At 44.8% G+C, this 57671-nt stretch carries 51 protein-coding genes and 1 other annotated feature (1 of these 52 running past the window's edge); of the genes, 45 read left to right on the top strand and 6 right to left on the bottom strand.

Features of this window, described 5'->3' with window-relative positions:
• Positions 1 to 81: 81 nt before the first annotated feature.
• Complete coding sequence (gene mbcS, locus NCCP2222_RS02780) at positions 82 to 1653, top strand: acyl-CoA synthetase MbcS (protein WP_248509392.1); 1572 nt, start codon at positions 82 to 84, stop codon at positions 1651 to 1653.
• Between the two features lie 129 nt (positions 1654 to 1782).
• Positions 1783 to 2688, top strand: coding sequence for an EamA family transporter RarD (rarD, locus tag NCCP2222_RS02775; RefSeq protein ID WP_248509390.1), 906 nt, complete (start codon positions 1783 to 1785; stop codon positions 2686 to 2688).
• 42 nt (positions 2689 to 2730) lie between these two features.
• Here the strand turns inward: rarD and NCCP2222_RS02770 are convergent, their stop codons facing one another.
• Positions 2731 to 3531 carry an NAD kinase gene (locus tag NCCP2222_RS02770; RefSeq protein ID WP_248509388.1) on the bottom strand — a complete coding sequence of 267 codons (801 nt, stop codon included), beginning with the start codon at positions 3529 to 3531 and terminating at the stop codon, positions 2731 to 2733.
• A 106-nt stretch (positions 3532 to 3637) separates the two neighbouring features.
• Between NCCP2222_RS02770 and sppA the strand changes: the two genes are divergently transcribed.
• Genes sppA through NCCP2222_RS02745 form a run of 5 tightly spaced genes read left to right on the top strand, consistent with a single transcriptional unit; the run spans position 3638 to position 7963 of the window.
• Positions 3638 to 4639, top strand: coding sequence for a signal peptide peptidase SppA (sppA, locus tag NCCP2222_RS02765; protein WP_248509386.1), 1002 nt, complete (start codon positions 3638 to 3640; stop codon positions 4637 to 4639).
• A 12-nt stretch (positions 4640 to 4651) separates the two neighbouring features.
• Positions 4652 to 5242 carry an RDD family protein gene (locus NCCP2222_RS02760; protein WP_248509384.1) on the top strand — a complete coding sequence of 197 codons (591 nt, stop codon included), beginning with the start codon at positions 4652 to 4654 and terminating at the stop codon, positions 5240 to 5242.
• 36 nt (positions 5243 to 5278) lie between these two features.
• A complete protein-coding gene (gene tpx / locus NCCP2222_RS02755) occupies positions 5279 to 5782 on the top strand; it encodes a thiol peroxidase (protein ID WP_248509382.1) in 504 nt (167 codons plus the stop codon).
• 48 nt (positions 5783 to 5830) lie between these two features.
• Positions 5831 to 6748, top strand: a complete 918-nt coding sequence (locus tag NCCP2222_RS02750) for a class I SAM-dependent methyltransferase (protein WP_248509380.1) — start codon at positions 5831 to 5833, stop codon at positions 6746 to 6748.
• Positions 6749 to 6766: 18 nt separating this feature from the next.
• Positions 6767 to 7963 carry an acetate kinase gene (locus tag NCCP2222_RS02745; protein ID WP_248509379.1) on the top strand — a complete coding sequence of 399 codons (1197 nt, stop codon included), beginning with the start codon at positions 6767 to 6769 and terminating at the stop codon, positions 7961 to 7963.
• Positions 7964 to 8028: 65 nt separating this feature from the next.
• Here the strand turns inward: NCCP2222_RS02745 and NCCP2222_RS02740 are convergent, their stop codons facing one another.
• Positions 8029 to 8481, bottom strand: a complete 453-nt coding sequence (locus tag NCCP2222_RS02740) for a universal stress protein (protein ID WP_248509376.1) — start codon at positions 8479 to 8481, stop codon at positions 8029 to 8031.
• A gap of 362 nt (positions 8482 to 8843) precedes the next feature.
• Here NCCP2222_RS02740 and ald point away from each other — a divergent pair, with 362 nt between their 5' ends.
• The gene (gene ald, locus NCCP2222_RS02735) at positions 8844 to 9962 is read left to right on the top strand and encodes an alanine dehydrogenase (RefSeq protein WP_248509375.1); all 1119 of its coding nucleotides are present in this window, start codon (positions 8844 to 8846) and stop codon (positions 9960 to 9962) included.
• 308 nt (positions 9963 to 10270) lie between these two features.
• Here ald and NCCP2222_RS02730 read toward each other — a convergent pair whose 3' ends face one another.
• Positions 10271 to 11368, bottom strand: coding sequence for a M24 family metallopeptidase (locus NCCP2222_RS02730; RefSeq protein ID WP_248509374.1), 1098 nt, complete (start codon positions 11366 to 11368; stop codon positions 10271 to 10273).
• Positions 11369 to 11493: 125 nt separating this feature from the next.
• Here NCCP2222_RS02730 and NCCP2222_RS02725 point away from each other — a divergent pair, with 125 nt between their 5' ends.
• Together NCCP2222_RS02725 and NCCP2222_RS02720 are read left to right on the top strand one after the other, a co-directional pair.
• Positions 11494 to 12174 (top strand): metal-dependent hydrolase, encoded by a 681-nt coding sequence (locus tag NCCP2222_RS02725; RefSeq protein WP_248509372.1) that lies wholly within the window; start codon positions 11494 to 11496, stop codon positions 12172 to 12174.
• A gap of 149 nt (positions 12175 to 12323) precedes the next feature.
• Positions 12324 to 13631, top strand: a complete 1308-nt coding sequence (locus NCCP2222_RS02720; RefSeq protein ID WP_248509371.1) for a DRTGG domain-containing protein — start codon at positions 12324 to 12326, stop codon at positions 13629 to 13631.
• A 23-nt stretch (positions 13632 to 13654) separates the two neighbouring features.
• Here NCCP2222_RS02720 and NCCP2222_RS02715 read toward each other — a convergent pair whose 3' ends face one another.
• Entirely contained in the window at positions 13655 to 13975 is a 321-nt protein-coding gene (locus tag NCCP2222_RS02715; RefSeq protein ID WP_248509369.1) for a YtpI family protein, read from the bottom strand.
• A gap of 91 nt (positions 13976 to 14066) precedes the next feature.
• On the opposite strand from NCCP2222_RS02715, the gene NCCP2222_RS02710 reads away from it, so the two are divergent.
• From NCCP2222_RS02710 to NCCP2222_RS02675, 8 genes are all read left to right on the top strand, one after another.
• Positions 14067 to 15008 carry a DHH family phosphoesterase gene (locus NCCP2222_RS02710; RefSeq protein WP_248509367.1) on the top strand — a complete coding sequence of 314 codons (942 nt, stop codon included), beginning with the start codon at positions 14067 to 14069 and terminating at the stop codon, positions 15006 to 15008.
• 9 nt (positions 15009 to 15017) lie between these two features.
• Complete coding sequence (locus NCCP2222_RS02705) at positions 15018 to 18104, top strand: DNA polymerase III subunit alpha (protein WP_248509365.1); 3087 nt, start codon at positions 15018 to 15020, stop codon at positions 18102 to 18104.
• A gap of 197 nt (positions 18105 to 18301) precedes the next feature.
• On the top strand, positions 18302 to 18949 hold the full coding sequence (locus tag NCCP2222_RS02700; RefSeq protein ID WP_248509364.1) for a FadR/GntR family transcriptional regulator: 648 nt from the start codon (positions 18302 to 18304) through the stop codon (positions 18947 to 18949).
• Positions 18946 to 19815: an acetyl-CoA carboxylase, carboxyltransferase subunit beta gene (gene accD / locus NCCP2222_RS02695; protein ID WP_248509362.1), complete on the top strand. Its 870-nt coding sequence runs from the start codon at positions 18946 to 18948 to the stop codon at positions 19813 to 19815. The genes NCCP2222_RS02700 and accD overlap by 4 nt, the downstream gene beginning before the upstream one ends.
• Positions 19808 to 20761, top strand: coding sequence for an acetyl-CoA carboxylase carboxyltransferase subunit alpha (locus tag NCCP2222_RS02690; RefSeq protein ID WP_248509360.1), 954 nt, complete (start codon positions 19808 to 19810; stop codon positions 20759 to 20761). The genes accD and NCCP2222_RS02690 overlap by 8 nt, the downstream gene beginning before the upstream one ends.
• A 67-nt stretch (positions 20762 to 20828) precedes the next feature.
• Positions 20829 to 21791, top strand: coding sequence for a 6-phosphofructokinase (pfkA, locus tag NCCP2222_RS02685; RefSeq protein WP_248509358.1), 963 nt, complete (start codon positions 20829 to 20831; stop codon positions 21789 to 21791).
• Between the two features lie 49 nt (positions 21792 to 21840).
• The gene (gene pyk, locus NCCP2222_RS02680; RefSeq protein ID WP_248509354.1) at positions 21841 to 23601 is read left to right on the top strand and encodes a pyruvate kinase; all 1761 of its coding nucleotides are present in this window, start codon (positions 21841 to 21843) and stop codon (positions 23599 to 23601) included.
• A 226-nt stretch (positions 23602 to 23827) separates the two neighbouring features.
• Positions 23828 to 24211: an FxsA family protein gene (locus NCCP2222_RS02675; RefSeq protein WP_248509353.1), complete on the top strand. Its 384-nt coding sequence runs from the start codon at positions 23828 to 23830 to the stop codon at positions 24209 to 24211.
• On the opposite strand, the gene NCCP2222_RS02670 is transcribed toward NCCP2222_RS02675, so the two are convergent.
• A complete protein-coding gene (locus NCCP2222_RS02670) occupies positions 24201 to 25178 on the bottom strand; it encodes an AI-2E family transporter (protein ID WP_248509352.1) in 978 nt (325 codons plus the stop codon). The genes NCCP2222_RS02675 and NCCP2222_RS02670 overlap by 11 nt on opposite strands.
• Positions 25179 to 25358: 180 nt before the next feature.
• On the opposite strand from NCCP2222_RS02670, the gene citZ reads away from it, so the two are divergent.
• The 21 genes from citZ to NCCP2222_RS02565 all read left to right on the top strand — a co-directional run bounded on the left by citZ (position 25359) and on the right by NCCP2222_RS02565 (position 50865).
• Positions 25359 to 26474: a citrate synthase gene (gene citZ / locus NCCP2222_RS02665; RefSeq protein WP_238082565.1), complete on the top strand. Its 1116-nt coding sequence runs from the start codon at positions 25359 to 25361 to the stop codon at positions 26472 to 26474.
• Positions 26475 to 26567: 93 nt separating this feature from the next.
• Positions 26568 to 27827, top strand: coding sequence for an NADP-dependent isocitrate dehydrogenase (icd, locus tag NCCP2222_RS02660; protein ID WP_248509351.1), 1260 nt, complete (start codon positions 26568 to 26570; stop codon positions 27825 to 27827).
• A gap of 77 nt (positions 27828 to 27904) precedes the next feature.
• Positions 27905 to 28846: a malate dehydrogenase gene (gene mdh, locus NCCP2222_RS02655; RefSeq protein ID WP_248509350.1), complete on the top strand. Its 942-nt coding sequence runs from the start codon at positions 27905 to 27907 to the stop codon at positions 28844 to 28846.
• A 179-nt stretch (positions 28847 to 29025) separates the two neighbouring features.
• A complete protein-coding gene (locus NCCP2222_RS02650) occupies positions 29026 to 29502 on the top strand; it encodes a MaoC/PaaZ C-terminal domain-containing protein (protein WP_248509349.1) in 477 nt (158 codons plus the stop codon).
• A 16-nt stretch (positions 29503 to 29518) separates the two neighbouring features.
• The gene (locus tag NCCP2222_RS02645) at positions 29519 to 30232 is read left to right on the top strand and encodes a response regulator transcription factor (RefSeq protein ID WP_375709148.1); all 714 of its coding nucleotides are present in this window, start codon (positions 29519 to 29521) and stop codon (positions 30230 to 30232) included.
• Positions 30229 to 31638: a two-component system histidine kinase PnpS gene (gene pnpS / locus NCCP2222_RS02640; RefSeq protein WP_248509347.1), complete on the top strand. Its 1410-nt coding sequence runs from the start codon at positions 30229 to 30231 to the stop codon at positions 31636 to 31638. Before NCCP2222_RS02645 ends, pnpS begins: the two co-directional genes overlap by 4 nt.
• Positions 31639 to 31922: 284 nt before the next feature.
• Positions 31923 to 32891, top strand: coding sequence for an FtsH protease activity modulator HflK (gene hflK / locus NCCP2222_RS02635; RefSeq protein ID WP_248509334.1), 969 nt, complete (start codon positions 31923 to 31925; stop codon positions 32889 to 32891).
• Complete coding sequence (gene hflC / locus NCCP2222_RS02630) at positions 32891 to 33895, top strand: protease modulator HflC (protein WP_248509321.1); 1005 nt, start codon at positions 32891 to 32893, stop codon at positions 33893 to 33895. The genes hflK and hflC overlap by 1 nt, the downstream gene beginning before the upstream one ends.
• 92 nt (positions 33896 to 33987) lie before the next feature.
• On the top strand, positions 33988 to 36612 hold the full coding sequence (polA, locus tag NCCP2222_RS02625; RefSeq protein WP_248509320.1) for a DNA polymerase I: 2625 nt from the start codon (positions 33988 to 33990) through the stop codon (positions 36610 to 36612).
• 9 nt (positions 36613 to 36621) lie between these two features.
• Positions 36622 to 37494 (top strand): bifunctional DNA-formamidopyrimidine glycosylase/DNA-(apurinic or apyrimidinic site) lyase, encoded by an 873-nt coding sequence (mutM, locus tag NCCP2222_RS02620; RefSeq protein WP_248509319.1) that lies wholly within the window; start codon positions 36622 to 36624, stop codon positions 37492 to 37494.
• A gap of 11 nt (positions 37495 to 37505) precedes the next feature.
• On the top strand, positions 37506 to 38108 hold the full coding sequence (coaE, locus tag NCCP2222_RS02615; RefSeq protein ID WP_248509318.1) for a dephospho-CoA kinase: 603 nt from the start codon (positions 37506 to 37508) through the stop codon (positions 38106 to 38108).
• Positions 38109 to 38222: 114 nt separating this feature from the next.
• Positions 38223 to 39245 (top strand): glyceraldehyde-3-phosphate dehydrogenase, encoded by a 1023-nt coding sequence (locus NCCP2222_RS02610; RefSeq protein WP_248509317.1) that lies wholly within the window; start codon positions 38223 to 38225, stop codon positions 39243 to 39245.
• Between the two features lie 248 nt (positions 39246 to 39493).
• Positions 39494 to 39958, top strand: a complete 465-nt coding sequence (gene nrdR / locus NCCP2222_RS02605) for a transcriptional regulator NrdR (protein ID WP_238082535.1) — start codon at positions 39494 to 39496, stop codon at positions 39956 to 39958.
• 42 nt (positions 39959 to 40000) lie between these two features.
• Entirely contained in the window at positions 40001 to 41362 is a 1362-nt protein-coding gene (locus NCCP2222_RS02600; protein WP_248509315.1) for a replication initiation and membrane attachment family protein, read from the top strand.
• A gap of 2 nt (positions 41363 to 41364) precedes the next feature.
• Positions 41365 to 42309 (top strand): primosomal protein DnaI, encoded by a 945-nt coding sequence (gene dnaI / locus NCCP2222_RS02595; protein WP_248509312.1) that lies wholly within the window; start codon positions 41365 to 41367, stop codon positions 42307 to 42309.
• A gap of 75 nt (positions 42310 to 42384) precedes the next feature.
• Positions 42385 to 42616, top strand: a binding site (T-box leader).
• A 112-nt stretch (positions 42617 to 42728) separates the two neighbouring features.
• A complete protein-coding gene (gene thrS / locus NCCP2222_RS02590; protein WP_248509310.1) occupies positions 42729 to 44666 on the top strand; it encodes a threonine--tRNA ligase in 1938 nt (645 codons plus the stop codon).
• A gap of 141 nt (positions 44667 to 44807) precedes the next feature.
• On the top strand, positions 44808 to 48767 hold the full coding sequence (locus NCCP2222_RS02585) for a tetratricopeptide repeat protein (protein ID WP_248509308.1): 3960 nt from the start codon (positions 44808 to 44810) through the stop codon (positions 48765 to 48767).
• A gap of 328 nt (positions 48768 to 49095) precedes the next feature.
• A complete protein-coding gene (gene infC, locus NCCP2222_RS02580; RefSeq protein WP_248509306.1) occupies positions 49096 to 49602 on the top strand; it encodes a translation initiation factor IF-3 in 507 nt (168 codons plus the stop codon).
• A gap of 26 nt (positions 49603 to 49628) precedes the next feature.
• Positions 49629 to 49829, top strand: a complete 201-nt coding sequence (gene rpmI, locus NCCP2222_RS02575) for a 50S ribosomal protein L35 (RefSeq protein ID WP_147055102.1) — start codon at positions 49629 to 49631, stop codon at positions 49827 to 49829.
• 105 nt (positions 49830 to 49934) lie between these two features.
• Positions 49935 to 50294 (top strand): 50S ribosomal protein L20, encoded by a 360-nt coding sequence (gene rplT / locus NCCP2222_RS02570; RefSeq protein WP_207960877.1) that lies wholly within the window; start codon positions 49935 to 49937, stop codon positions 50292 to 50294.
• Between the two features lie 274 nt (positions 50295 to 50568).
• Positions 50569 to 50865, top strand: a complete 297-nt coding sequence (locus NCCP2222_RS02565) for a DUF1294 domain-containing protein (RefSeq protein WP_248509305.1) — start codon at positions 50569 to 50571, stop codon at positions 50863 to 50865.
• 76 nt (positions 50866 to 50941) lie between these two features.
• On the opposite strand, the gene NCCP2222_RS02560 is transcribed toward NCCP2222_RS02565, so the two are convergent.
• Positions 50942 to 51337: a sigma-w pathway protein ysdB gene (locus tag NCCP2222_RS02560; protein WP_248509303.1), complete on the bottom strand. Its 396-nt coding sequence runs from the start codon at positions 51335 to 51337 to the stop codon at positions 50942 to 50944.
• A 97-nt stretch (positions 51338 to 51434) separates the two neighbouring features.
• On the opposite strand from NCCP2222_RS02560, the gene NCCP2222_RS02555 reads away from it, so the two are divergent.
• The 6 genes from NCCP2222_RS02555 to NCCP2222_RS02530 all read left to right on the top strand — a co-directional run.
• Positions 51435 to 51923: a dUTP diphosphatase gene (locus NCCP2222_RS02555; protein ID WP_248509301.1), complete on the top strand. Its 489-nt coding sequence runs from the start codon at positions 51435 to 51437 to the stop codon at positions 51921 to 51923.
• 87 nt (positions 51924 to 52010) lie between these two features.
• Positions 52011 to 52499 carry a helix-turn-helix domain-containing protein gene (locus NCCP2222_RS02550; protein WP_248509300.1) on the top strand — a complete coding sequence of 163 codons (489 nt, stop codon included), beginning with the start codon at positions 52011 to 52013 and terminating at the stop codon, positions 52497 to 52499.
• 89 nt (positions 52500 to 52588) lie between these two features.
• Positions 52589 to 53359, top strand: a complete 771-nt coding sequence (locus tag NCCP2222_RS02545) for a metallophosphoesterase (protein WP_248509299.1) — start codon at positions 52589 to 52591, stop codon at positions 53357 to 53359.
• A 261-nt stretch (positions 53360 to 53620) separates the two neighbouring features.
• The gene (locus tag NCCP2222_RS02540) at positions 53621 to 54598 is read left to right on the top strand and encodes a zinc-binding dehydrogenase (RefSeq protein ID WP_248509298.1); all 978 of its coding nucleotides are present in this window, start codon (positions 53621 to 53623) and stop codon (positions 54596 to 54598) included.
• 48 nt (positions 54599 to 54646) lie between these two features.
• A complete protein-coding gene (locus NCCP2222_RS02535; RefSeq protein WP_248509297.1) occupies positions 54647 to 56326 on the top strand; it encodes a formate--tetrahydrofolate ligase in 1680 nt (559 codons plus the stop codon).
• Positions 56327 to 57054: 728 nt separating this feature from the next.
• A protein-coding gene (locus NCCP2222_RS02530) for a GGDEF domain-containing protein (RefSeq protein ID WP_248509296.1) crosses the window boundary here: on the top strand, positions 57055 to 57671 show its beginning. Its footprint extends 871 nt past the window's final position; 617 of the gene's 1488 nt are visible here — the first part of the coding sequence; its start codon is at positions 57055 to 57057; the stop codon falls past the right edge of the window.

Raw genomic sequence — 57671 nt, 5'->3', positions numbered from 1 at the left:
AAGATAAAATACGGAGTCCGAATATTGATATCAATTTAAAAAGTCCGTATAATTAATGGAAAGAAAAAGGGGGACTATTCTATGAAACGTGAAGAATTACTTGCGCCCGAACAATACAATATCGTTTCCGAATTTGAACGGTATGCAGATGGCAGTGGCAAAGAAGCATTGATTTATGTCAATGCACATGGTGCTGAAGATCGGATTACATACGATCAATTAATGGTAGAAGCCAAAAAGGCAGCAGCCGTTTTCACCGAAAATGGCCTTCAAAAAGGCGATATCGTACTGGTGATGGTTCCGAGAAGAATCGAAGCATATATTACATACATTGGCGCATTAATGGCGGGAATTGCGGTCATTCCAAGCTCGGAAATGCTGAGGGCATCCGACATCGAATATCGCTTAGCACATAGCGGCGCAAAAGCCATCGTCGCTTACGAGGCATTTACGGATCAATTTGCAGAGGTAAAAAATTTGGGTGACGTCCAGCTATTTGTTATCGGAAAAGCAAAAAAAGGCCAGCTCTCATTAACTGAATTAATGGATCAAACTTCTTCCGATTTTTCGCCACCCGATACGAAAGGCTCGGATATGGCATTTCTTTCGTATACGTCAGGCACAACGGGTAAACCAAAGGGCGTTGTTCACACGCATGCTTGGGGCTATGCCCATTTGAGGACGGCAGGAGAAAAGTGGCTTGGCATTCAAGAAGGGGATGTCGTTTGGGCGACCGCTGCTCCAGGATGGCAAAAATGGATCTGGTCACCGTTCCTATCTGTTTTGGGCAGTGGTGCTACAGGACTCGTGTACGATGGGAAATTTGATGTAGTTACTTATTTAAACTTGATCGGAAAATATCAAGTCAATGTGTTATGCTGCACACCGACGGAATATCGCTTTATGGCAAAGGCTGATCAATTGGAGCAATATGATCTTTCGTCCATCCGCAACGCAGTATCAGCTGGAGAGCCTTTGAACCGTGAAGTGATTGATATCTTTGATAAAGTATTCTCCTTGGCTGTCCGTGATGGGTACGGCCAAACAGAAAATACATTGCTTGTCGGTACGATGGTCGGCATGGAAGCGAGACCGGGATCAATGGGCAAACCGACTCCCGGCAATAAAGTGGATATTGTAGATGAAGAAGGGCAGCCTGTGGAGCCGGGCCAGGTCGGAGATATTGCAGTCCATATATCAACTCCCGCTTTGTTCAAGGAATATTTGAACGATCCGGAGCGGACTAAAATGCAGTTCCGCGGCGATTATTATATTACAGGGGATCGGGCAAAACTGGACGAGGATGGCTATTTTTGGTTTGAAGGCCGAGGAGATGATATCATCATCAGCTCCGGGTATACGATTGGACCATTCGAAGTGGAAGATGCGCTCACGAAGCATGAAGCTGTCAGGGAATGTGCGGTGGTGGCAAGTCCCGATGAGGTGAGAGGCAGCGTGGTAAAAGCGTTTATAGTTCTAAGAGATCCTGCCAGAAAAAGCGAAGAAGGTCTTGTGGAAGACTTACAGGAACATGTCAAGAGCTTGACTGCTCCTTATAAATATCCTAGAAAAATCGAATTCATGGACGAACTTCCAAAGACGGCTTCTGGTAAAATCATGCGCGTCGAATTGCGTAAAAAAGAACAACAGTGACATATCAATTGAACCGTTTGCTGCGAAAAGTGGGCAAACGGTTTTTTCTGTTCTTTACGAATAAAAAACTTAGGTCTATAATGACATTATTCTTTCGTGACATGAAATAATAAAGGAGGTCATCTGTCCATGCAAACAGACCGCAATGGTGTCATCTGGGTGGTTGCTTCATTCATCATTTGGGGTTTCATGCCGATTTATTGGAAATACCTCGAGCATGTCAGCAGTGATGAAATTTTAACAGGCCGCATCGTATGGGCATTCCTATCAACCGTCCTTGTGGTTTTACTTATCCGCGGAGGTGGACAACTCATCCACGACTTCCGTCAATTATGGAAGAATCAGCGAAGTTTCTGGAGCTTATTTGCAGCTTCGGTTTTAATAACGTCGAACTGGTTTATTTACATATGGGCCGTCAATCATCATTTTATCGTGCAAACGAGTCTTGGGTACTATATGAATCCCCTCGTATCTGTTTTGTTAGGTGTCTTATTTTTAAAGGAGAAGATGTCCTCAGCCCAAAAAGCGGCATTTGTGCTTGCTGCAATCGGCGTCATCACGATGGTCTTTTTTTACGGGAAATTTCCTTGGATTGCTGTCGGGCTGGCCTTGTCATTTGCGGTCTATGGGTTTATTAAGAAAAACATTCAATTAGATCCTTTGCGTGGGCTGGCAATCGAAACAATGTTCATCTTTCCGTTTGCAGTAGGGTATTATATCTGGTTGTTTATTACAGGTGAAGCCCGTTTCCTCCATGTCAACACGCAGACCGATGTTTTGCTCGTTTTGACAGGAGTGGCAACGGCACTACCCCTTCTTCTCTATGCGAAAGGGGTTCAGCGAATTCCACTTTACTTGTCCGGTTTTATTCAATACATTGCACCGACATTGATGCTGATTATCGGTGTTCTTATGTATCATGAGACGTTCGGACAGCAAGAGTTATTATCTTTCTCTTTCATTTGGGCTGCCCTTATCTTATTTACAACATCCAAAGTGTATGAGACCGTAAAAATGAGAAGAAGACATGTGTGAAAAAAGAACAGGCCAACCGGTACAACCAGGTTGGCCTGTTTTTCATAGATAAATCCGCTGGACCTTCTCCCAAAACGAATTATTTTTCAATTTCACTGTTTTAACAATTTTAGTACTCAGCTCTATTTCGACATTTTCTACTTTGCGAATACCAAGAGCTTCGTTATCCACCGCGACAGACGGAAAATTATTCCCATCCTGATGAACGTGAAGGCGCAGCTTTCGATGGCCGCTGAGTATGAATGGGGATCCTAACGTCCGATAGCTATTGTTATTAACCGAAGCCAATTCTGTCACTTGAAAACATGGCAGTAAAGGATCGATGACGGCACCACGGACTGACTTATTGTAGGCTGCACTTCCGGTCGGAGTCGAGATGATCAGGCCATCTCCTAGAAATGTTTCGAAACATTGTTCGTCAATCAAAATGTCCAAAATGAACGTCCGAATAATATTCGAACGGATACTGAACTCGTTTAGGCAATAGAATGGTTCATGTCCGTCAATCGCCACTTGGAGCAACGGATACCGCCTTACTTCGATTTCGGATCTTCGAATAGATTGAATCACTTCGAGCAGTTGGTTGTAATGGAAATCACAGTACATGGCGTGCCTGCCCGCCGTCAAAATGCCGGCATAGAGGCAGTCTTGCCTGAATCCGGTTTTCCGGACAGCTTGCAAAAAGGTGCCATCAGTACCAAGTGAGATGATGATGTTGGCATCGCTTGGTTGGTCGGTTACAAAAAAGCCTTCATGATGGAGGGCGTCTTTCACAATTTCCTTCTTGGCAAGTGATTCCACATCCTGTTTTGAAAAGATATAAATATTTCTACGGTCGGCCATACAGCAGCCTCCTCTCAAATAATTTGACGGCAATTGAGGTAAGAATGAAACGTTTTATCGTTACTATCGTATAAGATTAATGAATGAAAGGAAAGGGGTTGCTATTATGAACAGCAAAAGATGGATTGCGATAATTGCAGCGGCAGCATTACTTGTGGTATCAATTGGCGTTAATTCGTTATCGTACATATTTACGAGGGATTTCACTTCGTTTTGGGACAGTATTAACGATCCTTCAATGCTTACAGAGAATGTAATTGAACAAGGTAGAGGAAGCGAAAGGATTGCTGTCTTGTCTCTTGATGGCGTTATTCAGGATGTACCGAGCTCTCTTTTTAGCGATGCCGGTTACGATCATCAGTTTTTCATGAGCCAGCTCGATTCGATCTATGAAGATCCAACGGTAAAAGGAGTTGTTCTGGTTGTCAATTCCCCTGGCGGAGGTGTCATGGAATCCTCCGATATCTACGATGCGATCCGGTCCATCCAGACGGACAGAGAGATTCCATTCTATGTTGCAATGGGCGGCATGGCAGCTTCGGGAGGATATTACGTCTCGGCGCCTGCTGAGAAAATTTTTGTCCATCCCGAGACCATAACAGGTTCGATCGGTGTCATTATGGAAAGTGTCAATTATGCGAAGCTGGCAGAGAAATACGGAATTGATTTCAACACGATTAAAACAGGACCGTATAAGGATATCATGAGCGGCTCCAGAGAAATGACCGAAGAAGAACGCAATATGCTACAAGAAATGATCAACGATTCCTATGAGCGATTCGTTGATATCGTAGCGGATGGCCGTCATATGTCAGTCGAGGATGTGAAAAAAGTGGCTGACGGACGAATTATGAATGGCCGTCAAGCGATCGAGGCGGGTCTTGCGGATGAAGCAGGAAAACCGGGCGATGCCATTGTAGCAATGAAAGAAGATTTCGGCCTGGAAGATGCATCCGTATTTGAGTACGCCTCATCAGACAGTTTTGGTTCGCTGTTTGGAGTGAAGTTGGATGGCTTGTTTGGTCGCAATGTAGAGACGGAACTGATCGGCAAATTATTATCCGACTATGATGCACCACAAATGATGTACTTATATGGTGAGAAATAAGGAGGGATCAGGATGACGGAACATAACAATGAACTGATTCCATCCTCAGCTGCAGGTATGGATCAACACAAGGCACCGCGTTATGAAATGGTCAGAACGGAACAGTTTCTGCCCAAATACGCAGGTTTCTGGATGAGGTTCTGGGCATATATCATCGATTTGATCATCGTTTCATCCATAAGTGGCATCGTAGTCAAACCGATTTTCAGGGTGGCAGGATTTGAAATATCAAATCCGGATTTTCTCCTCTTCAGCCCGTATAAAATAGTCCTGCTGCTTTTGTTTTTAACGTATTTTGCCCTCATGACAAAATTGCTGGGCCAGACTGCCGGAAAGATGATTTTGGGCATACGGGTTATTCAAAAGAATGAGGAGCCATTGACATGGGGCACCATTCTATTTCGGGAAGTTATCGGGCGGTTCATCTCCAAAACATTACTCATCCCGTATTTGCTAGCTATATTCATGCCGAAGAAGGAAGCGTTGCATGATTTGTTTGCAGACACTGCTGTCATCCATGAGCACTCTTTTGAAAAGAAGACAGTTATGGTAAAACGGCAAGTGGACGAGGGGGAACAGTTGCAAGACGCTCCGCATGTTTAGTAGAATGAAGGAAATTGAGAAGGAGGCGTCTTGACAATGAAAGTTACATTTAAAAATAATCCTGTAACGCTGCTCGGTAAAGAAGTGACAGTAGGGGACAAGGCTCCTGAATTTACAGTTTTATCTAATGATCTGCAACCTGTCACGCTTGCAAGCTCCAAGGGAAAGATCAGATTGATCAGTGTGGTTCCATCTATTGATACAGGCGTTTGTTCTGAGCAGACGAAAAAATTCAATGATGAAGCGAATTCCTTTGGAGATGACATCGAAGTGATGACGATCTCAGTCGATCTTCCGTTTGCACAGGCAAGATGGAAGGCGAATGCAGGAATCGAGAATCTTAAACTCCTATCCGACCATCGTGATCTTTCATTCGGGGAAGCGTATGGAGTGGCTATAAATGAACTTCGCCTTCTTGCTCGTTCCATCTTCGTTATCGACAAAGAGGATACGGTTCAATATGTGGAATACGTGAGCGAAGTGACGAACCATCCAGATTATGATAAAGCGCTGGAAGCGGTAAAAAATTTATCGGAATAATAGAGACCCACTCGGAAACGGGTGGGTTTTCAAATAGAGGGATTGAATATGACAAATACTGAAACCATTTTTACATTCATTGACGAAAAAGCAGGCAAAGAGCAAGGCAATTATTTGGACGGTATTATTTCTGCCTGCGAATCCTGGCTATCGGGGACCGAAACTCCAAATATCAAAAACGATGTGACGAAGGAGGAAATCAGGAGAGGACTGCAACTCGCGATTTTAAAAGGAATGAAGGAGAATTCACAGCCACATCATCAAATGACGCCAGATGCAATTGGTATCTTAGTCGGCTATATGGCAAGCAAACTTGTTCAGACGAAAAAGGATGTCACATTGCTGGATCCAGCAGCAGGCACTGGCAATCTTCTTTATACAGTCATGAATGCCATGGAGGAAACTGCTAACGCTTCAGCTGTAGAAATCGATGACTTGCTCGTCCGTCTGGCAGCTGTCTCGGCTGAATTATTGGAACAGCCGGTACGCTTCTATGTGCAGGATGGATTGCGGCCGTTGCTTGTCGATCCGGTTGATTTTGTGATCAGTGATTTGCCGGTCGGCTATTATCCGGACGATGATAATGCACTCAATTTTGAAATGATGCCGGCAGAAGGACATGCTTACTCCCACCATCTTTTCATTGAACAGTCGATGAACCATTTGAAGCCGGGTGGTTTCGGCCTCTTTATAACAACGGTTAATCTTTTTGAATCCGACCAGGCAGAATTGCTGCAAAAGTACTTGAAACGGCATGCACTCATCCGTGCGATAATTCAACTGCCGGATTCTTTGTTTAAAAATGTAGCACATGCAAAATTCATTTTGATTCTCCAAAAACCATTAGAAAATTTGGCTGCAAAAAGTGCGCCTGATGTACTGTTGGCTAAAGTGCCTGATATGATGGATAAAGGATTAATGTCCCAATTTTTCCGTAAGATAGACAACTGGATCGAGGAAATGTAACGAGAAGGGGTTTTGTAGATGTTGTTGATGGCTGTTAATGCGGGAAGCTCTTCATTGAAATATCAACTATTGCAAATGCCTGAAGAACAGGTCGTTGTAAAAGGCCGGTTTGAAAGGATCGGGTTGCCTCAATCCATTTTTGTCATGCAGTCAGAACAGGTCGATATATATGAAAAGGTAGAAATCAACTCGCATGCGGAAGCGGTCCGAATGCTGTTAGAGTCCATTATTAGCAAGGGGATCGTTGCTTCGTATGACGAAATTGACGGAATCGGCCATCGTGTTGTTCATGGAGGGGAGCAATTCGCTGAATCAGTCGTCATTGATGAACAAGTGATTCGCGAAATCGATAAGCTGTCGAAGTTCGCCCCGTTACATAACCCGGCAAACATTGTCGGCATTGTGGAATTCAAAAAGGCGTTGCCTGCTGTTCCGGCAGTCGCTGTCTTTGACACGGCATTTCATCAGACCATGCCCGAAAGTTCCTATTTGTATCCGCTGCCTTACGAATACTATAAAAACTATGGCATCCGAAAATATGGTTTTCACGGAACAAGCCATCAATATGTAACGGAACGGGCGGCAAAGCTTTTGAATCGGCCTTTGGCGGACACAAGATTCATTTCTTGCCATCTAGGCAATGGAGCAAGTATTGCTGCAGTAAAAGGCGGAAAATCGTTGGATACCTCGATGGGATTTACTCCATTGGCGGGCGTTACGATGGGGACACGGTCAGGCAACATTGATCCTGCCTTGATCCCGTATATTATGGAACAAACGGGTAAATCTGCTGAACAAGTGATCAGTGTATTGAACAATCAATCCGGTATGCTGGCACTCTCCGGATTTTCGAGTGATCTCCGTGATATTGGCATGAAGGCGGCTGAAGGAGATCATCGTGCCCAGCTCGCCCTAGATGTCTTTACGGACCGGATTCATAAGTATATCGGTTCGTACGCTGCCAGAATGGGGGGCGTAGATGCCATCATCTTTACGGCGGGGATCGGTGAAAACAGTCCAATTGTTCGTGAGAAAGTCCTGCAAGGCTTGGAATTCATGGGAGTTTATTTTGATCCGGACTTAAATGAAATAACGGGGAAAGAGGTACATATTAATTTTCCATATTCTCCGGTTAAAGTGCTTGTCATCCCGACGAACGAAGAAATTATGATTGCACGGGAAACGATGGAGACAGCTGGTTTATCTGTCCATTAACAAAGGAGCCGTTTCAGCAAGTCAATGGACTTGCCGAACGGCTCCTTTTTAGATTTTCATATTACTTATAGTTCTTCTTCTGGAGTACGGACAACAAGTACATCGCATTTTGCGGAGCGGACGATATTTTCCGATACGCTTCCGATTAGGAATCTTTCAACTTTGTTCAAACCAGTAGCGCCACAAATAATGAGATCTGCGCTCAACTTGGATGACAGGTCGCGTGTGATCATTGTTTTTGGAGAACCGTATTCTACATAAATATTAACGTTTTGCAGTCCTGCTTTTTCTGCTTCCGCTTTGTAGCCGTTCAATAATTCCTCCGCAAATGTTTGAGCCCGTTCAGCAATAGACCGGTCATACGCTTCGACTGCCGCGTAGGAACGAGTATCAATGATGTTCACCAAATTTAGTGTTGCCGAGTTACGTTCTGTAATGGCTACTGCTTTCTTGAACGCCCATTCCGATTCCTTCGATCCGTCAACTGCTACGATAATTTGTTTGTATTGCATTACCATACTGCTCACTCCATCCTTTTTCTAATTTCTCTACAATGTTACTCTTCTATGGAAGTCTCGTAAAACCCTTCACGATTTTCTTGAAATACGCATTGAAATTCGACAAAAATCGTAACATTTCTACTCTCCTCTATTATTCTTTACCCTGTTTTCAGATCACTAAAAGACTTCTCGTCCCAGTCCTCCGATTTGACTTTCTAAATTAAAAAATTCATCGATTTCGCAATATATTTGTATGAATATTCCGGTTATGATAAAAAAGAAGCAAAACTTATTCGTATCTGATAAGATTGAATACGAATTGGTCAATTGTATCCTTACGGTTTGACCGCCGATATTTTTTCTAACTAGGAGGAATTGTGATGCGAATTGGTGTTCCTAAAGAGGTTAAAAACAACGAAAACCGGGTTGCTATGACACCGGCTGGCGCTTTTAACCTGAGTTCCGCTGGACATGAAGTATTAATTGAAACAGGAGCGGGTCTTGGTTCCAGCTTCACTGATGAGGATTATATTGAAGCTGGTGCGAAAATTGTCTCGTCAGCAGAAGAAGCATGGGCTGCGGACATGGTTATGAAAGTAAAAGAGCCATTGGCTTCCGAATATGGGTACTTCCGTGAAGGGCTCATCCTCTTCACATACTTGCACTTGGCGCCTGAGTTGGAATTGACAAAAGCGCTGCTTGACAACAAAGTTGTTGGAATCGCTTACGAAACAGTTCAGCTTCCAAACAACTCATTGCCACTTCTGGCACCGATGAGTGAAGTTGCTGGCCGTATGGCGACACAAATCGGAGCGCAATACCTCGAAAAAATTCAAGGCGGAAAAGGGATCCTTCTTTCCGGCGTACCAGGGGTTTCCCGAGGAAAAGTAACAGTTATCGGCGGCGGACAAGCAGGTACGAATGCAGCGAAAATCGCAGTCGGTATGGGTGCTCAAGTTACTGTGCTCGACTTGTCTGTAGAACGTCTTCGCCAATTGGATGAAATGTTCGGTAACGACATTCAAACACTTGTTTCCAACCCATTCAATATTGCAGAATCAGTACAAGATTCCGATCTAGTTATCGGTTGTGTACTAATCCCAGGTGCAAAAGCGCCGAAACTTGTCTCCGAAGAAATGGTTAAATCCATGAAACCGGGCTCTGTCCTCGTTGATATCGCGATTGACCAAGGCGGCATTTTTGAAACATCTGATCGTGTAACAACACACGATAACCCAACTTATGAAAAACACGGTGTCGTTCACTATGCAGTAGCGAACATGCCAGGAGCAGTTCCACGTACGTCTACGATGGCGCTTACGAATGTAACAGTTCCTTATGCACTTCAAATTGCAAATAAAGGGTATAAGCAAGCTTGCTTAGACAATCCTGCACTTCAAAAAGGCATCAACACGCTAGAAGGACATGTCACATATAAAGCAGTTGCGGATGCACAAGGCTTGGAGTATGTTGCGCCTGAAACGCTTTTGAATAAATAATTTAAATGGCTGTCCGGAGGAAAATCAGAGATAACTGATACTCCGGGACAGTCTTTTTTTATGTAAATTAATTATACGAGGGAGGCTCCCGATATTATCTGTTTTTATCGTTCATTTGCAGAGGAGAACGGTCAGTTCCCGGAAGTGATCAATCATACTGATAGTTATTAATTGCCCTTTCATTATTGTAAATCAACTAGCCAAGTTCTATTTAAAGAATACTATGTGCTTAGAGCATCTTCTAGCATTACCGACAAACAAAAAACAGGTGGAGAAAACCACTAGTTTTCTCCGCCTGTTCAATATGATCATGGCTGAATAATTTTTAGTTCTTTCGGGAATTTGGTCAATACTTCAACACCGTCAGAAGTTACGACTACATCATCCTCAATCCGTACACCCGTAATTTCAGAGTTGTAAATGCCAGGCTCGATTGTGAAAACCATGCCTTCTTGCAATTCGAGTTCATTCGTTCCTGTGATGGATGGAAACTCATGGACGGAAATACCGAGTCCATGGCCGAGACGGTGCGTGAAGAATTCGCCGTATCCCGCCTCTGTAATAACGTCGCGAGCTGCTTTGTCTAAATCGCGTGCTTTAACGCCGGGGCGAACGAGGTCAATTGCAGCCTGTTCGGCTTTTTTGACCGTTTCGTAGATTTTGCGTTTTTCTTCATCTGGTTCACCGAATGCGACCGTGCGCGTAATATCTGAACAATATCCTTTATACACAACGCCAAGGTCGAACAGAATGAAATCGCCTTTTTGGATTTTTCGTTCTCCAGGGTTGCCGTGAGGTGATGCTGTTTTTGGCCCGGAAAGCACCATCGTATCAAATGCCATTTTCTCGGCACCTTTTTTCTTCATTTCGAATTCGATGGCCATTAGAATTTCAAGCTCCGATTTGCCTTCTGCGATTTCTCGGCAGCCGACTTCTACTGCATAATCGGCAAGTTCTGCCGCTTTGCGCAGTTTGTCCAGCTCTGATTCATCTTTGATGTTGCGCATATTGTTCAGCTGCTCATCGATACGTACAAGATTGGCGCCATGGAAGATTTTCTCCATACGTTCCATACGCTCCACTGTGAGGTGCGATTTTTCAATCGCGATGGTGGAAAGTTTAACGCCACGGGCCTTGGCTGCGTTTTCGACCAACTCCCATGCATCATCCGTGTCCGCATGGCCGACAGCTTCAAAGGACCAGCCGGCTGCCTTCACATCAGGCACTTCCATCAATGGGCAGATAATAAAAGGCTCCGCCTCTTTAAACACCATTACACCTAATAGCCGCTCATGCGGATTACTATGGAATCCGGAAAGATAGAATACATTATCCGGAGTTGTAATAAATGCTGCGTCTATCTGGTTTTGTTGTAAATACTGCTGGATTTGTTTTACTTTTTGCACGGTAATTCCTCCTTATCAAGTATATCTTAACAAAAAAGAGGGTTTTCATGTTATATAAAGAACAAAGAAAAGGGTGGGGCATACAGCAAGACAAATTAAAAAACAATACATGGAGGGATTGCAGCATGAAAATTTCATATCATGGCCATTCAGTCGTCAAAATTGAGACAAACGGGAAGACGATTTTGATAGATCCATTTTTGACCGGTAACGGGCTCACGGATTTGGATCCCGAAAAGGAAAGTCCGGATGTCATTTTGTTAACACATGGACATAATGATCATGTAGGCGATACTATGGAAATTGCAAAGAGATGTGGAGCTTTAATTGTCGCACCAAATGAATTGGCTGTTTACTTAGGATGGCAAGGTCTGAATACACATGGCATGAATATAGGCGGCGCTAAGGAATTTGATTTTGGTACGGTAAAATTTACGAAAGCATTCCATAGCTCTTCTTATACGACGGAGAACAACGAGATCATTTATACAGGAATGCCAACTGGAATTTTGTTTTACGCAGAAGGCAAGACCATTTACCACGCAGGAGATACCTCTCTGTTCGGAGATATGGAATTGATCGGAAGGATGAATGATATTGATGTCGCATTCCTACCGATCGGCGATAATTTCACAATGGGGCCGTCCGATGCCGCAGAAGCTGTCAAATTGTTGAATCCAAAATTAACGGTGCCGATTCACTTTAATACGTTCCCTCCTATTCAGCAGGATCCGATGGACTTTAGAAATCTGGTTGAATCCCATGATGTGAAAGTGATGGAAGCAGGAGACACCATCCAATTATAAGTAGTCCGGCACGGTCCAGTTTTTGGGACCGTGCCATTTTAATGGCGACAGGCTGCCGGAATGAAGGTAAACGAGATGTTGTCCTATGCGCTATTCCTTTCGGGATGTGATAAAATGGCTATATGCACTTAGAAGAAAAAGGTGAAAAGATGTCGACAAAACACGAATTGATACTTCGATATATTGAAGGGCTTGCTGTCGGAGAAAAAATATCTGTAAGGCAAGTGGCAAAAGCGCTGTCGGTCAGCGAAGGGACTGCTTACCGGGCAATCAAAGAAGCAGAAAACCAAAAACTGGTCAATACGATCGAACGTGTCGGCACGATCCGTATCGAGAAGAAAAAGAAGGAGAACATTGAAAGACTTACATTCGCCGAAGTGGTCAATATCGTCGACGGCGTCGTGCTGGGTGGCAGAGGCGGTTTGCATAAAACGTTGACGAAGTTTGTCATTGGCGCGATGCAGCTGGAGGATATGAGACGGTATATTGATGCAGGCAGTTTGCTGATTGTCGGTAACAGGCAAAGGGCACACGAACTTGCTTTGAGGGCGGGGGCTGCAGTCCTTGTAACCGGAGGATTTGATGCTGCGGACGATGCGAAAAAACTAGCTGATGAATTGAATTTGCCAATTATATCTTCCAGTTATGACAGTTTCACGGTGGCGACGATGTTGAACAGAGCCATTTATGATCAGCTGATCGAAAAAGAAATCCTGCTTGTTGAGGATATTTTAACACCAGGGTCAGAAACAATCACATTCTCTCCTAAAGATACGGTCGGACTTTTCAATGATGTGAATAGGTCGACAACTCATTCCGGGTATCCTGTCATTGATAACAACAGAAAAGTGGTTGGGATTGTAACTTCCCGCGATGCTGTCGGGAAATCGGAAGATGAGTTAATTGATAAGGTGATGACGACCCATCCGATAACCGTGACAGGAAAAACGAGTGTTGCGTCGGCGGGCCATAGCATGATTTGGGAAGGAATTGAGCTCATGCCCGTTGTCAGCGACTCTGGTTTGCTGGAAGGCATTATAAGCCGGCAAGATGTATTAAAGGCATTCCAAATGACGCAGCGTCAGCCGCAGCAAGGTGAAAAAATAGATGATATCGTCAAAAACCAGATGAAAACGGTTGCTGATGATCCGCAATCTATTGAGTTTGTTGTTGCACCTCAAATGACAAACCAGTTTGGCTCCCTATCTTACGGTGCTTTGACGACGTTGCTGACGGAAGTCGGAAACCGGGCTATCAAAATGAAAAAACGTGGCGAAAGCTTGCCGGAAAATATGACGGTCTACTTTATCAAACATGTCCAGCTCGGCAGCACGGTCATTGTGAAACCTAGGATTTTACATATGAGCAGACGGTTTGTAAAAGTCGATTTTGATTTAGTGTCTGATGGTGAATTGATAGCTAAGGCTATGATCATGTACCAGTTGTTTGAACGATGAAAAAACTGATGCCCAGGATGGCATCAGTTCTCGTTTAATCTCGTCTCTTCTTCAACGAAACGTTTGTAATGATTTGTTGCCTTCAAGTTGAAAATGAAAACGTACAGGCCGAAAAGGATAAATATCGCGGCTACGACATACGTAATTGTACCTTGGAACAGCAACATTTGATTTACCCCGAAAAAGAAAAGCAAACTGCCCAGGAATGAACCCGCTTTGCTGGCAAACATTTTCTTACGTATGGGAAATACATGGCTTGTACGGAATTGCCGGGTTTTAAAATAAAAATAGAAAACCCCGGATGCCACGATGAAGAAGACGAGAAAGAAATTTAATGTTTTCATATTAAAAGCCCTCCAGTAAAGACCTTCTTCTATTGTAGCGGCTTTCAAAAGGGAATGCGAACAGAAATTACCGATTTGGGAGGAACCCGATTTGAAACGACAAATCATTGACACAATTGAAAATTACGATACGATCATCATCCACCGCCATGTTCGGCCAGATCCGGATGCATACGGCTCGCAAGTTGGTTTGAAAAAGCTGATAGAAGCCAACTACCCGAAGAAGAAAGTGTTTGCAGCAGGTACGCATGATGAACTGCTCACCTATTTGGCTAAACAAGATGAAGTAAATGAGAGTGATTACGAAGGGGCTCTTGTTATTATTACGGATACAGGCAATACAGAACGGATCGATGCAGACTATTACAAGAATGGCGCCTTTCTGTTAAAAATAGATCATCATCCAGACGTAGATCCATATGGAGATTTGCGATGGGTGGATACTGCTGCAAGTTCCACTTCTGAGATGATCTATGAACTGTACCAGGAGGGAGAGGAAGCGTTCAACTGGCATATGTCTGATGAGGCGGCCCGTTTGTTGTTTGCAGGTATTGTAGGTGATACAGGTAGATTTATTTTCCCGAGCGCAACGAACCGGACATTTGAAGTGGCGAGCCAATTGATCACTTTTGATTTTGACCGGACAAAATTATTTGCAGACATGTATGAAGTGAAGCGCTCGATTCTACATTTACAAGGCTATATGTACCAGAATTTCACGATCGACGAAAACGGCATGGCTTATCTAAAAATTACAAAAGAGATTTTAGAGAGATTTGATGTGTCCGTTTCTGAATCGTCCCAGCTCGTCGGCTCCCTGGGAAATGTCAAAGGAATTTGTGCCTGGGTCATCTTTGTGGAAGAGGATGATCAAATCCGTGTCCGCTTGCGTTCGAAGGGACCAGTCATCAATGCCCTGGCAGCCGAATATGGAGGGGGAGGCCATCCACTTGCATCTGGGGCTTCTGTATACTCTTGGAAGGAAGCTGGCGAAGTAATAGAAAAGCTTAAGGCATTATGTGCAAGTAACTAATGGAGGGGGATGGGATTTTACATGGCGCTCGTCTATCCTCAACTCATCACAGGCTCCGATTTATTACGGGGCATCATTAAACTACCGGATCTTGTCCCGTACCTTAAGGAAAGAGGTGCCGTCTCAGTAGGGATTGTGAATTCTAAATTGTATGGAATCCGCTCCATATATAAGATGATAAAAGAGAATGGAATCCATCCTGTTCTGGGATTGTCGATTCAACTTGAATTATCCGACGGAGACCAAGTCCTGCTTTATATTTATGCCAAGGATGATGCGGGGTACAGAAATTTATTGAAAATCAGCAGTGCCGTCTCCACAAGGGATGAGGAGTCATTGCCGTTAAAATGGCTGCATGCTTATAGCAATGGATGTATTGTTGTATGCCCTGCGACAGATCGATCATGGGACGGAGAGAAGTTCCAGAGTAATTTGCAGGCAGTACGGGAGGCGTGCTCCCCGTCAAGTGTATTTGTCGGTGTCAGCAGGCCGGCTGGCATCCGGCATCCGGCTGAAGAGGAACTCGTGGAGCTGGCTCAGGAAATGGGCCTTCCGATCTGCGCTAGCCATGAAGCCCGCTTCATCCAGAAGGAGGATCGTTTTTCCTTCGAAGTAGCACAAGCCATCCGCTCAGGCTATAAATTGAATGATCCAATGAGACCGAAGTTTATGCATGAATCCGCCTATATGCCGGAAGAGGAAGAATGGCAGAAATGGTTTGCAGACCGGTTGGATTGGCTTGATGCGACAGCTGAACTTTTGCTGTCCTGTAATGCTGAACTGCCGCCAAGTCGTCCGATGATGCCGGTCTTTCCTGTACCTGAAGGAGAAACGGCTAAAACCTTGCTGGTGAAGAGGTGTACGGTTGGTCTAAGAGAACGTGTAGGGAATCCCGTTCAAGAATATGTTGATCGTCTGAGCTATGAAGTGGAAGTTATTGCTGACATGGGATTTGCGGATTATTTTCTCATTGTCGAGGATTTCATGCGCTTTGCAAAAGAGGAAGGCATCTTGACTGGACCCGGGCGTGGATCTTCCGCGGGCTCATTGGTGGCATTTTCCTTAGGAATTACGGATGTGGATCCCATAAAATATGGACTCATTTTTGAACGGTTTTTAAATCCGGGCCGGGTGACTATGCCGGACATCGACATTGATTTCGCGGATCATCGCCGATCAGAAGTAATTGACTATGTTGCCCGGAAATATGGGAAGCATCATGTGGCACAAATCATTACTTTTGGAACGCTTTCTGCCAAATCCGTCGCTCGGAATGTGGCGCGGGTTTTTGATTTTTCCAATGAAGAAATGGCATTTCTATCGAGAGAAATCCAAGACGGGCAAGGGAGAAGATTACCAGATATCGTTTCTAAATCTACCGCTTTACAGAAATGGCTTGCCATCGATAGTACTCGCGAGAAGTGGCTCGCTGCCGCCATTTCACTTGAGGGGCTTCCACGCAATGCTTCGACCCATGCTGCCGGAGTCGTCCTGTCACCGACCCCGCTAGTCGAGACGGTTCCGGTTCAAAACGGAGGGGAAGGCATTTATTTAACTCAGTGGGCGATGGGCGATGTAGAAGAACAAGGACTGCTGAAAATGGATTTCCTCGGGTTGCGGAATTTAACGTTGATGGATCGAATCCGTTCGATGATCGAATATGACACGGGAAAGAGAATCGATTTTGGCGCCATTCCCCTGACAGACGAAAAAACATTTGAGCTGTTTCGGAAAGGCGATATGACAGGCGTCTTTCAATTCGAATCAGGCGGCATGCGGGATGCACTAAGGCTCATTGCTCCCACTCGTTTTGAGGATTTGTATGCCATCAACGCCTTATATCGTCCCGGACCGATGGAGAATATCCCTTCATACAGCAGGCGTAAAAAAGGAATGGAACAAGTAAACTATATCCATCCTTTACTAGAACCTGTTTTGCGAGAAACATACGGTATTATTGTCTATCAAGAACAGATTATGCAAATTGCCGTCCGGGTCGCGGGGTTCTCCATGGCTGAAGCTGATTTGCTTAGAAGGGCGATCAGTAAGAAAAAGAGAGAGATACTGCAACAGGAGCGAATGCACTTCGTGAAAAGCGCCGCTTCTAATCGGGTGCCGGAACAGGCAGCTGCCCAAATATATGACTTGATCGTTAAATTTGCAGACTACGGCTTTCCGAAGAGCCATGCTGTCGCATACTCTTTGATTTCGTATCAGCTTGCCTATTTAAAGGCGAATCAAACCGCCTATTTCTATGCCGCTCTTCTGTCGATGGCAACAGGGAACCAGGACAAGACAATGGAGCTTATAAGGGAAATGAAAAATCATGGCATATCGATACTTCCTCCTTCTGTCTTGAAAAGCAAATATATGCATACGGTGGAAAATGGTTCGGTCAGAATTGGTCTCGGAGCCATTAAAGGCGTAACACCGACCTTTTACGATGCTCTGCGCAAAGCGAGAAGCACGGCGGGGAAATGGAAGTCCCTGTTTGACATGGCTGCGTCGATCGGCGGTTCCTCGTTTCAAGAAAAATCCATTCGGCCATTAATACAAGCAGGTGCTTTGGATGAGTTTGGACAAAACAGGTCGGTGTTGCTGGCATCGATTGAAGCGGCAAAAAATCATGCGGTGTTTGTCAGCCCTGAAGGGGACGATTTGCTGCAAGATGTCATCTTCTCGATTGCGAATCCTAAATATACCCCAGCTGGAACGATGCCGATGATGATGCAACTGGAAAGTGAAAGGGAAGTGCTCGGATTCTATCTGTCCGAACATCCAGCTGTGGAAATGAAAAAAACGATCGGAAGCCGTGTAGCTGATATTGGCTCTGTTGTCGAAGTAACAGAGAAAGGCCATGTACTCATTGCCGGCCTGCTGATTGAAGTGAAACGGATCAGGACAAAAAAAGGGGAAGCTATGGCTTTCTTAAAATTGCAGGATGAAACTGGAGAAATATCTTGTACCTGCTTTCCTAAACCTTATGCCGCCTACAGCAAGTTTTTCGAGGAATTGTCCATGCTGCAGCTGGAAGGTACAGTCGAACACCGGAACGGCCAGCCGCAAATCCTCGTTCAATCCGTAAAAAAAATATAAGTGGTATGATTCGAGAGGCAGGTGCAGAGGGGTAACCCTTTGCTGCCTCTTTTTTTATTGCTGCGAGCCGTGTCTTTGCATTGATCTTCTCTCATTTTTTCCTTTATCCCTTTACGAATAAGCCTAATTTCTGTATCCTAGTGAATAGTAGTGGTCAGACCACTTTATCATCATTGATAAACCGAAGGGGTTTTCGAATGCAAAATCCTAAACAAACGAAAATGTTCCTTGAGATAGTAGGCGAGCTTCGTTTATTAATTAAAAAAGAAGGCATCAAGGCCGGAGGGAAACTCCCGTCCGAGCGGGTTCTGGCGGAGACTCTCCAAGTGGGAAGATCGTCCGTCCGAGAAGCGTTGCGCAGCCTTGAATTGCTTGGTTTAATTGAAACCCGGAGAGGGGAAGGGACTTTTCTAGCTGACTTTAAAAAACATCAGTTGGTCGAAGTTCTTTCCACATTCATCATGCAGCAGCCGAATTCTCAAATGGATGTGAACCGTACCAGAATGATTCACGAGGAGGCGGCAGTGGCCGTCATCTGTGAAGAGCCGGCTTTGCGCCAGTTGCCGGTATGGGAAGGGTTCCTCGTGAAACTGCAAACGGAAGGCGCCGTTCGCCGAGAAGATCTTATTCGTGAAATGATTGTAGCAACGGAGAATCGACTGTCGTTAAAAATCTGGTTTTTATTGAAACAATACAGCAAAATTCCATTGGATGTTGTGATATCGAAGGAAGAAAGCCAACTGGTTGGGCCCTTTCTCATCCATCTGATGGAAGGCAATGAGGACTGTGCGCTGCCAGCCTATCGACAATGGATTGAACGAATTGAAGGGGAGAGAATGGAATGATACGCGATCTATTTACGAAGAGCAAGAAGAAGCAATCTATTACAATCCCATCGAAGGATGCTAAAAATGATGTGCCGGAAGGACTCATGACAAAGTGTCCGGAATGCAAAGAAATCATTTTAACTAAAGATTTGATGAAAACAGCAAAAGTCTGTCCCAAATGTGATCATCATTTTAAAATGACGGCTTGGGAGCGGGTCGATTGCTTATTTGATGAAGGGACATTTGTTTCCATGGATGATCACCTAAAGACAGAGAATCCATTGAATTTCCCTTCGTATACAGAGAAAGTAAAATCGGATGCTGAACAAACAGGTTTGAATGAAGCTGTTTTAACAGGCATTGGAAAAATGAACGGCAACGAAGTGGCTGTTGCGATCATGGATGCCCATTTCCGCATGGGTTCGATGGGTTCGGTTGTCGGAGAGAAGATTACACGCGTTGTCGAAAAAGCGACTGAACTAGGATTGCCTGTCATTATATTCTCCGCGAGCGGCGGAGCACGTATGCAGGAAGGCATTCTTTCATTGATGCAAATGGCAAAAACAAGCGTTGCCTTGAAGCGTCATGCTGACCGGAATTTATTGTTCATTTCCGTCATGACGTATCCTACGACTGGTGGGGTCTCAGCGAGTTTCGCTTCAGTAGGGGATATCAACCTGGCGGAACCGAAGGCGTTAATCGGTTTTGCGGGCAGACGGGTCATTGAGCAAACGGTTAGAGAGAAACTTCCTAGTGATTTCCAAACAGCAGAATTCCAATTGACTCATGGGCAGCTGGATGCGGTGGTTCACCGTGGAAGCATGAAAGAGACACTATCCAAAATCGTGCGACTTCATTCGAAAGAGGTGTATTCTCATGAGTAAGACGTTGGCATTTGAAGAGCCTATTATTAAACTGCAGGAAAAGATCAAAGAGCTGGAGGAGTTCACCAACTCTTCCGAGGTAGATCTATCCGATGAAATTGAAAAGCTGAAGATCCGTCTGAAAAATTTGGAGAAGGATATCTATGAAAACATGGAGCCGTGGGACCGTGTGCAAGTGGCGAGGCATCCACAGCGACCAACTTCTCTTGATTATATAAATGAAATCTTCGATGACTTCATCGAACTGCATGGTGACCGGGTATTTGGTGATGACGCAGCGATTGTTGGTGGCATTGCATTTTTCGGAGACATGCCGATAACAGTGATTGGGGAGCAGCGTGGACGGGATACGAAGGAGAACGTCAAACGAAATTTCGGTATGCCGCATCCAGAGGGCTATCGAAAAGCTCTTCGATTGATGAAGCAGGCGGAGAAATTTAACCGGCCTATCATTTGCTTAATTGATACAAAAGGGGCATACCCCGGCAAAGCCGCGGAAGAACGTGGCCAAAGTGAAGCGATCGCACGCAACCTGATTGAGATGGCTGGATTGAAAGTGCCTGTGATCTCCATAGTCATCGGGGAAGGGGCAAGCGGCGGTGCCTTGGCAATTGGTGTCGCAAATCATTTATTGATGCTGGAGAATTCATGGTGCTCGGTTATTTCTCCAGAAGGCGCTGCATCCATTCTCTGGCGTGATTCCTCATTGGCAAAGCAGATGGCGGAAGCGATGAAAATTACAGCGCCGCATTTGAAGGAAATGGGGATTATTGACGGCATTGTACCTGAAGTGATGGGCGGAGCTCACAGGGATCCAAAAGCTCAATCTGTTTTTATTAAGGAAGCCATTGAGAAATCATTGTCTGCCTTCAAAGGAATGGATGGGGATAGTTTAATCCAGGATCGCTATGAGAAATATAGAAATGTCGGGGTATTTACTGAATAAGCGTGGATGCGGATCCTCTCCGCATCTTTTCGTTTTTATTTATGATACATAAAAGGGAGTGTGTCCGATGAAGAATATAGCCGTTTTGACGAGCGGTGGAGATGCACCAGGGATGAATGCGGCTGTCCGTGCGGTTGTTCGGAAAGCGATTTTTGAGGAAATGGAGGTCGCCGGCGTCTTTAATGGGTACCAAGGCTTGATAGAAGGAAAAATTGAACTGCTGCAGCTCGGGTCTGTTGGTGATATTATACAACGTGGCGGTACGATGCTGCGTTCAGCACGTTCTCCTGAATTTATGACCGAAGAGGGCCGCTTGAAAGCGATGCGGCATGTGAAAGAACATGGCATTGAAGGGCTCGTTGTCATAGGCGGGGACGGTTCGTTCCGTGGGGCGAGAGAATTAATGCGGCTCGGTCTCCCTTGTGTATGCGTTCCAGCTACAATTGACAATGATATTAACGGGACGGATTTCACTATTGGATTTGATTCCGCTTTAAATACAGTCATAGATGCAATCGATAAGATTCGGGATACGGCCTCATCTCATGAAAGAACATTTATTATTGAAGTGATGGGCAGGGACGCTGGGGATTTGGCTCTATGGGCGGGTCTTGCCGGGGGTGCGGAAACGATATTAATTCCTGAAGAGCGATATGACTTGGCGGATATCGTAGACAGGCTGCAAAGCGGTACGGGGCGTGGTAAGAAGCACAGTATCATTATCGTCGCGGAAGGCGTAATGTCCGGCAATGAGCTGGCAGATCTGTTGAAAAAAGAAGCGAATATCGAGACGCGGGTTTCCGTTCTTGGCCATATTCAGCGAGGCGGTTCTCCAACAGCAAGAGATCGTGTTATTGCGAGCCAATTTGGAGCGCGGGCGGTTGAGTTGTTGAAAGACGGCCGCGGCGGAGTTGCGATTGGAATGCAAAATCAGATGGTGGTAGACTATGATTTGAATGAAGTATTTGCGGAAGAAGATCATGCATTGGATATGGAGCTATACAAACTCTCCAAACAGTTATCCATCTAATGGCATGTTGCCCGTAACGACGGACTAAAAGCGAAAGGGCGTAGTAATGATGAGAAAAACGAAAATAGTATGTACGATCGGGCCGGCAAGTGAGGCGCCTGAAACTCTTGAAAGTTTAATCGATGCAGGCATGAATGTAGCCCGTTTGAATTTTTCACACGGCTCGCATGAAGAACATCGCGCACGGATCCGTTCTATTAGAGAAGCGGCGGACAAGAAAGGGAAAATCGTCGGGATCCTATTGGATACGAAAGGCCCTGAAATCCGGACGCATACGATGGAGAACGGGCAAGTGGAGTTGATTACAGGCAAGTCGATTGATATTTCTATGAAAGAAGTGGTCGGAAATGAGAATATGTTTTCCGTCACTTATGAAAAATTGATCGAAGATGTAGATACGGGCTCTACCATCCTTTTGGATGATGGTTTAATCCAATTGGAGGTAACAGGGAAAGATAAGGAACAAGGCTTGATTCACACGATCGTCATAAATTCCGGTACTCTTAAAAACAAAAAAGGGGTCAACGTTCCTGGCGTTTCCGTTCAATTGCCTGGCATTACGGAAAAAGATAAAGAAGATATTCTTTTCGGTATCTCAGAAGGTGTTGATTTTATCGCTGCCTCCTTCGTGCGCCGTGCTTCCGATGTAATGGAAATTCGTGAGTTGCTTGAAAAAAACAATGGCACGGACATCCACATCATTCCGAAAATCGAAAATCAGGAGGGCGTTGAAAACCTCGATGAGATCTTAACCGTTTCTGATGGATTGATGGTAGCGCGCGGAGACTTGGGTGTTGAAATCCCTGCAGAAGAAGTACCGCTCGTACAGAAAAGAATGATCGAGAAATGTAACCAAGCAGGCAAACCGGTCATCACTGCAACACAAATGCTCGATTCGATGCAGCGCAATCCACGTCCTACACGTGCGGAAGCAAGTGACGTAGCAAATGCGATTCTCGATGGCTCTGATGCGATTATGCTTTCAGGGGAAACGGCAGCAGGCTTATATCCTGTCGAGTCGGTGCGTACAATGGACCGTATTGCCATCACAACAGAAGATGCGATCGATTATCGTTCTGTCGTTTCTACTCGCAGACGTGAAAAGCAAGGCAATATGACAGAGGCAATCGGACAAGCCGCTGCGTATACTGCCATTAATCTGAAAGTAAAAGCAGTACTGGCACCTACAGAAAGCGGACATACTGCAAAAATGATTTCTAAATATCGTCCGGGCTGCCCGATTATCGCTGTTAGTTCTTCAGCAGTCTGTGCGAAAAAACTAACTCTTGTTTGGGGCATCTATCCAGTTATCAGCAAAAAAGTAAAGTCAATTGACGAGGTCTTGCAGGATACAGTGGAAGAAAGCGTAAAACACCAATATGTCACTCATGGCGATGTGGTGATCATTACGGCAGGAGTGCCGGTTGGAGAAGCGGGCACGACCAACTTAATGAAAATCCATGTAATCGGAGATATGCTGGCTCGCGGGCAGGGAATTGGGAAATCCGTCGCTTTTGGCCGGGCAGTTGTCGCGCATAATGCACAAGAGGCTCTTGCTTATGACACGGAAGGCGCAATTTTGGTCACGAATTCATCCGATAAGGATATGATGCAGGCGATCGAAAAATGTGCAGGATTAATTACAGAGGAAGGCGGTCTGACAAGCCATGCAGCTGTTGTTGGACTCAGCCTCGGCATCCCTGTTATCGTCGGAGTGGAAAAAGCAACTGAAGTGATTATTCATGGCAATGATATTACAATGGATGCAGAATCAGGTGTCGTTTATAATGGCCACGCACGGGTACTGTAACATTTCTTTTATTTCATAAACAAATGGTGAAAGGCTGCTTTTGGATGAACGAAAAGCAGCCTTTTGCTATACGGAGAATGATGGTTGAGGGATGGGCCGGCCAATTTGTGTTGGCGATTAAGCTTGCCTGAAAGTAAAGAGGAAATGAGCCTAAACCTATTACATGTCCAGCGGCCGGTTTAATTAACTCAACTTTCAAATCCACATGATAGGAGGCTGGAATCCAATGAGATGGCTAGTTATAGCGTTTATCCTAATCCCTTCTACGGAAATCGCTGTATTGATTTATTCTGGAAAAACCCTCGGCGTATTTCCGACGATAGCTTTAGTGTTCCTGACAGCAATAGGGGGAGCGTATTTGGCAAAGCGGCAAGGCCTGAAAGCGTGGCGTGATCTCCAAGCGAGGATGCGTACAATGGAAACACCCGGTAATGCGCTCATTGACAGCATTTGCATCTTTATAGGAGGCATTCTGTTAATCATGCCCGGGTTTCTCACTGATTTGTGCGGATTGCTGCTTTTATTCCCTGGCCCGCGAAAGCTCATCAGGCCGTTCATTGTAAAGTGGATACACAAGAAGATGCAGAACGGGAGCATCGTCATCCGTTGAAAAGAGGATGCTCCTTCACTTTGAGTGCCGCGAATAACAGGAATGGCGTCAACAGGATGCCGGGAAGCCCGAATAGATAAACGGAACACGCTGTGACGATAAATGCATGGATCGGTTTCAAACGGAAAGAGGAAGCATAGAAATACGACTCCAGCATTTGTCTTGTCACTAAGATGAATACATAAAGCACCAATAAAGAAATTCCTACAGTCAATTGGTCCGTATAGATAAAGAAGGCTGCCATCGGGAGCAAGAATAGGCCAATTCCGAGAAAGGGCAGACTGTCGATCAATGACACGAGAAATGCACTTCCCAAGGGGGCTTCAAACCGGAGTAAGCTGAATCCGATCGAAAGGGTGATGTATGTTGCTAGGAATAAACGAGCTTCAACAAACAGGAATGTCCCAATTAACTCCCCGGATTTCATGAATACCCGTTTGGCTGCAGATCTCATGGAAACCGGAAAATAGAGCAAAAACCAAAACCGGTTTCTTCCAGATTCCCGCAGTGCGAAAAAATACGCGACCAGGAACAAGAAAAGGTTGAATATTTGCTGGAACAGCTTAGTGAGAAAAGACACGGCATGCTCCAGTAACGATTGTCCATATTGCACGACTTTTTCCTCCATGAAGGAAAACACCTTGCCGGACAAATCGGCATTTCCTGTAAAAGGAAGAATATGCCGTTCAATTGTCGGTACAGTATCCATCAGCCCATGCAGCGTCATCAGTGTAAATGTGCTGAACAGGAAAAGAAAAACGAGCATGACAATCAATGTGGATAACGATAAAGGCAGTTTGAAAATAGCACGGATTGCATGTAGAAAGGGTGCTGTGAAATAGGCAAGTATGACAGCAATCGCAATCGGCGGCACAATAAACACGAGGAGACAGGCAACGATAGCAGGCAGCCATTGTAACAATATCCTGCCATAGTCCATATTTTGCTGCTTTAGACGGTTTTTCATTGCTTTAGACCATCCTTTTCAATCGAGAATTAAAACAAAACAAGCGTTTCCATTCACAAAACTGTCAAGTTTGATTATAATGGTTCATGTAAGCGTTTTAGACAGAAACTATTATCAGAAGAGCCGTTTTCTAGCGAATTTTAGAAGATAAAGGCTACACTGAGAGAAGGAGCGAGTAATATGACAGCATCAAAAGGGTTGGAAGGAATCGTAGCGACGCAATCCGCAATCAGTTCCATCATTGATGACACTCTTACATATGTCGGTTACGACATTGACGATCTTGCGACAAATGCAAGTTTCGAAGAAGTTGTATACCTACTATGGCACCAACGTCTTCCGAAAGAGGACGAGCTGGCTGAATTGAAGCAGCAGCTTGCAGACAACATGTCAATTCCTCAGGAAGTGCTTGACCATTTTAAAACATATCCGATCGACAAAGTGCATCCGATGGCAGCATTGCGCACAGCCATCTCCCTCCTCGGATTATACGATGACAAAGCGGAAGATATGTCCGATGAAGCGAACTATGAAAAAGCGATTAAACTTCAAGCGAAAATCGCTACGGTTGTTACAGCCTTTTCACGTGTGCGTAAAGGACTTGAGCCGGTCGCACCTAAGAGCGAGCTAGGTTACGCAGCTAATTTCCTCTACATGCTGAATGGCGAAGAGCCTGAAGATATTGCGATTGAAGCTTTCAATAAAGCGCTCGTACTTCATGCTGACCATGAGCTGAACGCTTCTACGTTCACAGCGCGTGTTTGTGTGGCAACATTATCCGATATGTATTCCGGAATCACTGCGGCAATTGGCGCATTGAAAGGACCTCTTCATGGCGGTGCGAACGAGCAAGTGATGAAGATGCTAATGGAAATCGGTTCTGAAGAAAATGTTGAACCATACATCCGTGAAAAACTGGACAACAAAGAAAAAATCATGGGCTTTGGCCACCGCGTTTATCGTAAAGGCGATCCGCGTGCCAAGCATCTTCGTGAAATGTCTAAAAAATTGACTTCGCTTCGCGGTGAGGAAAAGTGGTACAATATGTCGGAGAAAATTGAATCGATCGTGACAGGCGAGAAAAATTTGCCGCCTAACGTTGATTTCTATTCCGCTTCGGTATATCATTCACTTGGTATCGACCATGATTTGTTCACGCCGATTTTTGCGGTCTCCCGTACTTCCGGTTGGACGGCACATATTTTGGAGCAATATGCAAACAATAGATTGATCCGTCCGCGTGCCGAGTACAACGGTCCAGACAAGCAAAAATACGTGCCGATGAACGAGCGGTAAGAGAGTTTTTCGAGAGCTCTCAACACAAGAAATGAGTGGGGCGGTATGAACTGATACCGGCCCTCTACTTTTGACTATTAGGAGGAAACTGCAATGGCTAAAATTTCAATGGAAAACGGTGTATTAAACGTTCCGGATCACGCAACGATCCCATTCATCATCGGTGACGGTACAGGCCCAGATATCTGGCATGCTGCATCCCGCGTATTGGAAGCTGCTGTTGATAAGGCATACAATGGCCAGAAGAAAATTGAGTGGAAAGAAGTTCTTGCAGGTGAAAAAGCATTCAACGAAACAGGAGAATGGCTGCCACAAGAGACACTTGACATCATCGATGAATATTTGATCGCAATCAAAGGACCTCTAACTACACCAATCGGAGGCGGATTCCGTTCATTGAACGTTGCACTTCGTCAAGAGTTGGACCTATATACTTGCTTGCGCCCCGTCCGTTATTTTGAAGGCGTTCCTTCTCCTGTCAAGCGTCCAGAAGATACTGATATGGTTATCTTCCGTGAGAACACAGAGGATATCTATGCAGGTATCGAGTACAAAGAAGGTTCAGATGAAGTGAAAAAAGTGATTGCCTTCTTGCAAAACGAAATGGGCGTCAATAAAATCCGTTTCCCTGAAACTTCTGGTATCGGCATTAAGCCTGTTTCTGAAGAAGGTACAAAACGTCTTGTGCGCGCTGCGATTAACTATGCAGTTAAAGAAGGCCGCAAGTCTGTAACGCTTGTACACAAAGGAAACATCATGAAATTCACTGAAGGCGCGTTCAAAAACTGGGGTTACGAAGTGGCTGAACAAGAATTCGGCGACAAAGTATTCACTTGGAACCAATATGATCAAATCAAAGAAGCTGAAGGAACTGACGCGGCTAACAAGGCGCAATCTGATGCAGAAGCGGCTGGCAAGATCATCGTAAAAGATTCGATCGCTGATATCTTCCTACAACAAATCTTGACACGTCCGAAGGAATTCGACGTCGTAGCAACAATGAACTTGAACGGTGACTATATTTCTGATGCACTTGCTGCACAAGTCGGTGGTATCGGTATCGCTCCAGGAGCGAACATCAACTATGTAACTGGACATGCAATTTTCGAAGCAACACATGGTACAGCTCCGAAGTACGCAGGTCTTGATAAAGTAAATCCATCTTCTGTACTTCTTTCAGGCGTTATGATGCTTGAGCATATGGGCTGGAATGAAGCTGCTAAGATGATTACAGAATCAATCGAAAAGACAATCGCTTCTAAAGTGGTCACATATGACTTTGCACGTCTCATGGATGGTGCGACAGAAGTAAAAGCATCTGAATTTGCGGATGAATTGATTAAAAACCTTTAATTAGCTAGACTGAAGTAAGAGTGGGAAATCTTTCCCCTCTTGCTTTTTTTATTTTGATCAGAAAAGGAGAGTTTGCCATGACAATGAAACGTAAAAAAGTCTCAGTCATCGGATCTGGATTCACCGGAGCGACCACCGCATTTCTTCTTGCTCAAAAGGAGCTGTGTGATGTAGTCCTTGTGGACATCCCTCAAATGGAAGATCCGACAAAAGGGAAAGCGTTAGATATGTTGGAAGCGGGACCAGTACTAGGGTTTGATGCAAACATTACAGGAACATCCGACTATGCCGATACGAAAAACTCAGATCTTGTCATCATTACGGCAGGGATTGCCCGTAAACCGGGGATGAGTCGGGATGATCTTGTCCAAACGAACCAGAAGGTCATGAAAGCTGTGACGAGTGAAGTTGTTACGCATTCTCCAGAAACGACGATCATCATATTAACTAATCCAGTGGATGCCATGACGTACACTGTATATAAAGAATCTGGATTTCCGAAGGAACGAGTCATCGGACAATCCGGTGTGCTGGACACGGCTCGTTTCCGGACATTTGTAGCGCAGGAACTGAATCTATCAGTAAAAGATGTGACAGGTTTTGTTCTGGGCGGCCATGGGGATGACATGGTGCCTCTTATCCGTTATTCGGCAGCGGGCGGCGTTCCATTAGAAAAATTGATCCAGCCGGATCGATTGCAGGAAATTGTGAATCGGACCCGGAAAGGCGGAGCAGAAATCGTCAACCTTCTTGGCAACGGATCTGCTTATTATGCCCCGGCCGCATCGCTTGTAGAAATGGCTGAAGCGATCTTAAAGGATCAAAAACGGGTCCTACCTTCCATTGCTTATTTGGAAGGGGAATACGGAATGGACGGCATTTATCTCGGGGTTCCGACGGTTCTCGGGGCAGGTGGAATTGAAAGAATCATCGAGCTTGACTTGACGGATGAGGAAGCAGCCGCTTTAGCGAAGTCTGCCGATTCGGTCAGAGCAGTCATGGAAGTCCTTGCAGACTAAACACTTCCATAAGTTGAACTTCATAAACTTGATTGTTAAGCTATTGTAAAATCGGGCAGAGGAACTGCTCGATTTTTTTTACTTCTCTCATTTTTATTGATACACTCAAAGTATCGGATGAGCTTTCACCGTAAATGGTAGTTTAAATTGATTGTATTTTGAAGTAAGGGGGAACCAAGTTGTTATTAGGGAAAAAACGCAGGATCGGACGGAAGGTTGATGAAATCTCTTCAGGGGAAAAGCTGAAGTTGACTGAGAAGATCGAGGATAAGGATTTACTCTTATATTTGGGATTGACGAATGATGCAAATCCATTATACGTGCAACATGACTATGCCTCGAGAACAGCGTTTGACCGGCCGATTGTGCCAACGATCATGTTGACGGGCATTATAACGTCCGCAATTTCAAAATACTTGCCTGGCCCTGGCTCTCATGTTATTGAACAGCATCTGTCCTTCCCTAAACAAGTCTATCATTACGAGACGATTGAATTCCTTTTTGAGGTCATACGAGTCGAACTCGATCAAAATGCGGTTACATTAAAAATAGAAGCCGTAGACGAAGTGGGAGATACGGTCATTACAGGAACAGTCGTCGTCATACCTCCGAGACTGGAAGACAATTTGACATCACAAGCAATGGAAAACTTCTAAGAGATAGATGGAGGAGATGAGAATGGTAGAAAAGAAAGTGTTGATCGTAGATGACGAGCAACCGATCCGAACTTTGCTGGAATACAACTTAAAACAGTCCAATTTCGATACGTATGTGGCGGTCGATGGGGTGGAAGCGATTGAAATGGTGAAAACGGTTCAACCGGATTTGATTTTACTGGATCTAATGCTGCCTAAAATGGATGGAATAGAAGTGTGCAAGCTGCTCCGCCAGCAGGAAGTGAATGTTCCCATTATCATGCTGACAGCCAAAGGCGAAGAGCCGGATAAGGTGCTAGGACTGGAAATTGGCGCTGATGATTATATGACAAAGCCATTCAGCCCGCGTGAAGTAATTGCCAGGGTGAAAGCCGTGTTAAGGCGTACGGGCGATCGTCCCGATTCCGGACGGTCAGAATCAACGCTGGCATCAGGACCAATCAAAGTTCATCCAGAGCAGTACGAGGCTTATCTTCATGAGGAACCTTTGGAGTTTACACCAAAGGAATTTGAACTGCTTGTTTATTTTATTAAAAATAAAAACCGTGTCCTGACTCGCGACCAATTGCTCAGTGCTGTTTGGAATTACGATTTTGCAGGAGACACGAGAATTGTCGATGTTCACGTCTCCCATCTGCGTGAGAAGATAGAAGAGAATACAAGGAAGCCGGTGTTCATCAAGACGGTGAGAGGCATCGGGTATAAATTCGAGGAGCCGAAGGAAAAATGAAAAGCTTACATACCCGGCTCGTCCTTGCAAATGCGGTCATGCTTTTCATCTTGCTTACTGGCTTAGGACTCGTCCTCGGCCAGTTTTTTCAATTCTTTCCGAAAGAGCTTCATGATGTTCATGAAGATAAATATATGATTTTCCTCGTAATCGTTCTTACAGTTGCCGGCCTGATGTATTTTTTCATTAGCTACCGTGTATTCCGGCAATATAGCAAATCAATCGATCAAGCTTCCGCCACTGCTATACGAATTGCGGGCGGTGATTATTTGGCAAGGACGCCGATTGCTGAACAGGAATCCAATGATGTTCTCGGAATTGCCATTAATCAAATTGCGAGAAACTTACAAGAGGTTTCTATTTTACGGTCGATGGAGAAGGAACGGCTGAAAACCTTAATTGAAAGTATGGGCAGCGGGTTACTCATGTTTGGCAGAGAGGGCTCGGTCAATTTGCTGAATGGCGTCTTTGAAAAAACGTTCGGATTGACATCTGAAGAGCTGCTAGGAAAAACGTTTAAAGAAATTGAACTCCCCTCAGACATCAAAGACTTAATCGAAGATGTTTTCATGACTGAGCAAGCCCACGAAAAACAAGTAAGAATCGACAATGGGCATGCCGTCTACCACTTGAGCGTGTACGGGGCCCCGGTAATCGGTCGGCATGGGAATTGGCTAGGGATTATCATTGTCATGCATAATATAACCGAACTAATACGGCTGGAAGAAGTTCGAAAAGACTTTGTCGCAAATGTGTCCCATGAATTGAGGACACCGATTACCTCAATTAAAGGATTTGCTGAGACCTTGCTGGACGGGGCGCTTGCATCACCTGAAGTGGCAAGCGAATTCCTGGGAATTATCTTGAAAGAAAGTGACCGTTTAAAGTTGCTGGTCGATGATTTATTGGAGCTCTCCGGCATTGAGCAAGAAGGCTTCCAGATTTCATTGCAGCCGATCGTATTGGCATCCGTTCTCGAAGACGCCATTAAAATCGTCTCAGGTTCGATGGAGAGGAAGCGGATGGCGGTTCAGCTGGAAGTCGAACCTGGCATTCGGGTGCTGGCGGATCGGGATCGATTCATTCAAGTAATGGTGAACCTTCTTACAAATGCCATCAATTACTCGAAAGAAGAGACGACAATAACAGTTTTGGCAAAGAAAATGGAAAACGAAGTGACCATTCAAGTGAGAGATGAGGGAATCGGCATCTCACCATCCGAACTTCCGCGCTTATTCGAACGGTTTTACCGGGTCGACCGGGCTCGCAGTAGGGAATCTGGCGGCACTGGGTTAGGCCTTGCCATCGTCAAACATTTAATCGAAGCCCACCACGGACACGTTACTGTTCAGAGTGCAGTGGGCATCGGAACGACCTTTACCATTCATCTTCCTTTGTTGAGATAATGAACGAGGGTTTCACTTCAGTCTGTGTTGACAAAGATAGGAACTTTCATAAACTGATGCAGATAGAATATCGGGTTAAACTTTTTTCGATGAAATTACGGGAACGCTAGAAACGGTTGCGGCTAACAGCGCGGCCTTTCTAGCGTTTTTTTATTTTCCTACCAAATATTCCTCGATGAAAATCGCTAAGTTAGTCCAGGGTGTCTTGAATATAAACAAATTATTGAAACCTCTTGGTAACTTAGCCGTATAAAGACTAGATACATAGAAGAGGGGGCAATATTATGAGCACACGCCGCATACGAGTTCTTGTCGGCATGATATTGGCAGCTGTTGTTCTGTTGTTAGTGGCATTTTCAACGTGGTATACCGTTGATGAATCAGAACAGGCGGTTGTCATAACGTTTGGAAAGGCAGATACGCCGGTGACTGAATCAGGGCTTCATTTCAAGTTGCCATGGCCGATCCAGCAAGTTGAAAAATTATCAAAAGAGACATTCAGTCTACAATTCGGTTACAAGCAAGACCCGAATGGAGAACTCGTGTCATACGATAAGGAAACCAAAATGATTACAGGGGATGAGTATATCGTCCTGGCTGATCTCATTGTCCAATGGAAAATAACAGATCCGCAGAAATACTTATTCAGTTCCCAAAATCCGCAGGAAATCCTCCATGATGCCACTTCCGCTTCCATCCGTTCGATCATCGGAAGTTCCACGATCGACGCGGCTCTAACGGACGGAAAGGCTGATATTGAGGCAAAGACACGTGAGTTGTTAACTTCCTTGATGACCACATATGATATCGGAATTTCGGTGCAAGGTGTTAAATTACAAGATGTTGAACTTCCGAATGCAGATGTCCGCGCTGCTTTCACAGCTGTTACAGATGCGCGTGAAACGAAAAACACAAAAATCAACGAAGCTAGAAAATATGAAAACCAGCGAAAAAGTGAAGCAGAAGGTGAGAGGGATGCGATCAAATCACGTGCCCTCGGACAGAAAAAGTCCCGTGTTGAACAGGCGCTGGGAGATGTTGCGCTTTTCAATGATCTGCATGCGGAGTACGCAAAGAATAAAACTATTACACGCCAGCGACTCGTCATTGAAACGCTTGAATCCGTTCTTCCGAAAGCGAAGATTTTTATTATGAATGATGAGGGCGAAACGCTGAAATATTTACCTCTTCAGCAGATGGAGACCCAAACACCGCCGCCGGCTGAACAGAAAACGGAAGGGGGAGGCAACTGATGTCGAATGAAAACAATCCTTTCAAAAGCATAGAAGAAAAGTTCCTGGAAAAACAGCGGGCTAAACAGCAGAATCAGAAGACCGGAAGTGCGAAAGTCGTAACGCCAAAACGGCCAGTAAACATGAAGAAATATGTGAAACTGGCGATCTACTTAACAGCAATTTTTGCTATCCTCGTTATTTTACTTGCGAATGTATTTATCGTGAGGGAAGACGAATATCGGGTTGTCCGTCAATTTGGAGAGATTACCCGGATTGTCGATGAGCCAGGACTGAATATGAAAATCCCTTTCATTCAAACAGTTTCTACCTTGCCGAAAAACCAGATGACGTATAATGTCTCAGAAGCAGAAATCAGTACTAAAGATAAAAAACGTATCATCATTGATAATTATGCGATCTGGAAAATCACAGATCCTTCGAAGATGATTGCTAACGCAAGAAATATTATCAATGCGGAAGCCCGGATGGAAGAATTCATCTATTCCGTTGTCCGGAATGAAATGGGCCAGCTTCAATATACGGATATCGTCAACGATGAAGATTCGTCCCGGGGCAGCTTGAATGACCGGGTAACTGAAAAAGTGAACGCCTTTTTAGAGGAAGGGAATTTCGGCATCGAAGTCATCGACGTTCGGATGAAACGGATCGATCTGCCGGAAGAGAACGAGCACTCAATTTATACGCGAATGATTTCTGAGCGGCAATCGACTGCCCAAACGTATTTATCCGAAGGGGATGCAGAGAAACAACGGATTGAAGCAGAAACAGACCGGGAAGTGCAGGAAATGCTTGCAACAGCCAAGAAAGAAGCGGCCATCATCCATGCTGAAGGAGAAGCCGAGGCGGCAAAGATCTATAACAATGCCTTCTCAACAGACCCAGAGTTCTATAATTTATACCGAACATTGCAGTCGTACACTAAGACGATCGGCGAAGATACTATGATCATTTTGCCGGCAAATTCACCGTACGCGAAGATATTAACAGGTTATATCGAGTGATAGTTGACGTCATTTTCATTTACTCTTACCGAATGGTAAAATAAATGAAAATGACTTTTTTTTATTGGAATGAACGAGGGAGTGGAATCAATTTGACGAATCAGAAGATTGTCTTGTTGGATGGAAATAGTTTGGCGTATCGCGCCTTTTTTGCATTGCCGTTGTTAACAAATGATACTGGCATCCATACGAATGCGGTGTACGGCTTTACGATGATGCTGCAAAATATTTTGTCAGAGGAAAAACCGACACATATGCTCGTCGCTTGGGATGCGGGGAAAACAACGTTCCGTCATGAGACATTTAGTGAATACAAAGGCGGACGGCAAAAAACACCGCCCGAGCTTTCGGAGCAGTTTCCCTACTTGCGCAAGTTGCTGGAAGCGTATCAAATCCCGCAATATGAACTTGATTCCTTTGAGGCAGATGATATTATCGGCACGCTGAGCAAGCAAGGGAATGAAGATGGATACGACGTTGTCGTGATCTCAGGCGATAAGGATTTGACCCAGTTGGCAAGTGAGCATACGACGGTCTGCATAACGAAAAAAGGAATCGCCGAGATGGAACGGTACACGCCGGCACATGTGATGGAGAAATACGGCATCTCGCCAGACCAAATCATTGATATGAAAGGTCTTATGGGCGATCCATCTGATAATATACCGGGCGTACCGGGAGTTGGGGAAAAAACAGCACTTAAGCTTTTGAAGGAATATGGCACAGTCGAGAAACTATATGAATCACTGGATGAAGTTTCTGGGAAGAAGCTGAAAGAGAACCTGACTGAAAATGAAGACAAGGCATTCATGAGTAAAAAATTGGCGACGATTGAAGTGAATGCCCCAATTGAGATTTCACTTGGCGATCTTTCCTATGACGGGCCGGATAATGAAAAAGTGAAGACCGTCTATCAGGAATTGAAGTTTAAGACATTGCTTGAAAAATTGGAGCCCGGCGCTTCTGTACAGCCTAAAAAGGAAATCCATGTCCTTCTAAAAAATGAAATAATGGATGAGGATTTAAAAGATGAAATGGCTCTTCACGTCGAAATGATGGATGAAAACTATTTGTCTGCGGCTATTGAGGGTTTTTCCCTGTCAGACGGGGAACAGACGATGTATATTCCATATGAAACAGCGATTGGCTCCGAGGATTTTAAAGCGTGGCTCCGGAATGAGCAAGTGAAAAAGTATGCATCGGACTCGAAAGCGGCCTACGCCTCTCTGGCTTCCAGAGGAATACCAATCCATGGACTGGAATTCGATCTTCTGCTTGCCGCTTATATTTCCAACCCATCTGCAACGTACACAGATGTGGCATCAGTTGCGGAGGAGCTTGGATACCACGACGTGGAGCCGGACGAGCAAGTATATGGAAAAGGCGTTAAGAAAGCTGTTCCAGATGTACAGCGTCTTGCAGAGCATGCCGGCAGAAAAGCAGAAGCCATCTGGGCACTTAAACCGACGTTGGAAGAGAGACTCCAGTCAAATGAACAATTTGAGCTTTACTATAATCTTGAAATGCCGCTGGCTATCATTCTAGGCAAGATGGAGTCCACAGGTGTCAAGACCGATTTGGCTACTTTGCGTGATATCGGGACTGAGCTGTCCCGCAGGCTCGTGGATTTGGAGAATACAATCTATGAAATCGCCGGGGAGAAGTTCAATATTAACTCTCCTAAACAGTTGGGGGTCATCTTGTTTGAAAAGATGGGGCTGACGCCAATCAAAAAAACGAAAACGGGCTATTCCACAGCGGCAGATGTTTTGGAAAAGTTAGCGAGTGAACATGAGATCATTGAATTTATTTTGCTCTATCGCCAGTTAGGGAAATTGAATTCCACATATATTGAAGGTTTAACAAAGGAAATTCATGATGACGGTAAAATCCATACCCGTTTCCAACAGGCATTAACGCAGACAGGACGACTCAGTTCGATTAATCCGAATTTGCAAAATATCCCGATCCGCTTAGAGGAAGGAAGGAAAATTCGGGCTGCGTTTGTTCCATCTGAACCAGGCTGGGTTATGTTTGCGGCGGATTATTCCCAAATTGAACTTCGCGTTCTGGCGCATATGTCGCAAGATGAAAAACTGATGGAGGCCTTCAAGGAAGGCGAGGATATTCATACAAAAACTGCGATGAACGTATTCAAAGTGGACAAGGATGGAGTCACATCGGATATGCGGAGATCCGCTAAAGCGGTCAACTTCGGTATCGTCTATGGAATCAGTGATTATGGACTCTCGCAAAGCTTGAATATAACGAGGAAGGAAGCCGCCCAATTCATAGACACATATTTGTCCACCTTCCCTGGTGTCAAACAATACATGGAAGATATCGTGGCGAATGCGAAAATGGAAGGGTATGTTACGACCCTTCTTAATAGAAGAAGGTATTTGCCGGATATTACAAGCTCCAATTTCAATTTGCGCAGCTTTGCCGAACGGACGGCAATGAACACTCCGATTCAAGGGACGGCCGCCGACATCATTAAAAAAGCGATGATTGATATGGATGCCCGGCTTGAAGCGGAAGGACTTCAAACACGCATGCTCTTGCAAGTACATGATGAATTGATTTTTGAAGCGCCTGAGGAAGAACTTGAACTATTGAAAGAAATTGTGCCGGAAGTGATGGAATCTGCGCTTGAACTCGATGTGCCATTAAAAGTCGAGTGGGCGTTCGGTTCGTCCTGGTACGAAACGAAGTGAGGGATTACTATGCCGGAATTACCGGAAGTGGAGGGGGTTGTCCGATCACTTGCGCCTGTTTCCGCAGGTAGGACCATCCTTTCCGTCAAAATATCAGAAACGGTGCTGTCCGCAAAACAGATCGGGAAAGAAGCGATTGTCAAGGGCATAACAAGTGAAGATTTCATTTCGGAGATGGCGGGGATGAAAATCCTCGCTTTATCCCGAAGAAGCAAGTATATCTATTTCCATGTAGAACGGGATGAAGAGCCATATTTGCTCGTAAGCCACCTTGGCATGACGGGAGCCTGGTTCGTTGTCGATACACTAGATGACATAAAAGAAGAACGCTTCCGGCGGCATGTCCATGTGACCTTTGAAATGGCGGACGGCGGACTTCTCGTCTACTCGGATATTCGCCGTTTCGGTGAATTGCGATTAGTTAAGGCGGAGTCCGATTATCCTCCGCTATTGGAGATGGCCCCAGAGCCATTCAGTGAGGAGGCGCTGCATCATTTTCTTGCCATGTGCGAGACGCCGAAGTACGCACGTAAACCGATCAAAGAAGTCATTATGGACGGCCATGTCATTTCTGGATGTGGGAATATATATGCCACTGAAGCGTTGTATACGATGAAAATCCATCCAAACAGAAGTGCTGGACGGATTAGCAAAGAACGAAAGATTGAATTGTTCCAAACGATTGTCGACGTGTTGCAAGAAAGCATCAGAGCCGGCGGCAGCTCCATTTCAGATTATCGGAATATTAACGGCGAAGCAGGTACGATGCAGGAGCGGCTCAAAATGTACGGCAAGAAATTTTGCCCCGGGTGCGGCACCAGGACAAAGAGTTTAAAAATTGCGGGCAGGACGTCCGTCTATTGCCCATCATGCCAACATTAGAGGGTGAAAAAATGATCATAGGATTAACGGGAAGCATTGCCAGCGGAAAGAGTACGGTGGCGGCCATGCTGAGGGAAAAAGGGTATCCAATTGTTGATGCGGATGAAATCTCAAGGCTTGTGGTAGAGCCGGGGAGCCCTGTGTTATGTGAAATCAAAAAAGCGTTCGGGGATGAAGTTATTATGGAAGATGGCCAGTTAAACCGGGCTAAACTGGGCGATCTCATCTTCAACGATATAGAAAAGCGCCAGCAGCTGAACGGCATTATACATCCGGCTGTCCGAAAAGAAATGCTACGTCAGAAAGAGGAGTGGGTTGCCAAAGGGGCTTCAACTGTCATTATGGATATACCCCTGTTATTTGAAAGCCGGTTACAGCCTTTTGTCGATAAGATCCTAGTCGTTTCGGTGACGAAGGACTTGCAAAAATCCCGGCTTATGGCAAGGAACGGTTTATCAGAAGCCGAAGCGGAATCCCGAATTTCCTCGCAATTGCCAATGGAAGTGAAGGAGCGCGGTGCGGACGCGATTGTCGACAACAACGGGGCTTTGGAAGCGACAAAGCAACAGCTTGAAGCCGTATTAGAAGAATGGAAAGCCGAACCTCTATTCTGAAAAGTGGAACATTGTTATTCTTTTCACAAAGTCTATACTCCTGCATAATATGTGTTATACTAATGAACGGATATAAGTTAAAAAGTATAACATACATGCGGGAGGATTTATTTCATGACTACTTCGATAGCTATTAATGGGTTTGGACGGATCGGCAGGATGGTTTTCCGTCAAATGATGATGGATGATGAAGTCAATGTTGTAGCGGTTAATGCTTCATATCCGGCTGAAACCCTAGCCCATTTAGTTAAGTATGACACAAATCATGGCACCTTTGACGGAGAGGTCATTGCCGAAGAAGATGCACTCGTTGTGAACGGCAAGAGAGTCAAGTTGATCGCAGAACGGGATCCTTCAAAATTGCCTTGGAAAGAGCTTGGCGTGGATGTTGTCGTGGAAGCGACAGGTGTATTTAATGCGCGTGAAAAGGCTGCTCTGCACTTGGATGCAGGTGCCAAAAAAGTCATACTCACAGCACCAGGGAAAAACGAAGACGTTACAATCGTTCTTGGTGTAAACGAAGAGAAATTGGATATAGAAAAGCATGATGTCATTTCAAATGCAAGCTGTACGACAAACTGTCTTGCTCCGGTTGTAAAAGTGCTTAACGATAAGTTCGGCATTGAAAATGGATTGATGACAACTGTACACGCCTACACAAATGACCAAAAAAACCTGGACAACCCGCATAAGGACTTACGCCGTGCACGTGCGTGCGCACAGTCGATCATCCCAACTTCGACCGGTGCAGCGAAAGCTTTAGCGCTTGTCTTGCCGGAACTGGAAGGAAAAATCCACGGGATGGCACTTCGTGTACCAACTCCAAATGTTTCCCTAGTCGATCTTGTTGTTGACTTGAAACAAGATGTCACAGTGGAAGATGTCAACGGCGCATTCAAAGAAGCGGCCGAAGGGAAAATGGCAGGTATTCTTGCTTTTACGATGGAACCCTTAGTATCTGTTGATTTCAACACATCGACAGTCTCAGCAACGGTTGATGGATTGACAACGATCGTCATGGGCGACCGAAAAGTGAAGGTGTTGGCGTGGTATGATAATGAATGGGGTTACTCCGCGCGTGTCGTTGAATTGACGAAAAAAGTCGCAAACGCATTGAAAGAAAAAGTGAATGCATGAGCTTCCGTTCGGAAGGTTTTGATGAAACCGTCCGAAATTGATAGACTCTGAATGAAAATCAACCTAGCAGATGGAAGGTTCACTGCTAGGTTTTTTATCTTGTTTTCAATAGTGCAATTCATTGAAATTGTAGGGATACCAGAAATTGTGAGTGGCGAATAAAGTCGAAACTTCGCATAGACAAATATATTTTCTCTCCCGGTTCTGTTATAATGTAGGGTACTAAACGGAAATGTGGAGGAACAATTATGATATGTCCAGCTTGCCACTTTAACGGTACTAGAGTTATCGATTCCAGGCCGGCAGAAGAAAACCGCTCCATTAGGCGACGCCGGGAATGCGAGAATTGCGCTTACCGATTTACGACGTTTGAAAAGGTGGAAGAAATGCCGCTGGTCGTTGTGAAAAAGGATGGCACCCGGGAAGAATTTAACGGAGAAAAACTATTAAGAGGCTTGATTCGTGCTTGTGAAAAACGGCCGGTAGAGTTGACCTCTTTGAAAAATATTGTCTATCTCATTGAAAAAGAGTTACGAAGTGCCGGAATCGTCGAGATCAACTCGAAAGATGTCGGAGAAATGGTTATGGAAAAACTGGCGGATGTCGATGAAGTGGCCTATGTCCGATTTGCTTCGGTGTATCGCCAATATAAAGATATTACCGTCTTTATCGAAGAACTGAAAAACTTGCAAAACAAGAAGGACCGTCAATAGGATTGAAATAACGATGATGTAAGAGGGAGGCAACGATTTCGGATGCTCTATAAAGAACTTCAACCTGTCGATACGTATAAAATAAAACTGTCGCATCCGTTCTCGGACTATGACCGCCAGCTTCTGACGTTGTTTTATCAACCGCTGATCGGCCCGGAGGCCATGAGCCTGTTCTTGACGCTTTGGGCAGATGCCGAGCGGGATAAAGAGAGTGAGTACAACCACTATCACCTGATGAATGTGCTGACGATGCCGCTCGGGAAAGTATTCGAATCCCGTTTGTCCCTGGAAGGAATTGGGCTGCTTCGGACCTATTGCAAGCAGCTGACGGAAGATCGGGCGTTTATTTATGAACTGCTGACGCCGCTCGATGCCAAATCCTTTTTTGCAGATCCGCTTCTGTCCACCTTCTTGTTCAGCAAGATTGGCGAGCAGGCATACCGTGGCTTGCTTAGCCGCTTTGCTTCCGATGTGCCCGTAGAAGAATCGTATGAAGAAGTATCCAGGACGTTTTTAGATGTGTACAAGCCCATTCGTTATGGCGTGCCTGAAGATTTATCGGAAGAGTCGGCCCTGCTAAGTCGCTCAAAGCCGATCGGTATCCCGTTTGCCGATTCAGGGTTCGATTTTGGCATGCTGCGCGCCGGGCTGTCTGAACAGATGGTGCCCAGTTCTTCACTTTCCTCTGTATCGAGGGAATTGATTGAAAAGCTGGCGTTCCTCTACTCGTTCACACCTCTTGATATGCAAAAAGTGATTATGATGGCATTGGATGACAACCTGAAAATACCGGAAGAAAGATTGCGCAAAGCCGCAGTGGACTTTTATAAAATGAATCGATCCACACAAGTGCCTGTCTTAGAAAAAGTGTTTCAACAGGCTCCTGTGGAAGAAGAGAAACCTGTTAAACATATGACGCAGGAAGAAAAATTCATACATGACATGGAAACAACATCGCCTGTTGAAGTATTGAGGGGGTATACAGGAAGCGAACCGCTTTCTGTGGATGTCCAATTAGCTGAAAAACTGATCAATACGTATGGTTTTCCAATTGGAGTCGTCAATGTCCTGCTTAATTATGTCATCATACGGAATGAAGGTAAAATTACGAATAATTTTGTGGAACGGATTGCCTCGACTTGGAGAAACAAGAAAGTGAAAACCGCGAAAGAAGCGATGGAACTCGCCCGAGCAGAGTCGGATCAATACCGCAAGTGGCTGAAGGATGGACAAAAGAACACAAGCAAGCGAAACCCTGTCCGCGAAGAGAAGGTGCCGGAATGGTTCAGGGAGAATAAAGAGCCCAAGACGGAAGAACCGACGAGTTCTGATGATCCGGCGATTGAAGAAAAGCGCCGAGAACTGCTTGCTAAACTGGAAGCGATGAATAGTGGGGTGAAATAACAATGGAACGGATCGGCAATGCGATGAAGCGGGTCATTAATGCGCCTGCATTGACCGCAAGATATGATCAGCTTCGAAATGAAGTGCTTGAAAATACAGAGGTTCAACGTTTCCTGGAGGAACATTCGCAGTACATTGATAAGGCTGTCGTGGATAAAAGCATCGGTAAGTTATATGAATTCGTTACCTCCTCGCATAAATGTGAGAGCTGTCCGAATCTGGAAGGCTGTATTAACGTGATGAAAGGCTATGAGCCGAAATTAATTCTGACAGCCAATTATATTGATCTCGATTACGTCATATGTCCGAACAAACAGATCGATGATGAACGCAGGAAAGTCTCCAAAATGATCGAGAGCATGCATATGCCGAAGGATGTCATGGAGGCCAGGCTGCAAGACGTGGATTTGACGCATGATAACAGCAGGCTACAAGTGGTCGAAGCGGCAGCGCGGTTTATTAATGAATACGTTGAAACAGGAAAGCTGCCAGAGAAAGGGCTTTATATCCATGGGCCGTTCGGTACTGGAAAGTCGTTTATTCTTGGAGCGATGGCCAATGAATTGGCCAATCGTCAAATACGGACGGTGGTTGTGTATATTCCGGAATTTTTAAGGGAAATGAAACAATCCATCCAGGACCAGACGTTGAATGAGAAGATCGACTTTGTCAAAAAAGCGCCTGTTCTTATGCTGGACGACTTCGGTGCTGAATCGATGTCTGCCTGGGCGAGAGATGAAGTGCTTGGAACGATATTGCAGTACAGAATGGCGCAAGAGCTCCCGACGTTCTTTACTTCTAACTTTACACTGGATGAGCTAGAGCACCATCTTACCTATACCCAGCGAGGCGAAAAAGAGGAAGTGAAGGCGGCTCGTCTAATGGAACGGATTCGGATTATCAGCTCGCCAATCGCACTTCGTGGTAAAAACAGAAGAAGATCTTGACGCATTTTGTGAATTCCTATCACAATGGCTTGATTTTTAGGCAGAGCACATTTATACTAATTTGTATTAAATGATTAAAATGTGAAGATGAGGACAACTATCGATTCATCATCCTACAGAGAACGGGGTCATCGGCTGGAAGCCCCGCAGGACAGAAAATCGATGGACCACCTCGGAGCAGCGACGGGGAAATGAGTATCCGTCGACGGCACCGGCCCGTTAGCCGATTGGAAAGCTTCGTCTTTCCGGCATTTTGCCGGAGGGAAGGAAGAAGGGTGGAACCACGAACATACGCTTCGTCCCTTTTATAGGGATGGGGCTTTTTTTATTGGTTTTTAAGTTTTTTATATATTCGACTAACTAAAAACCAATACGAACCATCCGTTCTTATCCAACTAACTATAAAGGAGAGACTGACCATGTCGGAACAAATTGAATTGAAATTCCCCGATGGAGCGGTTAAATCGTTTCCAAAAGGCACAACTACAGAAGACGTTGCTGGGTCCATCAGCCCGGGACTCCGCAAAAGCGCATTGGCAGGTAAAGTGGGAGATAAGCTGATTGATCTGAAAACGCCAATCGAGGAAGATGGCGATATCGCGATTATTACACCTCAATCACCGGAAGCGTTAGAAATTTTACGCCATAGTACAGCGCATTTGCTGGCACAAGCGGTGAAGCGCAAGTTCCCGGATGCCAAACTTGGTATCGGTCCGGTCATTGATAACGGTTTTTACTATGATATCGACTCGCCAACTCCAATCACGGCAGAGGACTTGCCTGAACTAGAGAAGGAAATGAAGCGAATCATTGGAGAAAACTTGCCGGTTGTCCGTCATGATGTTTCACGCGAAGAAGCGGAAAAACGATTTAAGGAGATTGACGATCCTTACAAGCTGGAGCTTCTCGAAGCCATTCCTGAAGGCGAGCAAGTATCGATTTATGAACAAGGTGAATTCTTCGACCTTTGCCGCGGCATTCACGTTCCTTCTACAGGAAAATTGAAGGAATTTAAACTGTTGAGCATCGCAGGTGCCTACTGGCGCGGTAACTCTGATAATAAAATGCTCCAACGTATTTATGGAACTGCTTTCTTCAAGAAAGAAGAATTGCAAGAGCATTTGCGTATGTTGGAGGAAGCGAAAGAGCGGGATCACCGGAAGATCGGCAAAGAGCTTCAATTATTCACGAACTCCCAAAAAGTCGGCCAAGGGTTGCCGCTATGGCTACCAAAAGGCGCAACGATTCGTCGTGTAATTGAACGGTACATTGTCGATAAAGAAGAGAAACTCGGCTATAACCACGTATATACACCGGTTCTTGGTAGTGTCGAGCTATATAAGACATCCGGACACTGGGATCATTACCAGGACGGTATGTTCCCGGTCATGAGTATGGATAATGAGGATTTGGTGCTCCGGCCGATGAACTGTCCGCATCATATGATGATTTACAAAAATGGCATCCACTCTTATCGTAACTTGCCGCTCCGCATTGCTGAGCTTGGCACGATGCACCGTTACGAAATGTCTGGAGCTCTTTCCGGATTGCAGCGAGTTCGAGGCATGACGCTGAATGATGCTCATATCTTTGTCCGTCCAGATCAAATTAAAGAAGAATTCCAGCGTGTCGTCCAATTGATCATCGAAGTGTATAAAGACTTCAATATCAAGGATTATTCTTTCCGTCTCTCTTACCGGGATCCGCAAGATACAGAAAAGTATTTTGACGATGATGCGATGTGGGAAAAGGCACAAAGCATGTTGAAAGAAGCGATGGATGAGCTGGGGCTTGAATACGTGGAAGCAGATGGAGAAGCAGCATTCTATGGTCCGAAACTTGATGTTCAGGTGAAGACGGCTATTGGCATGGAAGAGACATTATCGACTGTCCAACTGGACTTCCTCCTTCCTGAACGTTTTGATCTCACATACGTCGGAGAGGATGGAAAGCCGCATCGTCCGGTTGTTATCCATCGTGGTGTCGTTTCAACAATGGAGCGTTTTGTCGCATTCTTGATCGAAGAATACAAAGGCGCCTTCCCGACATGGCTTGCTCCTGTCCAAGTGGAAGTGATCCCTGTATCGCCTGAAGTGCATTTCGAATATGCAAACGAAGTGCGTGAAAAGTTAGTGGCTGCTGGTTTCCGAGTGGATCTTGACAGCAGAGATGAAAAAATCGGCTACAAAATCCGGGAAGCTCAAGTACAAAAAGTACCGTTCATGCTCGTGCTTGGAGACAAGGAAGTTGAGTCTGGTGAAGTGAATGTACGGAAATATGGTGAACAAAATTCCGAAAGCATGCCGTTTGCTCAATTCCTTGAACTGTTGCAGTCGGTTGTTGCGAATAAAGAATAACGAAATAGGTATTGCATCCCATTTCTCCTTAACGAGAAATGGGATGTTTTTATTATTTTTCGACTAATTTATTTGAAACTTTGATTCTCTTGAAGTGTTCAAAGTACAATACAGTTGTCTGCATAAAATGGAGGGATATACATGATAGAGACAATTGTCAAACCTTCCGATATTAAAACAATCGGCCAGGCGAATGACGTGCTGCAAATTCTCCATCAATGTTCAAGGAGAGATGTTCTTGATTACTTACGTTTGATTGATTCTGAAGAGGAAAGCTACCGGCTCATTCGTTTGCTGGATAATGGGGCGCTTTCGCAATATGGGAATTTCTTAGCGTACTATGCGCATCGCCGTTTTACAACGGCACGAACATTTGCGTGGAAATGCCATACGCTCCTAGAGAGGGATCGCCCGTTCCGAGTCGATCATTTAATTCAAGAGCAATTACAAAATACATCATACACAGAAAAAGATAGGAACTATTTATTAAAAGTTCGATTACATGCATTAACGATGATGAATCGCATTCCTGAAGCAGCACGCACGATTCAGGAAATCGAGAAGAATGGCGGAACAATCCATGCGGATCAATTGGCTCCGTATTATATTGAAATGGATCGGTTAGAAGAAGCGGAGCAGATATTGCGTGATGCCCTGCCCTTGACAGAACGGGGTGCGATTACCTATGCGGCGTATGCCGAATTGCTGGCGAAACGGGGAGCTCGTGAAGAAGCATCCGATATTCTGCGGGAAGGGATGGAACGTTACCCGGATGATGTGACGCTGCAAATCGCCAATATTGATCATCTCTATACAGATGGAGACTATGAGAAAGTGAGCCTCCTAATTCCTGAAATGTTGGAAGCTCAGCCGTATATCCGCCAGCGTAATTATCTCATTTACATACAAACCGATACACTATACCGGCTGGATCGCTGGGATGATTTCCGAAAGTGGATCGCTTTATACTCAGATGTGCTGGAAAATACCGTATTTAATCCCGAATCTCTTGATGAAACAGGAAAGAGAAATGAAGTACATTTGATACCGATTAAACAGAAAGTGAATTATTGTGTGCCTGCTTCGATTGAAATGATTGTAAGGGCAGCAGGCCATGACATAACCCAGGATGAAGTGGCAAGCCATATATTCGATAGAACTGGTTCCAGAATAAGCAAGACCGCTTCTTATATGGAATCATTAGGTTTCCAAGCAGTGTTTTTCAAAAGCACGGTTGAAGCACTCAAACAGTTGATTGATCTCGGTCTGCCGGTCATGCTGGATCTCATGGTTGAAAATAGTTCGCACGTCCAGCTAGTCAGGGGATACGATGACCGGCTGCAAATCTTGTCGATTCAGGATCCAAACCGTTTGGAACCGTTCTATGTGCCGTATGATGTGTTTCAAAAGTTCAATCGCATGAAGGATGGTTTGGCAATCGTCTTCATTCCGCGCGAGCATGCGCACACTTTGCCAGATCTGCCGAAGAAAGAGCATGAATTCTTTCAGGAAGCTTTTTCACGGGTGGATGATCTGGACGAAGCGAGCGAAGAGATGACAGACAAGTTTTTGGCCTTTTTACTGCGGAATGAAGAAGAGGTCTATGCTTCGGTGCTTGGTTTATCCCTTGGTCATGATGATAAGTTCCTTCCTTATGTTGATCAGTGGAGAAAGCATGTCGAAGAGAGGCTTGGCATGGAGGAGCAGAAAGTTGCGTTGCTTATTGCCAATTCCTATATGCGATACGGGGACCGGGACTCCTTTATGGCCATTATGAGTGAATTGAAACGGCCTTCTCCATTCTCTCATTATTTGCTCGGTGTTGACGCCTATAAAAGGGATGCCTACCCGGATGCTCTTTTCCATTTAGAGCGGTCGCTTGAGATGGATCCATACCAGCCCATTGCATTTGCGTATTTGGCAAGATGTGCAGAGGAAATTGGCAGAACGGAAGAGGCAGTAGACTATGCAGAAACAGCTATGTATCAGAATGAGGAAGATGAATTTGTTGCCTCAACCTATGCGTCTGCTTTATTGGCAAATGGGCAAACAGCCGATGCCGTGGAACAATTTCTTGCCTTGGCGAAGCAAGACCCGGATAATGCCTATTACGCTTATGAAGCTGGACGCTGTCAAATAGCGAAAAATGAGGCAGAGGCCATTCAATGGCTGGAGCGTTCTATGGAGCTCAATCCCGCTGTTCCTTATCCTTACCTGCGGATTGCTGAAATGTACCTGGAGAAGGAAAGCTACGAGTTGGCAGCTGCCATCTGTGAACAGGGAATCTCTAGCGTGCCAAGTGAAGAGGCGACGTATCTATGGCTATATTCGGGTCACGCAAGAGCGGGAATGGAGGACTTTCAATCTGCTCAACAGGCATACAAAGAAGCCGCTGAGCGAGATCCGGAAGGCGATTCGCTAGCCTTTATCTATGAAGGGGAGGCCATGGCGAAAGCAGGGAGATGGGAAGAGGCCATGCAGTCTGTTACCTCGCAGGCAGAGCGCATCGGCTCCGCTTATTATACATTCCGGGCGGGAGCGATGCTGTTCGAAACGGCTGAAACGGTAACGAAACATGAGACAGCTCTGGATATCATGGAAGAAGGGCTTTTGAATACGGAAGAGCAAGTGATGGCTTTTGTCCGAAGATATGTCGATTACGTTGAGGATACCCCAGCAGAACAGCGTGGAGCGAATGTGCTTGCTAAACTGCGAAATCGTGAACAGGATCCTGATTTATATTGTTATGAAGCATTTTTGAGAGAACAAACAGGAGAAATAGAAACGGCGCTGGAACTACTAGGTGATGCGCTTGAGATGAATCCGCAAAATACGTTTCCTCATTACCGGTTGGGATTGATCAACAAAGGAATGGGTGAACTGGAGAAAGCCAAACGACATTTTGAAGCTTGTCTTGAGATTGATGGCAACTTCCATGCTGCGCGTGAGGAGCTGTTTGAAATTTACGAGCAAGCAGAGGATGATGAAGCTGCCAAACGATATGGGTTCGAGTTGCTCGAGATGTACCCGGCCGTATGCAAAGTGGAACGAATGGCAGGATGGCTAGACGAAAAGGAAAAACGGATAGTATCCGAACGGCTAGATGAAATTAGAGGAGATGTGGATGAGGATTGGTGGATTATTTCAAAAAGCTCCCTCTTGCCAAACCGTGAAGCAATCCAACTCCTTTCTGAGCAGGAGAGCCCTTCTATTCAATTTCGGCTGGCAAAATTGCTCTTGAAAGACAAGGAGTATAAAAAAGCGAATGGCATTTTAACAAAGCTCGTCGAAGAATATCCAAAAGACGAATCCCTATATCCATTCTGGGCGGAAGCCATGTATTTCAGCAAGCAAAATAATTTTGGTTCCCTTCCGATTGAACGATTGAATGTTTCCGACGAGGAGAAGGCTTGGATAAGCCATCAGCTGGGCAGAGAAGTTATGGCCTTGGCAGAGCCTTGGCTTGAGATAAAAGACGGAAACTATTCATTCCTAAAACAGCTGAGGGCGGCTACGAAAATATCTCCAATCACCGTTTATGTTACTACCTTATTAAAATTCGCGGCTAAATTGGAGCCGGAAAATGGCGCTCACTTCGTAGAATTAGCAAAATATCTATGGAGAGTTGATAATAGGCCGGAGGCAAAAAAGATTCTAAGCTTATATGAACACGATGATTTCGATGTATCCAGGCTGGCAGGGTTCTATTCATTCGATTATGGATTACGTATCGGCAAACAAGCAGACTTTGAGGAAGCTCTCAAACACTTTGCCAAAATCACAGAGATGTATCCAGATTATCCATATGGATGGGCTTGGAAAGGAGACTGCCTGCTTCATCTTGGCAAATATGACCTTGCGAAAGCGAGCTATGACAAGACGGTAGAGCTGGATCCTGAAGTGGAAGAAGGACATATCGGTTTGATGCGTGTATATTATTTTGCAGGTTTTTCCGAGAAGGCTTGGGAGTATTTTCGTTCCGCAAATGAGGAAGTGCAAGACCAATGGCTTGTGGAAATGCAAAATTCTCATATGGGGACGGATGACTTTGTCCGATTCCTTGGAGTTCGCCTCGATGAATTAGAAGAAATCAATAGTTGACAACAGATGCACGGTATGGTAAAGTTATAAAGGTTAATGAATACAGTTTGTGGTATAAGAAGAGGCTGCCCGCTTCTCACCTGATTGACGCTATACGCTGTTGACAGGTAAGACACATGAATGACGTGCCGTGCATTTACATGTGCGTACGCATATGCGGGTAGACAATCACTACGATTTGTCTACTTTTTTTATGTCTGGAATTCTGGCGCCACTTCGCTTTTCAATTTTGGAATGACCTGTGGGACTCCGCCGGAAGGATAGGCGGTATACCCAATTCGTGTGTTCGCGAGACAATATTCGGAGGTGGATTACTATTAGCAAAGACATGTACGTTAACGAGGGCATCCGTGCCCGGGAACTTCGACTGATCGATCACAATGGAGATCAGCTTGGAATTAAATCACGTAATGAGGCGCTTGACATCGCAGCTCGTGCGAATTTAGACCTCGTCCTTGTCGCTCCGCAAGCAAAACCCCCAGTAGCTCGTGTCATGGACTATGGGAAGTTCAAATTTGAACAGCAGAAGAAAGAGCGGGAAGTGCGAAAAAATCAAAAGATCATCAACATCAAAGAAGTCCGGTTAAGCCCGACAATTGATGAACATGACTTTCAGACGAAACTTCGCAACGGCATTAAATTCTTGCAAAACGGAGACAAAGTGAAAGCGTCTATCCGTTTCCGGGGACGTGCTATCACGCATAAGGAAATCGGTCAACGTGTATTGGATCGTTTTGCAGAAGAGTGCAAAGAATTTTCTACGGTTGAAGTAAAACCGAAAATGGAAGGACGGAGCATGTTCCTAATACTTGCGCCGACCATCGAAAAGAAGTAACAGAGACGATTTAGGAGGAACAGATCATGCCAAAAATGAAAACTCACCGCGGTTCAGCAAAACGTTTCAAAAAAACTGCATCCGGTAAAGTGAAACGCGGTCGTGCTTATACAAGTCACCTTTTCGCAAACAAGTCGACGAAAGCGAAGCGTCACCTACGCAAAGCTTCCCTTGTTTCTTCTGGAGACTACAAGCGTATCCGTGAAATGATCACATACATGAAGTAATTCATGGCTTTAAAATGAAGGATCCGGTTGGATGGAAACCCAGCAACCCGCCTTTTTAAAAACGAAACTACAACATTCTTATAGGAATAGCAGGAGGTAATTACTATGCCACGCGTAAAAGGTGGAACAGTGTCGCGCAAGCGCCGTAATCGAGTATTGAAACTAGCAAAAGGTTACTTTGGCTCTAAACATAGACTTTATAAAGTAGCAAACCAACAGGTCATGAAATCATTTAACTATGCATACCGTGACCGCCGTCAGAAAAAACGTGATTTCCGTAAACTATGGATCACACGTATCAATGCGGCTGCACGTATGAATGGCCTTTCTTACAGCACTCTTATGCACGGCCTAAAAGTGGCTGGCATCGAAGTAAACCGCAAAATGCTTGCTGATCTTGCTGTAACAGATACACAAGCGTTTGCACAACTTGCAGATACTGCAAAAAAATCAATCGCGAAATAAGAAATGATACAGGACGCCTTGCTAATCGGATTCGTACCGAGGCAAGGCGTTTTTTCATGCTGCTTGACTCCTGTCATGCCCTTTGCTTGAAACAATCAACTTGTTAACGAGTAGGGTCCTTTTGAGGGCGGCTGATTCTAAAGGACTTCCCATACAGCCAATGAGAATTCTACAGCACAAAAAGGAATTTGAAAAAGGTTCAAATTTTTTCCAAGCCACACCATTCCATTGGTCCATATGACGGTGTACTATTAAGGATAAGGGAGATGAAACAATGAATGAGTTGCTCATCGGATGGATCCTATTCTGTTCTATATGGTCATGCATCTTAATGGGGTATGACAAAAGACAGGCAAAACGGAAAAAAAGAAGAATTCCAGAGAAGACATTATGGCTTTTCGCTATTGCAGGTGGAGGAATTGGTTCCTATTTAGGCATGCAGCTATTCCGCCATAAAACGAGACATACTTCGTTCCGTATCGGTTTTTTGGTACTTGCCCTGCTCGACATCACTGTTCTGCTATATTTATTTGGAATCGATGTAACGGGAGGGCGGAACATTTGGACATGAACGCCTCTCGCGACCATTTGCAGCCGCATCAAAAAGGGAGAGCCGATGTAGATGGGCTCTCCCTATTCATGTCATTTTACTGTTGAGCGGTGTTCTTCATCAATTTTTCGATTGGATTTTTCCAATTGATTTCTGCGTTCGGATAGTTCGATGCGATCTCAGAAGCAAGGAAATGAAAATCGTCTTTTGTAAAACCTTGTAGCTTGTTTTCATCTTTTACCCAGACAAAAATGGATACAACATCAAAAGCATCTTCTGTTGTGCCCAAATACTTTTCTCCTTCAAACATTGCGCCTTTGTATGTGATGAAAAAGTTTTTCCTTACATTTTTCAGGTCATCAAAGAAATAATATTGCTCCTGTTCATGCGCCTCATCCAATTTCCGCTTTGGATCCGTCAAATAACGGATGCCGCGGTAAAATAAATAAATGACAAAAGCTATGATGAAAACGCGGATTAGTAATAGTCCCATGAAAGCAACCCCTCACAGATATAGATAGTCATCTACTACATACGGATGAGTATATGGTTTGGTTTCAAGATAATAATATTTTTTGGAGGTTTTTTTAATGGAATTGACTACTTTATTTACAATGCAACGTGATTTGGACTCATTTATCCAAAATAACCATGAAGGCCATGTAGATTTATTTACGAAAAAAGGCTTGGCATTGCTTGTCGAGCTCTCTGAACTTGCGAACGAAACGAGATGTTTTAAATTTTGGAGCCATAAAGAGGCCTCTCCCCATCATATAATCATAGAAGAATATGTGGACTCGATCCATTTCCTGCTCTCCTTAGGTATTGAAAAGGGATTTGATACTCTCGTGCAAGAGTGGCCGGAAGGTGACGTGGAAGGAGAGTTAACAGATTTATTTATTGCTGCCAATGCTGCAATTAATCATTTTATTTCGGAACCGACAATTGAACGTTATAAAATGTTATGGATTCTTTACGGTGCAATTGCGAAAAAACTAAACTTTACGAATAAAGATGTTTGGCACGCATATCTAGAAAAAAATGAGGAAAATTATGCACGACAAAAGAAAGGGTATTAAAATACTTAATAGAAATATAAATATAGATTGACAGCGACCTCAAAGTAAAAATAAGATATAGATAAGTAAATAGGAGGAGGCGTAACTGTGAACGAGTGGAGTAAAGAAGACTTTGGAATTAGATTAAAAGCCTTACGCGAGCAACGCGGCTTATCAATGATGGCATTTGGAGCGGCTATTGGCACATCTGCCAGCCGGATAAAGGATTGGGAGAAGGGTAAAAATGCCCCATCTGCCGCTTGGATTGCTAAAATTTCTGATCGCTTTAACATTTCCACGGATGAATTGATCTTAGGAGACCCGCGTACATCACGCGCATTTACTGGCAATACGACAAGTATGGATATGCTTTATGAAAGGCTTCGCGAGCATTTGACAATCGATCGGGAACTGGAACAGGGTGATAGGCTTCCAGACCTATACACGGAAATTGATGCAGTGAATAAAGAAAAATATCGAAGTGGGAGAGGGAGAAGATTAGCAGAAAAGGAACTTCTTTCCATTCTAGTGGATCTACCTAAAAAGGATGTATTAGAGTTATTGGAACTCGCTAAGATGAAAAAACGCTGGCAATGAAAAGGAAGAAGGCATGGATTCGAAAAGGAGCCAGGTTGGTATGGATTTTTCTAATTTTTTTATTTATATTCATATTGTATAGGGATAACATGACAATAGGAGTAACTAGCTATGACATTCAATCTCCCAAAATCCCTAGTGAATTCAATTCCTTCCGAATTGTGCAACTGTCCGATTTACATGATGCCAAATTCGGAGAGCGACATGCCGGTCTTGTAAAAAAAGTGAAGGAGCTATCCCCGGACGCCATTTTTATAACAGGCGACTTCATTGATAGCAATCGTTTTGAACTCGATCGCAGTATGGAGCTGGTCGAGGAGTTAGAATCTGTTGCACCGTTCTATTACGTAACGGGCAATCATGAAATTTCAAGCAATGAAACAGCTCAAATTCTGAGTCGCCTGGAAAGCCGAGGAGTGCATATTCTGTCAAATACAGCCGTATTAATTGAACAGAAGGGCCAGCAGATCGCGGTTGGCGGCATTGATGATCCATTATCGAGCAGAAAAGCAGATGATGAGGCAGTCAAGGAGTTCATTTTACAGGCTTTTCAAGGTGTACCTGACTCTGTGTACAAAATTTTGCTTTCTCACCGTCCTGAGCAATTTGAGACTTATTATGCGCAGAAGATAGATCTTATTTTCAGCGGGCATGCACATGGCGGACAAATCCGTATTCCAGGGATTGGAGGGCTTGTAGCGCCAGGCCAAGGCTGGTTTCCCGGCTATACGGAGGGGCTTCATTCGAAAAAACAGAGTCAGATGGTCATTAGCCGTGGAATTGGCAACAGCATTATCCCGATTCGTTTATTTAACCAGCCGGAAATTGTTCTCGTCGAATTGCACCATCAAGTGGAGTAATCACTTACTATGTTAGAAGAAAGATTTTCAGGGATCCAATTGCTTAGAAAGCTAGTTTGAGAGGATTATCTTTTAAAGCTGAAATGGACTTCATTATTGAGCAATAAAGACTGTCACAAGCCACCTTACAAGTGGAAGGAGACAGTTTTTTTATTTCCACAAATAAATTGAAATCTGCGACAAGGACAATATGAAAATGGTTTCATTATGTTGTATGATAGAGACGTCAGAGTACATACAGTCGGGGAGAGGGTGGGAAAAGTGAAAGCATTTATGCATGCCGCTGGACAGATGCGACTTGGGGAACTGGAAGATCCCAGCCCGGGTATGGGTGAAGTGGTTGTCGCCTTGAAGGCTGCTGGCTTAAACCGAAGGGATTTAATGATTCCTGGTAGAAGAGGGGATGAAAGCAAACCGCTTGTGCTCGGTTCGGATGGCGCAGGAGTGATCGAAAGTATTGGAGCCGATGTCACAGACTGGTCAATCGGTGACGAAGTGATCATCAATCCCTCATTGCGCTGGTTTCAGAAAAGTGCAGCACCACCTGAAAAGTTCGATATCTTGGGTATGCCGGATCATGGAACTTTTGCAGAAAAAATTGTCATTTCGGCCGAGCAACTCGAAAAAAAGCCGGAGCGTTTGTCGTGGGAGGAATCGGCTGTCATTGGCTTATCGGTTCTGACTGGCTATCGGGCCCTGTTCACGCAAGGTGATTTAAAGACAGGACAAACCGTATTTATTCCAGGTGCAGGAAGCGGTGTAGCGACATTCATGATCCAACTTGCAAAAAGTGCAGGGGCCAAGGTCATTGTCACATCCAGAAGTGAAGCGAAACGTGAAAGTGCCAGGAAAATTGGAGCGGATATAGCGCTTGATACGAACAGTGATTGGGTAGCAGAGCTACAGGGCGAAACCATTGATTTGGTCGTGGAAAGTGTGGGCCGGGCTACATTCAACCGCTCCCTTCAGGTCTTGAAAAAGGGTGGAAAGATTGTCATTTTCGGTGCGACGACTGAAGATACAGTCGACTTTAATTTGCGATCATTTTTCTATGGACAATACCAGCTGTTCGGCACCACAATGGGCAGCAGGGAAGAACTGAGAGCAGCCTTGAGCTTTATAGAACTTCACGGCATTCGGCCGGTAATCGACCGCACGTTTCCTTTGGAAGAAGCCGAAGAAGCGTTTGAAAGGCTGAAGCATAATGAACAATTCGGTAAAATAGTAGTAAGCATATAATATAAATGAGGAATGGATTGGGTTTTATCATGAAAGGATGGGATAGGGATGGTAGATAAAACAAAACCGTTAACTGATTTGGCAATTGCATCGCAGGCGATCATGCAGCCAATTGGCAAGATTGCTGAAAAGGCTGGCATTCCAGAGGAAGCGGTCGAACCGTACGGCAGATACAAAGCAAAAATTGACGTCAGCAAGCTGCAAACGAAACAAGCAGCTGGGAAGGTCGTTCTAGTATCCGCCACTAGCCCGACACCTGCAGGGGAGGGGAAATCCACAGTAACTGTAGGTTTAGCAGATGCGCTTGCCAAATTAGGCAAGAAATCAATGATTGCGCTTCGTGAACCGTCACTCGGACCTGTTATGGGAGTCAAGGGCGGCGCAGCCGGTGGAGGGTATGCCCAAGTATTGCCGATGGAAGAGATCAATCTACATTTCAACGGTGACATCCATGCGATCACGACTGCCAATAACGCATTAAGCGCGCTGATTGATAACCATATCCATCAAGGAAATGCGCTTGGAATCGATCCCCGCCGCATAACTTGGAAACGGGCGTTGGATATGAATGACCGTGCACTCCGTCATGTCACTATCGGATTAGGGGGACCTGGCCAAGGCGTGCCAAGGGAAGATGGATTCGATATTACAGTTGCATCGGAAATCATGGCGGTATTCTGCCTTGCGACGAGCCTGAATGATTTGAAGGAGAAGCTCTCTCAAATGGTGATCGGCTACACGTATAATAAAGAGGCCGTTACTGTCCGCGATCTTGGCGTCGAAGGGGCATTGACGCTATTGCTGAAGGAAGCGTTCAAACCGAACCTCGTTCAAACGATCGAGGGAACCCCGGCTTTGATCCACGGCGGTCCTTTTGCTAATATTGCGCATGGCTGCAACTCATTGATGGCGACTAATACTGCGAGACAGCTTGCTGATATCGTCGTTACGGAGGCGGGCTTTGGTTCCGACCTCGGTGCTGAGAAATTCATGGATATCAAAGCACGCAAAGGTGGATTTGCGCCGGACGCGGTTGTCTTGGTTACGACAATCCGCGCTTTGAAAATGCATGGAGGAGTAGCGAAACAGGACTTAGGTGCGGAAAATGTATCTGCCCTGCAACAAGGAATTGTGAACTTGGAGAAGCATGTTGAAACGGTCCAAGCGTTTGGCATCCAGCCCGTTGTTGCACTGAACCGTTTTATTACAGATTCTAATGCTGAGCTGGACTTCGTCTTGTCTTGGTGTAAGTCAAAAGGGGTGCGCGCAGCGTTGACGGATGTGTGGGGACAAGGGGGACAAGGTGGCCTTGATCTTGCGAATGAAGTGCTTGCACTTTTGGATGAACCGAAACAATTTGCGCCATTATACGATGTAGAACAGCCGGTCATTGACAAAATTACAGCGATTGTTCAGAAAGTATACGGTGGTGAGGGAATCATCCTCACTGATAAAGCGATGAAGGATTTGAAGGCCATCGAGCAAAATGGATGGGATATCCTTCCGATCTGTATGGCGAAGACGCAATATTCATTTACGGATGATCCGAAAAAGTTGGGCAGACCAACAGATTTCAAAATCATAATCCGTGAAATTATCCCTAAGCTTGGTGCTGGTTTCCTCGTCTGCTTGACGGGAGACATTATGACAATGCCAGGCTTGCCTAAACAGCCAGCAGCCCTCCAAATGGGTATCGATGAAAATGGCAATGCTGTTGGGTTAATGTAAAGTAAATAAAGAAGGCGTCCAGTGTGGGTACTGACAAAGTCCACACTAAAATTTCTTAGCGCTGCTGGAGACGATTTATCGTTTCCAGCAGCGTTTTTCGGTTTGGTGCCGTGAATTTCAGTTCCAGGCGTACGCTTTCTTACCTGTAGTCAAGCGTTTTACTACTTTCTATAAGGCTTGTAATGAAGTAGAAATGTATATTCATTACAACATACTGCTGCTTTCCGTTCCGGCGCTCGCTTTCCGCAGGCATGGCTTCAGCAAATCGAACTTCGAAGGGTTCGATTTGCCTTAATTTCTGGGGTTACACAGAAATTAAGGCATCCCTATACTCTAAGCCGCTCCGCGGGGTCTCAAAGCTCCTGCTATTCCCGCAGGAGTCACTACAAGCATCAGGTGTCCTAAATAAATTAAAAAGAGGATGCCACATAGACCTTGCGAATAGTTGATTTTTCCGTAAGTCTTTATGTACTAAAGCGGCGCTATCCTGTTATGAAGCTTTGGCTGATTCGTAACAACACGGGATGTCGTGGTGAATAAGGTGAAATGCATATTCATACATGCGATCAACACAAGCAACCTTGTCGTTTTTTCTTTTTTTGAATTAAGGCGAATTTGTGAATTCCTCTCAAAAAATCAAATTATTTAGGTCGTTTAGCATAGTTAGGAGTGTATAAATAGTCTATAATGTTTATAAAATATACAGATTGCAAAAGGGGAATGCGTCTTTGGCTAGGAATTTTAGATTAAAACTAACGATAATCTTAATTGTATTCTCACTTGTGCTTTCCTTTGTCATTGCAGTGTTTGATTATATGAAACTGAAAGAAAGTGTCATTGCAAGCCAAGCTGCCAAGATTTCCATGGCAGAGGACAAAATAATAAGCAATCTATCAACCATAGATACCGTATATGATTTGTTCGACAAGGAAATGTCGGAAAGAATGAAGGAATACTCTCATGAGTTAGTTCAAAAATACGAGGAAGAATCCGATTTTACCCAATGGGATTTTAGTGAGCTAAAGAATAAGTTTGGTATGGAAGTTTTTATATTGAATGAAAATAATACAGTATTGTTTAGCAGCTTCAAACAAGATATCGGTTTGAACTTTAGCGATTGCTGCCCGAAGTTTTCCAACCTGCTGACTAGCAGGAGAGAAGGGTCAAACTTTTCGCATGACGGGATGGATATTCAATCGAAGACTGGGGAAATTAAAAAGTTCAGTTATATGCCTACTCCTGATCATCTTTACTTAATTGAATTGGCGGCCTCATTAGAGGATGAAGAAATATTTAAGAAGTTTAATTTCCTGGAGACGAGCAAGGAACTGGAAGATACATATGA

The sequence above is a fragment of the Sporosarcina sp. NCCP-2222 genome (assembly GCF_023168145.1).
GTDB lineage: Bacteria > Bacillota > Bacilli > Bacillales_A > Planococcaceae > Sporosarcina.
Note: the sequence above shows the minus strand (reverse complement) of the source record. Positions and strands in the feature narration are given on the sequence as shown.

Coding starts and splice junctions, on each gene's coding strand:
- mbcS (WP_248509392.1), top strand. CDS start 82: ATGAAACGTGAAGAATTACTTGCGCCCGAACAATACAATATCGTTTCC.
- rarD (WP_248509390.1), top strand. CDS start 1,783: ATGCAAACAGACCGCAATGGTGTCATCTGGGTGGTTGCTTCATTCATC.
- NCCP2222_RS02770 (WP_248509388.1), bottom strand. CDS start 3,531: ATGGCCGACCGTAGAAATATTTATATCTTTTCAAAACAGGATGTGGAA.
- sppA (WP_248509386.1), top strand. CDS start 3,638: ATGAACAGCAAAAGATGGATTGCGATAATTGCAGCGGCAGCATTACTT.
- NCCP2222_RS02760 (WP_248509384.1), top strand. CDS start 4,652: ATGACGGAACATAACAATGAACTGATTCCATCCTCAGCTGCAGGTATG.
- tpx (WP_248509382.1), top strand. CDS start 5,279: ATGAAAGTTACATTTAAAAATAATCCTGTAACGCTGCTCGGTAAAGAA.
- NCCP2222_RS02750 (WP_248509380.1), top strand. CDS start 5,831: ATGACAAATACTGAAACCATTTTTACATTCATTGACGAAAAAGCAGGC.
- NCCP2222_RS02745 (WP_248509379.1), top strand. CDS start 6,767: ATGTTGTTGATGGCTGTTAATGCGGGAAGCTCTTCATTGAAATATCAA.
- NCCP2222_RS02740 (WP_248509376.1), bottom strand. CDS start 8,481: ATGGTAATGCAATACAAACAAATTATCGTAGCAGTTGACGGATCGAAG.
- ald (WP_248509375.1), top strand. CDS start 8,844: ATGCGAATTGGTGTTCCTAAAGAGGTTAAAAACAACGAAAACCGGGTT.
- NCCP2222_RS02725 (WP_248509372.1), top strand. CDS start 11,494: ATGAAAATTTCATATCATGGCCATTCAGTCGTCAAAATTGAGACAAAC.
- NCCP2222_RS02720 (WP_248509371.1), top strand. CDS start 12,324: ATGTCGACAAAACACGAATTGATACTTCGATATATTGAAGGGCTTGCT.
- NCCP2222_RS02715 (WP_248509369.1), bottom strand. CDS start 13,975: ATGAAAACATTAAATTTCTTTCTCGTCTTCTTCATCGTGGCATCCGGG.
- NCCP2222_RS02705 (WP_248509365.1), top strand. CDS start 15,018: ATGGGATTTTACATGGCGCTCGTCTATCCTCAACTCATCACAGGCTCC.
- NCCP2222_RS02700 (WP_248509364.1), top strand. CDS start 18,302: ATGCAAAATCCTAAACAAACGAAAATGTTCCTTGAGATAGTAGGCGAG.
- accD (WP_248509362.1), top strand. CDS start 18,946: ATGATACGCGATCTATTTACGAAGAGCAAGAAGAAGCAATCTATTACA.
- NCCP2222_RS02690 (WP_248509360.1), top strand. CDS start 19,808: ATGAGTAAGACGTTGGCATTTGAAGAGCCTATTATTAAACTGCAGGAA.
- pfkA (WP_248509358.1), top strand. CDS start 20,829: ATGAAGAATATAGCCGTTTTGACGAGCGGTGGAGATGCACCAGGGATG.
- pyk (WP_248509354.1), top strand. CDS start 21,841: ATGAGAAAAACGAAAATAGTATGTACGATCGGGCCGGCAAGTGAGGCG.
- NCCP2222_RS02675 (WP_248509353.1), top strand. CDS start 23,828: ATGAGATGGCTAGTTATAGCGTTTATCCTAATCCCTTCTACGGAAATC.
- NCCP2222_RS02670 (WP_248509352.1), bottom strand. CDS start 25,178: ATGAAAAACCGTCTAAAGCAGCAAAATATGGACTATGGCAGGATATTG.
- citZ (WP_238082565.1), top strand. CDS start 25,359: ATGACAGCATCAAAAGGGTTGGAAGGAATCGTAGCGACGCAATCCGCA.
- icd (WP_248509351.1), top strand. CDS start 26,568: ATGGCTAAAATTTCAATGGAAAACGGTGTATTAAACGTTCCGGATCAC.
- mdh (WP_248509350.1), top strand. CDS start 27,905: ATGACAATGAAACGTAAAAAAGTCTCAGTCATCGGATCTGGATTCACC.
- NCCP2222_RS02645 (WP_375709148.1), top strand. CDS start 29,519: ATGAGAATGGTAGAAAAGAAAGTGTTGATCGTAGATGACGAGCAACCG.
- pnpS (WP_248509347.1), top strand. CDS start 30,229: ATGAAAAGCTTACATACCCGGCTCGTCCTTGCAAATGCGGTCATGCTT.
- hflK (WP_248509334.1), top strand. CDS start 31,923: ATGAGCACACGCCGCATACGAGTTCTTGTCGGCATGATATTGGCAGCT.
- hflC (WP_248509321.1), top strand. CDS start 32,891: ATGTCGAATGAAAACAATCCTTTCAAAAGCATAGAAGAAAAGTTCCTG.
- mutM (WP_248509319.1), top strand. CDS start 36,622: ATGCCGGAATTACCGGAAGTGGAGGGGGTTGTCCGATCACTTGCGCCT.
- coaE (WP_248509318.1), top strand. CDS start 37,506: ATGATCATAGGATTAACGGGAAGCATTGCCAGCGGAAAGAGTACGGTG.
- NCCP2222_RS02610 (WP_248509317.1), top strand. CDS start 38,223: ATGACTACTTCGATAGCTATTAATGGGTTTGGACGGATCGGCAGGATG.
- nrdR (WP_238082535.1), top strand. CDS start 39,494: ATGATATGTCCAGCTTGCCACTTTAACGGTACTAGAGTTATCGATTCC.
- NCCP2222_RS02600 (WP_248509315.1), top strand. CDS start 40,001: ATGCTCTATAAAGAACTTCAACCTGTCGATACGTATAAAATAAAACTG.
- dnaI (WP_248509312.1), top strand. CDS start 41,365: ATGGAACGGATCGGCAATGCGATGAAGCGGGTCATTAATGCGCCTGCA.
- thrS (WP_248509310.1), top strand. CDS start 42,729: ATGTCGGAACAAATTGAATTGAAATTCCCCGATGGAGCGGTTAAATCG.
- NCCP2222_RS02585 (WP_248509308.1), top strand. CDS start 44,808: ATGATAGAGACAATTGTCAAACCTTCCGATATTAAAACAATCGGCCAG.
- infC (WP_248509306.1), top strand. CDS start 49,096: ATGTACGTTAACGAGGGCATCCGTGCCCGGGAACTTCGACTGATCGAT.
- rpmI (WP_147055102.1), top strand. CDS start 49,629: ATGCCAAAAATGAAAACTCACCGCGGTTCAGCAAAACGTTTCAAAAAA.
- rplT (WP_207960877.1), top strand. CDS start 49,935: ATGCCACGCGTAAAAGGTGGAACAGTGTCGCGCAAGCGCCGTAATCGA.
- NCCP2222_RS02565 (WP_248509305.1), top strand. CDS start 50,569: ATGAATGAGTTGCTCATCGGATGGATCCTATTCTGTTCTATATGGTCA.
- NCCP2222_RS02560 (WP_248509303.1), bottom strand. CDS start 51,337: ATGGGACTATTACTAATCCGCGTTTTCATCATAGCTTTTGTCATTTAT.
- NCCP2222_RS02555 (WP_248509301.1), top strand. CDS start 51,435: ATGGAATTGACTACTTTATTTACAATGCAACGTGATTTGGACTCATTT.
- NCCP2222_RS02545 (WP_248509299.1), top strand. CDS start 52,589: ATGACAATAGGAGTAACTAGCTATGACATTCAATCTCCCAAAATCCCT.
- NCCP2222_RS02535 (WP_248509297.1), top strand. CDS start 54,647: ATGGTAGATAAAACAAAACCGTTAACTGATTTGGCAATTGCATCGCAG.